The sequence below is a fragment of the Capnocytophaga sp. oral taxon 380 str. F0488 genome, from assembly GCF_000318255.2.
GTDB classification, from domain to species: Bacteria; Bacteroidota; Bacteroidia; order Flavobacteriales; family Flavobacteriaceae; genus Capnocytophaga; species Capnocytophaga ochracea.
Genome location: NZ_KB291191.1, coordinates 1 through 57,671 on the forward strand (window position 1 = coordinate 1; position 57,671 = coordinate 57,671).

The window sequence follows — 57,671 nt, forward strand, 5'->3', positions numbered from 1 at the left end:
CGTTCATTGTTCGTTCATTGTTCGTTCATTGTTCATCTTTTCTATAAGCTCTCTATATCTACATTATTTTATTCTCCCGCGCCCATTTGCTAATTGACTCATTTACTAATTTACTAATTTTATCTGTCTGTTGCGCTACGAGCTCACACTTTACCTTTTATCTTTTATCTTTTACCTTCAACAATTGGCATTGTGGTATTAATAGCACATTTGCTAATTTCAAATAAATACTGTACCTTTGCCAAAGTTTTTTGATAGCTTGTCGTATAACAACTTTGGGCAAAGCTCAATATAATGTGAAAGTTATAGTAATTACTAACGTCTGAAAAAACTAACAACCGATGAAAGGAATTATATTAGCAGGCGGTTCAGGTACACGCCTTTACCCCATTACTAAGGGAGTTTCTAAACAATTACTCCCTATTTACGATAAACCAATGATTTACTACCCATTATCAGTGCTGATGCTTTCGGGTATTCGCGAGATATTGGTCATATCTACTCCTCAGGACTTACCAGGTTTTGAGCGCCTCTTAGGTGACGGTTCCGACTTCGGTATTCGCCTTAGCTATGCCGAGCAACCCAGTCCCGATGGCTTGGCTCAAGCGTTTATCATAGGTGAAGAGTTTATAGGCGATGACGATGTGTGCCTGGTATTAGGAGATAATATTTTCTATGGACAGAGTTTCTCGAAAATGCTCGCTCAAGCGGTAGAGAATGTAAAGAAAGAACGCAAAGCTACTGTCTTTGGTTATTACGTAAAAGACCCTGAACGTTATGGAGTAGCTGAGTTTGACACCGCGGGCAATGTGCTTAGCATTGAAGAAAAACCCACACAGCCTAAATCTAACTATGCGGTAGTAGGACTCTATTTTTATCCCAATAAAGTAGTGAAAGTAGCCAAAAGTATCAAACCCTCAGCACGAGGTGAATTGGAGATTACTACGGTGAATCAAGAGTTTCTAAACGACGGCGAATTAAAAGTACAACTTTTAGGACGCGGTTTTGCGTGGCTTGATACCGGCACCCACGATTCGCTTAGCGAAGCATCAAACTTCGTAGAAACCTTAGAGAAACGTCAAGGACTCAAAATCTCTTGTTTGGAAGAAATAGCCTATTGTAAGGGTTGGATTACTGCTGAAAAGTTGCAAGAGTTAGCAAAACCAATGCTCAAAAACCAATACGGGCAATACCTTTTGCAATTAACGATGAACAATAGATAATTTGCTTTTCCAAATAATCTAACGCTAAAACTTAATCTATGCTGGCGCGAGCTTGTAGCTTGTGCCTCCTAGCATCTAATCTCCTAAAAAATGGCAAAACTAAAAACAGCATATTTCTGTCAGAATTGCGGAGCACAATACAGCAAATGGCAAGGACAGTGTTACGTCTGCAAGCAGTGGAATACCATTGTGGAAGAAGTCGTACAGAAAGACACTGCTCCTGCTTGGCAAGAGAAAGAATCACCTATCAAGAGTAAAGCTCCTAAGTATATCTCTATTTCGCAAATCGATACACAACAGGAGGCGCGCCTCAACAGCAACAACCACGAATTGAATAACGTTTTGGGTGGTGGAATTGTACCGGGGTCGGTTACTCTTTTAGGAGGAGAACCAGGGATAGGCAAGAGTACGCTACTGCTACAAATAGCCCTCAATTTGCCCTATCGTACGCTCTACGTATCGGGGGAGGAAAGTGAGAAACAGATAAAAATGCGCGCCGACCGCATTCCGCATAAGCTCGATAATTGCTTTATCCTCACTGAAACTAAGACGCAAAATATCTTTCAGCAGATAAGAGAACTCTTACCCGAAATCGTGATTATCGACTCTATTCAAACCCTACAATCCGATTATATAGAGGCTTCGGCGGGGAGTATTTCTCAAATTAGAGAATGTACCTCCGAACTGATTAAGTTTGCTAAAACTACTCACACTCCTGTAATACTCATTGGGCATATCACTAAGGACGGACAAATAGCAGGACCTAAGATATTAGAGCATATGGTCGATACGGTTTTGCAGTTTGAAGGCGACCGTAATCACGTGTACCGTATCTTGCGTTCACTGAAAAACCGCTTTGGCTCTACTTCCGAATTGGGTATTTATGAGATGCTTAGCAACGGATTGCGTGAGGTAAATAATCCTTCGGAGATTCTCATTTCCAAAACCGATGAGACGATTAGCGGTACCTCCATAGCTGCCACTTTGGAAGGTATGCGTCCGCTGATGATTGAAATACAAGCACTTGTAAGTACAGCTGTATATGGTACACCACAACGCAGTACTACGGGCTTCAATGCCAAACGACTCAATATGCTTTTGGCAGTGCTTGAGAAACGCGCAGGATTTCGCTTAGGTGCTAAGGACGTCTTCCTAAATATTACCGGAGGCATTACTATCGACGACCCTGCCACTGACTTAGGAGTGGCGATGGCTATCCTATCTTCTAACGAAGATATAGCGATTGAAAAGGACGTCTGTTTTGCCGGCGAAGTAGGATTAGGTGGTGAAATACGCCCTGTACAACGCGTAGAGCAACGCATTACTGAAGCTGAGAAATTAGGCTTCAACACTATTTTTGTATCAAAATATAACAAAATAGCCCTTAAAAATACTAAAATTAGGATTGTAAAAGTTGCCAAGATAGAAGATGCAATACAAGAACTATTTGGATAATAAAAACGCCTTATGTTGAAAAAACTCTTTAAAGATACCATTATTTACGGTATTGCTACTGTACTCCCTCGTGTGCTTACCCTATTGCTCACAAGGCTGTACGTGAATAAACTCGATACTGCCGATTTTGGTATCTATTCAGGGTTGTTTGTCTATCTTATCTTGGGGAACGTACTGCTATCATACGGTATGGAAACAGCTTTCTTCCGCTTTATGAATAAAGGCGAACAGAAGAAGAAGGTACAATCTACTGCGCTTACTTCTCTTACAGTCAGCTCTTTGTTTTTCCTGGTGATTGCCTACTTATTGCGACACTTTATTGCCTCCTGGCTGAACTACGATGTACAGTATATTGTTTTTGCCATTTATATATTAGTACTTGATGCCTTAGTGGTCATTCCGTTTGCGTGGCTTAGGAATAAAGGTAAAGCCAAACTTTATGCTATTGTTAAAATAGGGAATACAGCAGTGAATTTAGCTCTGAACATTTACTACCTGAACTATTTACCTGCTGAAACTCTTGCTACCAATGGTGGTGTATATTATATCTTTTTAGCCAACGTAATAGCGAGTTTAGCGACTTTCATTGTCTTATTGCCCATCTATTTCAAAATACATTTCCGTTTTGATTATCGACTTTGGAAAGAGATGATGGTTTATGCTTTCCCTGTATTATTGGCAGGTATTGCTTTTGCGGTAAATGAAGGTTTTGACCGAGTGTTCTTGCGTATGCTCCTTCCTGCTGATACTGCCGATGGAACTATAGGTATTTATTCTGCTTGTTACAAAATGGGAGTATTTATGAACCTCTTTGTCACTGCTTATAAACTTGGTATAGAACCTTTCTTTTTTAGCAGTGCACAGGATAAGAATGCGCCTAAAACCTATGCTCGTATCACCGAATACTTCATTGTGTGCGGAGGCTTTATTTTGCTCTTTATTACTGTATTTACCGATATTTTTAAACTTATTTTGATACCTAACAAAGCTTATTGGGAAGCCCTTTGGATAGTGCCTATTATCTTGTTAGCTAACCTATGTTTAGGTATTTACCATAGTCTTTCGGTGTGGTACAAAGTAACCGACCGCACCAGCTTTGGAGCTATCGTATCCTTAGTAGGAATGGCTATCACAGTAGTGTTCAACTTTGCGCTTATTCCTTGGCTCAGTTATAAAGGGGCGGCGTTAGCAACACTCATCACCTATGGAGCGATGATGTTTATTTCGTATTACTACGGACAAAAATACTATCCGATACCCTACAAAAAAAGGAAGATAAAAATCTTCCTTGGAATGAGTGTTCTTTTCTCGTTTGTGAATTTTTATGCTTTTGACAATAGTATCTACATAGGTACCTTACTTTTGCTTATTTATGGTTATTTAGCGAGTTTTACTATAAAGCTCAAATCTACTCTTCCTAAACAACCGTAAAAAGGTTCATCTTTTCTTCTTCTTTGTTGCGCATTAGCGCACTGTCTTCCGCTGTTTTATCCTTATAACCGCAAAGATGTAACAAGCCGTGTGCCAATACCCGCAAGAGTTCTTTTTGGAACGGTACTTTAAAGATGTTAGCATTCTCTTTTACGCGTTCCACCGAAATATAAATATCCGAATGGAGTACCTTTCCCTCAGAATAATCAAAGGTGATGATATCGGTAAGGGTGTCGTGTTGCAAGTACTCTACATTTATTTTGTGCAAATACTCATCATCGCAAAAAATATAGTTGATATTACCTGCCTCTTTACCTTCGGATTGGGCTACGCGTTTCACCCAACGTTTTACTTCGTTTTTCTTAAAAGGGAAGACAAAGGGAGTTTCGTTAAAAAAAGAAGTCATAATAATTATTTTTCTTTAGGCTTATAGGTACTGATACCTAAAAGTGCGTAAATGGGTGAGAAATTAATGAGAATGGTTACCAAAAGCAATATAGAAACGCCTGATAACACGGAAGCAATGGTAATAGAAAACTCGTTAAAATACCCTAATATCGCAGTAATAACGATAATGAGCAAACGGATATTCTTGTCCAAAGTGCTAATATTTCTTTTCATATAGTCACATTTTTTAATTTGTGGCAAATGTACTTCTTTATTTTGAATAAAACAAAGATTTTAAATAATTATACACTCACTTTTGCGCTATCTCAAATTATTTACGCAAACTTCATAGATTTAGTAGGTGATATTTTGGTAATCACATAGGTAGGAATGAGTAGCATCAGCAAGCACAATAGTAAGACTCCTATATTGAGCAATAACACCCACAGAGGAGTGAAAGCAATCGGTACTTCGGTTACGTAATAGGTGGCAGGGTCTAACTTGATAAGGCTGTAACGCTGTTGTAACCAGAGCAATAAGAATCCTAAAACATTCCCCCATAAGAGTCCCAAGCCTATGATATAGGTAGCATTATACAAAAATATCTTGCGGATACTGCGGTCAGAGGCACCTAAGCTCTTTAAAGTACCTATCATTGGTGTTTTCTCCAATATGAGCACGAGAATAGCCGTAATCATATTAAATCCACCTACCACTATCATTATCCCGATGATGAGGTAAATATTGAAATCGAACATACCAAGCCATTCGAAGATAAAAGGAAACTTCTGAATGATAGTTTGTGAATCGAGGAATGAACCTACCTTGCCATACACTTGTTTGCCTACATCTTCTATACGGTCAAAATCTTTGATAAAAAGCTCGAAATTGCCTATTTGGTCAGGTTGCCATTTATTAATTTTCTGAATATGACGTATATCAGTGAAGACGTACGACGCATCAAATTCTTGAAAGCCACTATTGTAAAGTCCTACGATTTTAAAACTACGTTGGTTAGGAGCTTGAGCAGCTTCGTCTTTTAGAAAGATAGCTTGGCAATGGTCGCCCAGTTTTAGGTGCAATCTGTTAGCTAAATAGGTAGACATTAGCACCTCATCGGTTACTTCTTCACTCGCTACATTAGGGGTGCGTCCTTCGGTAATAAAATCGCGAATAAGCGACCAATTGTAGTCTTTTCCCACACCTTTAGCGAGAATCGATTCATAAGTGGTTTCAGTACGGATGATACCACCTTTGGTAGCTACTGCTTGAATATGGGTAACTTCGGGTACTGCTGAAAAAGTAGGGTAAAAATCTTGTTGTAACTTAATAGGTTTAGTACTAACCTCTGATATATTATTGCTATAATCAAAAATCTGAATGTGCCCGTGAAAGACTACCAACTTCTCCCTAATCTTGCGTTGCAAGCCAATACCCGTAGCAATGGCAATGAGCATCATCACCATACCCACAGCAATGGCAGCTATTGCCATTTTGATAATTGGGGAAGAAATTGTACCTTTGTCCCCTTTCGAAAAAATAACTCTTTTTGCTATGAAATATTCAACATTCAAAACAATAATGCCTTTTAGAAGTGCCAAAGTTACACTTTTTTTCTTATGTACGCTTATATCGTGCAAAAATAATGGACAGACACAAGGTAATGCTTCTGTGCAAAATACTGAAAAACAGACGAAAGAAGTGGTGGTGGGCGCTAACCGAATGTATCTTTACATTAAGGATTTACGCACTAAAAATATAGCTATCGTTACGAATCAGACTGGGATTGTGAAAGCCGAAAAAGGGAATTATGTGCATTTGGTGGATACGTTATTAAAGAAGAAAGTATCTATCAGCAAGGTTTTTGCTCCTGAACACGGATTCAGAGGGGAAGCCGATGCAGGTGAAGTAGTGAAAGACGGCAAGGACTCTAAAACGGGCTTGCCTATTGTATCGCTCTATGGTAAAAACAAAAAACCTACTGCTGAGCAACTGAAAGGTGTAGACCTTGTACTCTTTGATTTGCAAGATGTAGGGGTGCGCTTTTACACTTATATTTCTACTTTGCATTATGTGATGGAGGCTTGTGCTGAACAGCATATTCCTGTAATAGTACTCGACCGTCCGAATCCTAATGCGCATTACATTGATGGAGCGGTGTTGCAACCTGCTTTTAAGAGTTTTATTGGAATGCACCCTGTACCCGTGGTTTACGGAATGACTATTGGCGAATATGCTCAGATGATAAATGGTGAAAAGTGGTTGCAAGCAGACGTTACTGCTGACCTTAAAGTGATTCCTCTTGCCTATTATACACATCAAACGTCTTATAGCTTACCGGTAAAACCTTCGCCTAACTTACCTAATGATGTATCGGTGAACTTGTACCCAAGTTTGTGTTTTTTTGAGGGGACAAATGTGAGTATGGGGCGCGGTACCGATATGCAGTTTCAGATTTATGGCTCTCCTTATTTTGATAAGACGGCTTTTAGCTTTACGCCACACCCTAATGCAGGCGACAAGAATCCGAAGTTTAATGGTGAGCTATGTTACGGTGAGGACTTGAGAAAAACACCTCGTTTGGATAAACTAAATCTCACTTGGCTTAAAAAAGCTTTTGAGCAAGGCAAGGGAGTGAAAACACCTTTCTTTACTTCATCGTTCAATAAGATTGCTGGTAATGATATACTAAAGGAGCAAATAAGTGAAGGAAAGACCGAAGACGAAATACGCCAATCGTGGCAAAAGGATATAGAGCAGTTTAAGGAGATGAGAAAGAAATATTTACTATATCCGTAATTAATACTATAATGCCAATAATGCCAATTGTTGAAGGTAAAGTGTGAGCTCGTAGCGCAAAAGACAGATAAAATTAGTAAATTAGTAAATTAGTCAATTAGCAAATGGGGACGGGAGAATAAAATAATGTAGATATAAAGACTTATAGGAAAGACGAACAATGAACGAACAATGAACGAACAATGAACGAACAAAAGACGAACAAAAGACGAACAAAAGCCGAAAAAAAGACGAACAAAAGACGAACAAAAGACGAACAAAAGCCGATGCGAGTCGCACGGGCAGATAAAGGAACAACGAAGGGAAGGTGAATCTAAGGTGAAGAGTAATTAAGGTTGTTTAAAAAATAAGAAAGGGTTTAAGTGATTTATAAATCACTTAAACCCTATTTCTAATTAACTAATATTCCTATTTTCTAAAAACGTACCCCTACGCCCAATTGTATTTGTTGGGTAGTTGCTTTTTCTTTAAGGGCGTTACTAATATCACTGTAACCCCATACATAGCGACCGTAAGCAAAAAGAGGACCTAAATTTACTTCGGCTCCTGCTACTAATGAAAAATCAGTATCTTTAAAGAGTTTTTCTCCGTTTTCCCAAGTACTTTGGTCGCGGTTGGCAAGGAAACTAAATTGAGGTCCTGCGTGTAGTGAAATCAATCCGCTAGGGTTGTATTTCAAGAGTACTGGTACACTTACGTAGTTCAGTGTTTTTTTCTTTTCGAACTTGTCGTTCCAAACAGATTGGTAGCTATCGCGGAGCTCTGTATTGGTTTGACTAAAAAGTACTTCACCCTGTAGCCCCCAGCTATCATTGAAATCAAATTCGACGAAACCACCTAATTGATAGCCCAATTTAAAGTTTTTGTCATAGGCTACACCTTCTACTTTACCTAAGTTAGCACCTGCTTTTGCTCCTAAGTGAAACTCTTGAGCATAGGTAGCGGTGGTGAGTAGCATTATCGCAATAAAAGCTGTTAATTTAGTGATTTTGTTTTTCATACGCTTAATTATTGTTTAATGATTCAGTATAGTTATCCCAAATAGTGTGCCAAAAAAAATAATTTACCAAATTGCAAATTTGTAAATTAGCAAATTATATACTACTTTTGTGGCGTGAAAATATAAAGCTAACAGACCAATGATCATACATCATTTAGGCGAAGAGCCTTCCGTATTAAACCGATTTATCGCCCAGTTGCGTGATGTAAATATTCAAGCAGACCGTATGCGATTCCGTAAAAATTTGGAACGAATAGGGGAGGTATTGTGTTACGAGATGAGTAAGTTTCTACACTATAAAACGGAAACAATTACTACACCTTTGGGCGAAAAGAAGGTACAACTTCCGAAAGACGAGATAGTAATTTGCTCTATTTTGCGTGCTGGTTTGGCATTGCATCAAGGCTTGATGAACTACTTTGATAATGCTGATAATGCGTTTATCTCGGCTTATCGCAAACACACTTCTGAGACTGATTTTGATATAATGGTGGAGTATCTGGCTTCGCCGTCCTTAGAAGGTAAAATCTTATTCTTAGCTGACCCAATGCTGGCTACAGGGCGTTCGTTTGCTAATGTATTCAATGCGCTGAAACCTTTAGGAACACCTAAAGAGATACATTTATTTGCTGTTATAGGGGCACAGCAGGGGATAGAATACTTGGAAGATAAGTTTCCTGAGACTACTCATTTATGGATTGCTACCATAGATGCTCACCTTAACGACCACGGCTATATAGTACCAGGTTTAGGTGATGCGGGTGATTTAGCTTTTGGTAATAAAATGGAGTAGAAGCCCTATGCCAGGCATAGATAATAGTGACCATAGTACGATTTCTTTTAGCCACCATACGCGTATTTTCTCTACATAAAGAGCAAAGAGAATGGCAATAGGGGCAAAGGTGTATATCACTTCTTTGGAAAGGAATACTACTATAAGTCCTATCCAGAGGAATTGTATTACTACTAATGAGCTGATACTGTGATAAACACTTCTGAAATAGTATACTGCTAATGCCACTAAAAGAAGGAGAGCTAAGCTACATACTGCTATTGTTGTAGCAATGGAATGAGAGGAAAAGTTTAGAAGATTATTTATATCTGAAGTGATGAGATTTGTAAAATCATCAATAGGAAAAGGCTCTTGAAGTATTAATAAAATAGCCCCTAATAAGATGCTAACAGTAATGATTGCTAAAAGAGGTATAAACCAATAACGGCGTTTTTCAGCTCCGTAAAAGAGTAGAGAAATCCATACATTTAGCAGAAAAATTAAAGCCCAAGGGTGCAACAAGCCTGCGCAAATGATTAGTAGAGAAGTATCGAATAGTTTTTGTGGAATGCCTTCACCTGTTTTAAGAGTAAGTACACGCCACAAGGCTACAATGATGAGTAAGTTAGCACCTACTAATTTCACTTTATCAAAAAGGGTAGGGAAGAGCACTACGAAAATACTAAAGAAGGCTATAGAGTAGCAGTTTTTGGTATCAGTAAGTTCATTCCACCGGTCTATTTGGTGAAGTAATAATAAAGAAAGAAAGAGTAATACAAAAGTACTCATTAAAACAGTGAGATGAGACACGTCACTGAGAGGAAGTTGTAGTATTTTAAATTGAAATAGCCCATCACCTATCAATAGTGCTAATAGCACAATGATAAATGTGATGGGCTTTGTATTTTCAAAACGTACTGATAGCATTAGTTACTAATAGTTAAAATATTACCAGCTACTGAAACATTATAATTTAGTAAAGGATAAGGTTTGGCAATTTGTCCAATAGCAATAGGAGCCCCTGATATTAAATTGTAAACTGTTTTACCACAAGAACATTTGGCAAAAGTATAGTCGTGACCAGTCTTCTCATAGCTATTTTCATCTTCTACAGCCCTTATGCCAAACAGACGATTATGACACTCTTGTAAATTATGATTAGGACAAGCAGCTTCCCAAGCACGATATCCTCCATTACTATAACAAGTCACAAAAAATCCTTTAATACCTCTGTGAGGTATAAAAACCGTATTCATAGGTGTTTTTAAACTGTTATAGAGAGGTAAACTTATATCGATAGTATAGGTGAAATGTACTTCTCCTAAGTTAGGGTTGCGCGTTTGCCGTTCTTTCTCGCAAGAAAGCAGTCCAATCAAAAATATTACATATATCAGTCTATACATCTTGTTACCTATTATTTAGCTTAAAATTGGTACCCTACTCCCATTGAGAGCGTTCTATTTTTAAAGTCGTAAGAATTAGCAATACCCGTACTTATGAGGCTTGCCTCATCGCCTTCAAAGATATTAGTGAGTCCTTGTACCCAACGTATTTCGAAAAACCAACCTGCATCAGTAGTGTAACCTATCCCTGCAGTCATAGCTACATCTATAATGTCTATGGCATCTGATTTTACACGAGTTACGGGTTCTGTACCATTGAAGTAGAAATTAGGCTGGTCAACGCGATACTCTATCTGAGGACCTACGTGCAAATTAATACCCTTTCCTACATTGAATCGTGCCATTACAGGAGCCGAAAGATAATCAAGAGCCAAAGTAGCATTCCCATATCTATCAGATTTTATTTGTGCACCACGACGATTGTAGATACCTTCTATCTGTAAAGAGAACAATTTAGATAGGGGAAACTCTAAAGTAACCCCAGCATAATAACCGTGATATGGTTTAAAACTTGCCTCACTACTTACATCTCCTTTTAAGGTAGCATAATTGTACCCTGCTTTCACTCCTATGTATTGTGCTTTTACATTGTAAAAAGCAAACAAACATATGGCTAATAATACTATTTTTCTCATTGTTTATTATTTTTAGATGTTAGTCGTTTGTTGTTAATACTATAATTTTTTGGTAGAGATAATCTTCACGGGGCAGGCTTTTTGTGCTTTCTCACAATCCTCAAAAATACTATCGTCATAACTTTTTAGGGTGAAGAAGCCTTTCTTTTCAGTGGAACGTAATAATACGCTCTTGCCATCTTTTTTCGACATCTGGAACTGCTCAGGAGCCATCTCTACGCAGTAGTTACAGCCGATGCATTTTTCACGCTGTAAGGTTACTATTACCATATTAAACTAAATCTGCTAATCTGCTAATTGATATTTGTTTTTACTATTTTATACAGTTTATCTGATAACCTTATTCTGAAATTGGTTTTGATAGTACAAGAATCACCTTTCTTAGCTCTTTCAGCAGGAGTATCGTTTACCATCATTGAGGTGAGTTCTATTTCTTGAACGCCTGTTGAAGGTCCAGTGATAAGTAATTTGTCGCCTATCTTTATATCAAAGGCTTCAATAGCAAACTCTGCAATACCAGTCTTAGGGAAATAGTGTTTGCCTTGCCCAATGTACACTTTCTTTTGGGTAGCATTAGAGCCTGGGTTTTCACTCCATTCACCAAGTTTTTGCCCTAAATAATATCCACTCCAGAAACCACGATTGTACACCGTTTTGAGGGCTTCTATCCAGCCTTGATTTTTTTCCTTACTGTACGTGCCTGCGTAATAAGCATCTATTGCTTCTCGGTAAGTGCGAGTAACGGTAGCCACATACTCAGGAGCGCGCCCACGCCCTTCAATCTTTAATACCTTTGCTCCTGTGTCGATTATTTGGTCTAGGAAGTCAATCGTGCAGAGGTCTTTAGGCGACATCATATACTCGTTATCCAATTCTATTTCAAAACCGCTTTCTTGGTCGATTACAGTGTATTTCTTGCGGCAGTTTTGTTTGCAAGCTCCGCGATTGGCTGAGGAATTGTGTGAGTGCAAACTCAGGTAACACTTGCCCGATACCGCCATACAAAGCGCCCCGTGTCCAAATATTTCTATTTCTACCAAATTGCCCGAAGGTCCTTTGATTTGCTCTTTTTCTATCTGCTCACATATCTTCTTGATTTGTCGTAAGCTCAGCTCACGGCTCATTACCATTGTATCAGCAAACATCGCGTAGAAGCGCACGGTTTCAATATTAGTGATATTGATTTGAGTAGAGATATGCACCTCCATTCCTATTTGTCGAGCATAAGCTATGACTGCCTGATCCATAGCTATCACAGCTGTAAGACCTGCTTTTTTAGCAGCGTCTAATAATGTTTTGATGATAGATAGGTCGTGGTCGTAAATAATAGTATTAAGGGTGAGATAAGTGCGAATGCCCTTAGGAGCACAACGACGCGCTATTTCATCAAGGTCGTCAATCGTAAAGTTGATACTTGCTCTTGCACGCATATTCAGCTGGTCTACACCAAAGTACACTGAGTCGGCACCATTGTCTATCGCCGCTTGTAGCGACTCAAAATTACCAGCTGGTGCCATTAGTTCAATTTTTCCTGAATGAGTCATTATATAGTGAGTGAGGGGGCAAAGATACGAAAATAAAGTAGAATTTGAAAATTGTAATGTATAAAATTAAGTAAAAAGCGAAATTACTCTTAATATGCTAACTTGTCAGTGAAGTAAAATATTAATATTCTTCCAGCTTTTCCGTTAATTCAAACCAGCGTTCGGTCTTTTCCTCTATGGCAGTAAGTGTCTCTTGTAAGGCTACTGATTGTTCTTGTATTTCATTACTGCTAAGACTTCCTTCGGCAAAAGTAGCTTCTATAGCAGTTTTTTTCTCTTCTAACTGCGCTATTTCTTTTTCCAATCGGTTGTATTCCTTCTGCTCGTTGAATGATAAACCTTTCGTTCCGTCCTTGCGCCAAGTGTTTTTGGTGGCTTCTTTCTTGGGAGTATCGTCTGTCGGAGGAACGCTCTCTTCGTACACGCGGTAATCGGTGTAGTTACCAGGGAAATCCTCTACTTCGCCATTGCCTTTGAAGACAAAAAGGTGGTCTACTATTTTATCCATAAAATAGCGGTCGTGCGATACTACCACCAAGCACCCTGGATAGTCTAACAAAAAGTCTTCTAAGACGTTCAGAGTAACAATATCGAGGTCGTTCGTAGGCTCGTCTAAAATCAAAAAATTGGGGTTTTGAATGAGTACAGTACATAGGTATAAGCGTTTAAGTTCCCCTCCGCTGAGTTTCTCTACATAGTCGTATTGCTTTTTACGGTCGAAGAGAAAGCGTTCCAATAGCTGTCCTGCTGATAGAGTGCGCCCTTTAAGTAGTGGAATGTAATCACCATACTTTTGTATCACTTCTATTACCTTTTGTCCTTGTTGTACCTCAATACCATCTTGGGTATAGTACCCGAACTTAATAGTGTCTCCCACTACTATTTTACCACTATCAGGCGTGATAGCCGAGGTGAGTAAGTTGAGAAAGGTGGATTTGCCCGTGCCGTTCTTACCTATAATTCCCACTCGTTCGCCCCGCAAGAAATTATAATTGAACTTATTGAGCACGCGCAAGTCTCCGAAGCTCTTGCTCACATTGTGAAACTCCACCGTCTTACTTCCCAATCGCTCCATATTGATTTCGAGCTGTACCGAGTGCTCCTTCCGACGCTTGTGGGCTGCCTCCTTTATCTTATAAAAATCGTCTATACGCGATTTCGATTTGGTAGTCCGTGCCTTAGGTTGCCTACGCATCCAGTCGAGTTCCTTTACATAAAGGTTTTTAGCCTTCTCTACCGAAGCCTGCTCTTGTGCTAATCGCTGTTCTTTTTTCTCTAAGAAATAGGAGTAGTTCCCTTTGTAGCTGAATAGTTCGCCATTGTCCAATTCCAGGATTTCATTGCACACGCGTTCCAAGAAATAACGGTCGTGTGTAACAATGAAGAGTGTGAGGTTTTCTTTGGCAAAGTACTGCTCTAACCATTCAATCATTTCTAAGTCGAGGTGGTTCGTAGGTTCGTCCAATATCAGCAAGTCAGGTTTGCTAATAAGTACATTGGCTAAGGCAAGACGCTTTTTCTGTCCTCCCGAAAGGTTTTTTACTTTCAGTTGGAGGTTGTCTAATTTTAGACGGAAGAATATTTGTTTGTATTGTGTTTCAAAATCCCAGGCATTATGGCGTTCCATCTGTTCAAAAGCCTTTTGATAAGCCATTTCGTTTTCAGGGTGCTGTAAAGCGTGTTCGTACTCCTGAATCAATCGCAAAATAGGATTGTCGGTTGCGAAAATAGTCTCTTCTACCGTGAGTTCTTCGTTAAAAGAGGGATTTTGTGAGAGAAAACCTATATGTATGTCCTTGCGGAATACTACTTGTCCACTATCGGGTTGGTCTTTGCCTGCAATAATATTGAGTAAAGTAGTCTTCCCTGTACCATTTTTAGCGATAAAGGCTATTTTTTGGTCTTTATTGATACCAAAAGAGATGTTTTCAAGGATTATGCGTTCGCCAAAGGCTTTTGATATATTTTCTACGGATAGTAAGTTCATTCAATTTAGATAATAAATTAAAATTAATTTGTGATATCTCTATCTGCTTGGCTATACGCCCAGGGGGCTCCGTTGTTCTCTATATTAGTCATCATCACATTGAGTTCGGTAGGGGCTGCCGATTCTTCCATTACCAAATACTGCCTCATATCCATAATAATAGATAACGGACTGATACTCACAGGGCAGACCTCCACACAAGCATTGCAAGTGGTACAAGCCCATAGTTCTTCAGGAGTAATGTAGTCGCCTAAAAGTTGCTTACCATCAGACTCAAAAGTACCGTTCTTGTCTATATTGCGCCCTACCTCTTCTAAACGGTCACGTGTTTTCATCATAATCGCGCGAGGAGAAAGCTTTTTACCAGTGAGGTTCGCCGGACATTCATCGGTACAACGCCCGCACTCGGTACAAGTATAGGCGTTCATCAGCTGTAACCAAGTGAGGTCGGTCACGTCCGAAGCTCCAAACTTATCAGGAGGGGTTGTGTCTTGTCGCGTTGCAAAAGGGTCGGCATTGGGGACTAACATTAGTTTCACCTCTTGTGTTACCACTGGGTTTACCTTAGAAGCTCCTAACGGACGAATAGGTGCGTAGTACGTATTAGGGAAAGCTAACAGTATGTGTAGATGTTTGGAGTAATATAAGTAGTTTAAAAAGCATAAAACCCCGGTAATGTGTAACCACCAACAACTGCGTTCTACAACGATAAGAGTGCTTACCGAAGCGTTTCCTAACAAGGGGCGTAACCATTCGCTCACAGGGAAAGAACCTGCTTGCACATAGTGGGGTACGTGTAATGCTTGTAGCTGAGCATCGGCAGCGTTCATCAGTAGGAAAAGACTCATCATTACCATTTCGGCATAAAGGATATTGCTTGCATCTTTTTTTGCCCACCCTCTGATTTCTGCCTTGCGAAAGCGTGGTAGTTTTAGTACATTTCTCCTTATCCAAAATACGGTTACTGCTACAATCACTAAGAGAGCTAATACCTCAAAAGAAGCTATCAAGAAGTTGTAGAACGCCCCTAAGGAGGCAAATATGCGGTGGGTTCCTATGATACCGTCAGTAATAATCTCTAAAAGTTCGATGTTGATAATCAGGAAACCTGCATATACAATAATGTGTAACACACCCACTATGGGGCGTACCAACATTTTTCGTTGCCCTAAGGCGAGCCACAACATATTTTTGAGTCGTTCTTTGCGGTTGCCAGAAGTGTCTTCCGGCTTGCCTAAACGGATATTCCTAATGAGTTTCCGTAGATTATAAATAAAAAAGCCTCCCCCTATACAGAGAAGTATTATAAATACTATGTTAGGAAAGAAGCTCATCAATACAGTTTATTCTCCTTTTTCTTCGTCTTGAGGCTCGTATGTTTTAGCTTTTTTACCAAAAACGGAGAAATGAAGATAACGCTTAGGATTTAAACGAAGGTCTTGTAAGAGCAATTCGAGCTGTTTAGCCGATTTGTCTAAATCTTTATAGAGCGCTTCGTCTTTCAGCAATTTTCCAATAGTGCCCTTGCCCCCTTCTATATCAGCCAAAAGAGTGTTGAGGTTGTTAAGAGTTGTTTGTGCATTGGCAATTACTTTATTGAGCTCAGCTTCCGAAAGCTGTCCTGATACTTTTGATAGATCAGTAGTGATTTTATTAGCATTGCTTAAAGTAGCATTCAAATTGGCTTGATTAGCTACCAACATCTTATTGAGGTTTACTGATGCCTGATTTAGGTTGTGCATTGTCGCGCTCAGTTCGGCAATGGCAATTTTTAAATTGTTAGTAGTTTTAGCATCTAAAACACTGTTCACTCCTGTAAGAGTGGTATCGGCTTGTCCTAAAAGGCGATTGAGTTTGTCTTGTGTAGGTTTGATTGACGAAGAGATAGAGGCGAGCATATCTTCTTGTACGCGTGCTTCTAATACATCTCCCGATACGGCTATAGGAGCATTATCGAAGGCGGGAATAATTTGAAGTCCTGCACCTCCAAGCAAACTGTTGTAAAGCTCGGCTACACTATTCTTAGAGAACTTAAAATCGTCTGAACACTCCATCGTGATTTTTATCTTGGCACTTTTCTCTTCTAAGTCCACTGCTTCCACACTCCCTACTTTCACCCCATTTACAGTGATTTGTGTACCTGTTTTTAACCCTCCTGAATGAGGAAAATAAGCGTAATAAGTATTCGTTTTATTAAATAATGATTTAGACTTCAAGAAGTTAAAGCCTATATAAAAAGCGGCAATACCCGCCACAACTATAATAGCTGTTTTTATTTCTCTGGATAGTTTCATCAGTTTCTATTTGAATAAGTTTACTTTTCTATTTGTTTAGCTCTTTCTACTGTAATGCGTTTCTTTTGGTAAAAAGCTACGATATAAGCATCTTTATACCCTTTTTTTTTTGCTTTGTTCAGTAGCTCAAGGGCTTCTCTGTGCTTCGAAGTATCTCCATAGTAATACACATATACACGCCCGTCTTTTTCAACCGATATAGGCGAGAGTCCTTTGAAATTAAAAGCCTTTGTTTCTAAATTTTTAGGGCTTGATGATATCTGTACTTTATAGCTCAAATCGCTGTTGTTGATAGTGCTATTACTTGTACTTTGTCTTGGGGTATTACTTTTTTCTCTTACTTGTGAAATACTGTCGTCAGGGGTAGTATAAGAACTTTTGTCTTCTATCCATTTCTTGTAAGCGAGTATCGCCTCAGCAATGTTTTCGGCAAACTCTTCTTGCCCCTTAGCCGAGGTGAGGAATTTGCGTTCCTCGTTGTTAGTAAGGAATGCTGTTTCTATAAGGATACTCGGCATATAGGTTTGGTGCAAGACGATGAATCCCGCTTGGCGCACGCCTCTGTTAGTGCGTTTCATCACTCCTGTCAGTTGGTTTTGCACTAACTTAGCTAGCTGAATGCTCTGCTCCAAGAACTCTTCTTGCATAATAGATAGCCCTATTACCGATTCAGGTGAGTTGATATTGTACTTAGCGTATTTCTTTTTGTAATCATCTTCCAAGTAGATTACCGAGTTTTCGGCTTTGGCAACCTCGAAGTTCTGCTGGTTGGCGTGTAGCCCTAATACATATGTTTCCGCACCGTCTACTTGTGTTTCGTGAGCGTTGCAGTGTACTGAAACGAATACATCGGCTTTGTTCCTGTTGGCAATAGCCCCACGTTCATAAAGGTCAATTAGCACATCGGTTTTGCGAGTGTAAATCACCTTTATATCAGGGTAAGCCTCTAACTTTTTGCCTACTAATAATACTATTTTCAGCACCACATCTTTCTCAAAGATGTTTTTCTGTACTACTTTACCGGGGTCTTTACCTCCGTGACCCGCATCTAAAACTACTTTAAACACAGGGTTCTTCTGTCCATAAAACAGACTAAAAGTACTACTGCATAGTGAAAAAAGAAGAATGTATATAAATTTCATTAATATATGTTCTGCTTAAAATTGGTGCAAAGGTAATTATTTTACTCGAATATACAAAAAGCGTGACGTTAAAGTTTCATTTTTAAAGGAATAAAGGAGGTTATCTGCAATAAATAACCTCCTTCTTCTATCAATATATCAAGCAAATTTTATTTTGATTTACCTTGATTTGCCACGCTGTTGATAGCGGCTGCAATAGCTTCTTGGTCGCCTAAGTAATAATGTTTAATAGGTTTTAAATTAGCATCGAGTTCATATACCAAAGGTACTCCCGTTGGGATATTGAGCTTTAAGATTTCTTCTTTTGAAAGCCCGTCGAGATATTGTACCAAAGAACGCAAACTGTTACCGTGTGCTGCGATAATCACACTCTTGCCTGCTTTAATGTCTGGCGCAATCTCGTTAAACCATATAGGCAACATACGGTCATAACAATCTTTCAAACTTTCGCCTGCTGTTTTTTCTTCTTTGGTAAGTGAAGCGTAACGACGGTCGTGTGAAGGGTGACGTTCGTCTGATTCTTCAATAAGTGGAGGACGAACATCGTAAGAGCGTCTCCACAAAAGTACTTGGTCTTCACCGTATTTAGCAGCAGTTTCAGCTTTGTTCAAACCTTGTAGCGCCCCGTAACTCTTTTCATTGAGTCTCCAGCTTTTGTGTGTAGGCACCCAAAGGTCGCCCATTGCCTCCAAAGCATTGTTCAAGGTTTTGATAGCTCTTTTGAGCACTGAAGTATAGGCAACATCAAATTTGAAGCCTTCTTCTTTCATTACGCGTCCTGCTTCACGTGCTTCTTGTACGCCTTGCTCTGTTAAATCTACATCTTGCCACCCTGTGAATAAGTTGAGCTTGTTCCATTCACTTTGCCCGTGGCGTAAAAGTACTACTTTATACATATATATTTAATTAATTTTATTTTTATTCTTCTCCTTCTTTTTTACCCAAACCTCTGAGGAAATTGCCTATTTGTTTTTTGGCTTCTTTTTTAGCCTCTTCTTTGGCTTTCTCTTTCACTTTAGTCATTGTGCTGTCTTTGTTCTTCATCAGTCCTCCCACGGTTTTGGTTATTTCGCCTGCTGTACCCGAACTTGTTTTACCTCCTAAAGCCTTTTGTAGTGCGTCAGTGCCTTTAGCGGTAAGGTTGTTAATTTGGTTTTTAGCTATTTGGGTAGCCAAATTTTTTACTACGGCTTTAGCATCGGTGCTTACTTGTGGTTTTTTGAAAGTTCCACCTACGGTTGCTACCACGGGCAAGTTGTTTATCTTTTTCTGGTTTTCAGGAGTCAATTTTGCTAACAAACCTTCTGCTTCTTTACCCAACATTTGAGGCGGTACATTAAAGGTGAGCTTGTAATTCATCTGTTGGTCAAATCCGTGAGAACCTGCTACCTCTATGGCTACATCTTTATATTTGATAGTAAAAGGCTTGATTTTTACTTTTCCATCTTCAAAATCAACCGCTGCTTTCACATCTTTTAGGTTGAGATTGGCTAAATTTAATCCCGTAAATTGGCTGTCTAAGGCTGAGAGTAGAGGAGAACCGTGGCTGTCAATCTTGGAGTCGATAAGTGCTGCAAATAGGTCGCCCGAGATACTGTTAATTTGAGGAGTTAAATCGTTTTTCAAATTACCTTTTACGTTGATAACCGTATTCACTTTCCCTTGTACAACTTTCGCAATAGGCGCTATCTTTTCGAGCATAGTAATTTGCGTAAAAGCATCGGATATGTTAAGGCGGTTGAGGTTTAAATCTACGTCAAAGGTAGGTACTTTTTCTTTGGTCGATACATCTCCTGCAAGAGCTATATTTCCTCCAAAAATATCCGATTTTAAGTTCTCTAAGGTTACTTTTTGGTCTTTTATAATCAGTTTGCCCGATACATTACTCAATTTCAAATTGTCGTATAACACCGTATTGGCTTTTGCAGTAAGCGCACAATCTAAGAAAGCAGGTACTTTTATAGCCGCTTCTTTTGTAGAGGTCTTATTAGCTTTAGGTGCTTCTTTGGTTTCTTGTTTCGCAGGAGCAGACGATTCTGTTGCGGGTTGCATAAAATCGTTTACTACTAACTTGTTCGAAGATAGATTAAAGTTTCCTTTGAGGATTTCTTTTCTGAAAGCAAAACCGTACAGATTATCTATCGTTCCAGTAAGGTGTAAGTCGCTATCACCTGTGCGAGCATCAAATTTTGAAAGCCCAATGTGCGACGGATTAAAGGCTACGTTTAAGTTATCAATATGGAAAGGTTTTACAAACTCCTCGCCTGCATATACAAACTGAGAAAGCGACAAATTACCTTGCGCTTTAATTTTTTGATAATTCTTAGCCTCTACCGATTTCATATCCAATTGTGTCGCTATATCAGCACGTAAGATTCCTGCCAACTTCTTGTTTAACGAAATAGGGTATGCTTGCGATAAGTTTGCCAAGTTGATAGTCCCTTTTACTGCCATATCCACAAACGGGTTTACTACCACATTGCTCACATTGGCACGAGCCGAAAAATGGTCTTGGTCAATACTCATCGTAAATTTGTTGAGGTTCACTTTGGTATCGTTGGTAATACCCGTAGCGTTGTTTACTTTTAGGTCGATAGTGATGTCACGCACCGTTTTAGGTAGGTTCGGATATTTAAAAGAAGCATTGTCTGCATACATTTCAAGTCCGAAAGTAGGGATTTTATCACCTACCATATCACCTTTGGCAAAACCTTTCAGAGTCAGATTTCCTGTGGTTTTTACATTCTCAATGCTTTTAGAGTACTCTTCGGGAATGAGCGCTAAAAAGTTTTGAAATGAATTGGTAGGGGTGCTAAAAGTAAGGTCGTAATGTTGTCCTTCCTCCAATAATTGAATAAAACCATCGAATACCAAATCCAAACGATTTACAGTAGCTTTGTTTTGCTTGAAAGTATATTTCTGATTTTTGAGGTCGATGCCCAAAATAGCCTGCAAGGTGATAGGCACTCGCTTCATAAAAGTACTCTTACCCATTGCAAAAGTTAGGTTGGCTTTCGTCTGAGTGTCTAAGTCCAATACCTCTTCGGCAAAGTTTCCTTTCCCGCTGTGGTAAATATCGGCTGCTTCCATAAAGAGGTTGCCGTCGTCCATTTTGAAAGTAAATTTCAGATTTTCTACATTGTACCGCTGAATATCTAGCTTGATAGGTGCTGACTCTTCCTCAGGTTTATCCGAAGGAATAGCGATATCATAGTTGCCTTCTCCCTCCTTGTTAAGGTGTATATACACCGAAGCATCTTTCACATTAGCTCCTAGCAAATTGTAGTTGCCCGCTAATAAATCTTTGATGCTAAGCGTTACATCTATGTGTTTAGCAGCAAAAAGTGTATCACCTACGAAAGGCTCTTTGTTTACCAAAACAAAATCGTTGAGGGTAACGCGTGCCTTAGGAAAGTTCTTAAACAGACTAATATCAACATCTTGCAATCCGATGTTCGCCTTTAAGTTTTCATTTGCCATCTCAATAACCTTTTCCTTGATAGTATCTTTAAAGAAAAAAGGAATAGCAATCATTGCGATGATGAGGAGCAGTAGGGTTATACCTCCCCATTTCAGTATTTTTTTAGCTATTTTCATTCGTGTTTTAGCAATTATGTTTTCTGAGTGCAAAGATACGAAATAATTAACAATTAGCAATAAATTCTGAAATAATTATTTTGTTCTTTGTTTTTATAGTCTACCAGAATTGGTCTGCGGATTTTCATCTTGCACTTTACCAAAGTTGAAATCCACTAATATCCTCTTTTTTAACACTCTCTTAGCTTTAACTTCCCTTTGCTTTAGCTTCGCTTTTCCTTCGTCTTTTGTTCGTTCATTGTTCGTTCATTGTTCGTTCTTTGTTCGTCATTCGTTCGTCTTTTGTTCGTCTTTTGTTCGTCTTTTCTTTGTCTTTTCTTCGTCTTTTCTTCGTCATTTGTTTATCTGCCCGTGTGGCTCGCACCGTTCATTGTTCGTCTTACTTTTTCCGTTACTACACTCCCTCTCCTTGTAAGTAGATATTCTGTCCGCTGATTCTTCGTTAGAGGTTTAGAGGAAACTTTATTAATCATTTTTGTCCAAATTCTACACCCAAGCTATACCTCTTTTACTTCACTAATTTAGTGTGTTTTATCTAATGTGCTAATTTTCAAATTTGCTAATTTGCTAATTTCTCTCTATTTTTGCATTCTTATAAAGTCTTATAACGAAAAAATGGAGCAGATAAGTGTATTCGATATGCTAAAAATAGGGGTAGGTCCTTCCAGCTCTCACACTTTAGGTCCTTGGCGTGCTGCTGAGGCTTTCCTCAAAGAATTGAGAGAGAAGCACCTCCTAACTCGCACAACCAAAGTGCACGTAGATTTATATGGCTCACTCTCTCTCACAGGCAAAGGACACGCTACCGATTTGGCAGTAATGTTAGGTCTCAGTGGTGCCGACCCTGAGTATGTGCCTATCGAGAGTTTAGATGTGATTATTACGGCTATTACTAATAATCAAGAGCTCTATTTAGGTAATGAGAGCATCATTAGCTTCAATCCTAAGGAAGACATTATTTTCAATAGAGATTTTTTGCCTTTTCACCCCAATGGTCTTACTTTTACAGCTGAAGGCGAGGGGTTCAGTTATGCTTCTACTTTCTACTCAGTAGGGGGTGGTTTTATAGTAAAAGAAGGAGAACAAGCAACAGCCAAGGAAGATACTCAGCGAAATTTCCCTTTCCCTATTGATAAAGCTGAGCAACTGATTAGCTATTGTTGCCAAGAAGGAAAGAAAATATCCGAAATCGTCTATGAAAACGAAAAAGCCTTGCGCACTGAGGAGCAAATCCATAGCGAACTGATGCGTATATGGCATATAATGTTGGAATGTACTTATATAGGTTGTCATACCGAGGGTGTACTCCCTGGCGGTTTACACGTGCGCCGTCGTGCTTATGATATCCACAAGAACCTCATAGGGGTAGTAACCTACGATAGTCCAGAGAATTGGCTGAACTCTATCAAGAAAACGAATATCAAATTTCGCGAAATCCTTAAATGGGTAAGTTGTTTTTCGCTGGCAGTTAATGAAGTGAATGCTTCGTTGGGGCGTGTAGTTACGGCACCTACCAATGGTAGTGCAGGGGTGATTCCCGCCGTGTTACTCTACTACATAACTATCGAAAACCAACAAGCTACCGAGGAGCAAATTCAGCAATTTCTATTGGTAGCGGGTGAAATAGGCAGTCTCTTCAAAAAAGGGGCAACCATTTCAGCAGCTATGGGCGGTTGTCAAGCCGAAATAGGTGTATCTTCCGCAATGGCGGCAGGTGCGCTCTGCGAACTCTTGGGTGGTTCTCCAGAGCAGGTACTCATCGCTGCCGAAATAGCAATGGAACACCACTTGGGGCTTACTTGCGACCCTATTGGCGGATTGGTGCAAATCCCTTGTATCGAGCGCAATGCTATGGGGGCAATCAAAGCAATTAACGCTGCCGAATTAGCTATCGAAACCGACCCTAAGAATGCGAAAGTACCCTTAGACAAGGTTATCAATACTATGTGGCAAACTGCCAAAGATATGAACTCTAAATACAAAGAAACCTCAGAAGGGGGCTTAGCGGTAGCTGTAAATATGGCGGACTGCTAATCTAACAACTAATAACTAACAATTAATGACAATAAACTGTAAAGGAGAGCTTCTCTCTATGGATACCCCGCGAGTGATGGGAATCCTTAATCATACTCCCGACTCTTTCTACGAAGGTAGTCGTGTAACCGAAAAAACGCTCTTACAACGCGCAGAAACAATGCTCGCTCAGGGCGCAGATTTTATTGATGTGGGTGGTTATAGCACCCGCCCCAATGCACCCGAAGTCTCACAAGCCGAAGAACTCAGTAGGGTAGTGCCCGTAGTGCGCTCTTTGGTGCAACATTTCCCCGAGATACGTATCTCGGTAGATACTTTTCGCAGTGAGGTAGCACGCCAATCGCTCTTAGAAGGGGCTTGTATTATCAATGATATTTCTGCCGGACTCTTAGATGAGCAGATGTTGGCTACAGTAGCGCAATTTCAGGTGCCTTATATTGCGATGCACCTCGTAGGTACACCCCAAACAATGCAACAGCACACCGATTATAAGGATATTATCAGTGATATGCGCTACTATTTTTCCGAGCGCAAAGCCAAAGCTTTGCAAGCGGGGATTAACGATTTTATAGTAGATGTAGGCTTTGGTTTCTCTAAAACCTTAGACCAGAATTACGAAGTATTGAAGCACTTAGAGCTATTCCATAGCTTTGGTTGTCCGCTATTGGTAGGTTTTTCCCGCAAGTCGATGTTGTACAAATTGTTAGAAACTGACCCTGCTGGTGCACTGAATGCTACGACAGTAGTCAATACCATAGCCCTGATGAAAGGGGCACACATTTTGCGGGTACACGATGTAAAAGAAGCTAAAGAATGTGTAACACTCTTTGAAAAAATACAATGAAACTATTCGATATTTTAGACTTTACAATCGTCGATGCGATTGATATAGTGCTGTTTGCAGCCCTCTTGTACTACCTCTACCGATTAATTCGAGGCACGGTAGCCATTAATATTTTTATGGGTATTGTGATTATCTACTTGATATGGAAGATTACCGAAGCTTTGCAAATGCAGTTGCTTAGTAGTATATTAGGTCAGTTCATTGGGGTAGGAGTCTTCGCACTGATAGTTGTATTCCAGCAAGAAATACGTCGCTTCTTGCTCACCATTGGTTCTACCAATATCACTGCACGCAACAAGCTACACCGTGCTTTTCACTTCTTCAAGGAGAAGGAAATTCTGCTTAATATTGAGAGTTTGATAAATGTATGTCAGAAGTTAGCCAGTACCAATACAGGGGCGCTTATCGTTTTGGAACACAATATGCCTCTCGACTTTGTAACCCAAACTGGCGACAAGGTGAATATAGAGTTCTCCGAGCCTATTATCGAAAGTATCTTTTATAAGAATAGTCCGCTACACGATGGAGCCATTGTGATAAAGGGTGACCACATCGTAGCTACAAGGGTAATACTGCCTGTTGCAAGTGAAATCAACTTGCCTAAACGCTATGGTTTGCGTCATCGTGCCGCCATTTCTATCACCGAGAAAACAGACGCTACTGCCTTAGTCGTTTCTGAAGAAACCGGACACATTTCCTACTTCAAGAATGGTGCCTTTGTAAAATTCAAGAATAACGATGAACTCATCAAAGCTGTACAATCCGATTTTTAATTGCTTGTCGCGCTACAACCTTTTTCAGATAGCGAGCTTCAAGCATTCACTGGCTTTGGGGCTTCTAGGGCTAATCGTTAAATTTGCTAATTTCCAAATTATCTAATTTTCAAACTAAATCCTTTCTCTCCCCCCAAAAATCCCTCTAACACATCACCTGCTGCTACTCTCCCTGCACCTTTAGGTGTTCCCGTAAAGATAAGGTCGCCTTTGCGAAGGGTAAAGAACTGAGATACCTCCGAGATGATAACGTCAAAACCTCTGAGCATTTGTGTCGTATTGCCCTTTTGTACAGTAGAGCCATTTTTGTCTAAGTGAAACTGAATAGAGGAAGAACTCTCAAATGTTTCTTTAGAGACAAACTTTCCTACGATAGCTGAGCCATCAAAAGCCTTCGCTAGCTCCCACGATAGTCCTTTTTGACTCAAATCCGCTTGCAGGTCGCAAGCGGTAAAGTCAATGCCCACCGCAATCTCGTCGTAATACTTATGTGCAAATTTTTCCGAAATGCACTTCCCATTCTGGTTGATTTTCAGTACTAATTCTATTTCGTAGTGCAAATCCTGTGTGAAATCAGGAATGTAGTAAGGAATCTCAAGGTTGTGAATAGCCGTATCAGGCTTCATAAATACCACTATGGGCTGAACCGTTGTTTTATCAAATGTTTCGATAGTCTCGCGGTAGTTTTTACCTATACAAATAATTTTCATATTTATTTTAATGTGAGTTTGATATAAAAATACTATTTTTCAATCGCTTTTACGTTGTTACAATTCCTTCTTAGGAATAAGGTCTTGAGGCAAAATGCGCCTTTCTTTATTATTTATAATTTGGTTTTCTTTCCTTTGGGAAAGGTTTTATTTTATAAAATCTGTGAGAGGTTTTAAAGTAACAAAACACCTATTTGTTCAATTAAAAAAATAGTTTATTGTGATAAGAATACGCTTCATATGCAATGATTTCCTATTACTGAAATACAGCTTATAGATTGCAAAAGTAAAAATAAAAACTGTATTATGTTTGTATATTTTAAAAAAAAGTAATACATTTGCCCGAGTTTTTGTAACAGGACAAAAATGATTATGAAATAAAACAAATATTATTTTAAGATATAACCAATGAAAAAAGAAGATGTGTTAGAAGACTATGGCATCGCTGTTCTCAGTAGAGAATGTAGCTTGATGGGAAGAAAAGAAGTGCTTACTGGTAAAGCAAAATTTGGTATTTTTGGAGAAGGAAAAGAAGTACCTCAATTAGCTTTAGCAAGAGCCTTTCGAGATGGTGATTTCCGAAGTGGTTATTACCGCGATCAAACTCTTATGATGGCTCTCGGGGTGCATACAGTAGAGAATTTCTTTGCAGGAATATATGCACACGCTGATATAGAGGCAGACCCTACAAGTGCAGGTCGTCAAATGGGTGGACACTTTGCTACTCATAGTTTAGATGAAGAGGGAAATTGGAAAGATTTATTAAAACAAAAGAATAGCAGTAGCGATATATCGTGTACTGCAGGGCAGATGCCTCGTTTATTAGGTTTAGCACAAGCCTCTAAAGTGTATCGTGAGTTACCGAATGCTGAAAGTAAAGGCTTCTCAAATCACGGTAATGAAGTAGCTTGGGGTACTATTGGTAATGCAAGCACCAGTGAAGGTCACTTTTTTGAAATCCTCAATGCAGCAGGGGTAATGCAAGTGCCTTTAGTAATGTCTGTTTGGGACGATGAGTATGGTATTTCTGTTCCTAAAGAATATCATACCATTAAACAAAGTATTTCTGAAGCATTAAAGGGCTTTGTACGAGACAAAAAACATAAAGGTTTTGAACTATTTGTCGTAAAAGGTTGGGATTACCCGACCTTATATGAAACTTATCAAAAAGCAAGTAAGATAGCTCGTGAACAACATATACCTATATTGATACACGTTCTTGAACTTACTCAACCTCAAGGTCACTCTACATCTGGTTCACACGAGCGTTACAAAAGTCCTGAACGACTTCAATGGGAAAAAGATTTTGATTGTATTTCCAAAATGCGTGAATGGATATTGGCGGAAGGCTATGCTACTGAAGAAGAATTGCTAGCTATAGAACAACAGGCTAAGAAACGTGTGAATGAAGGAAAGAAAAAAGCTTGGGAAGCTTATATTAAACCTATTGAACAAGAGAGGAAAGAACTTACTGCTCTTCTTGCTTCATTATTAATAAATACAAATAATAGTACTATAAAAGAAAAAGTAGAAAGCCTATCCAAATCTCTTCTTAAAGTGGCCTTACCTAATCGCAAAGATGTGTTGAGCACTGCCAGAAAAGCCTTACGTTTATTATTACCTGAAGGTGAAAATAGAATACTTCCCTTACAGAATTGGATAAAGAGCTATATAAAAGAAAACGAACCCAAATATAGTCGATTTCTTCATACTGAAAATAAACAAAATCCTATCCATATAGAAGAAGTACTCCCCACCTATGATACATCAAAAGAACTTGTTGATGGACGTATTGTACTGAGAGAGAATTTTGATGCCTTACTTTCTAAATATCCTAATTTATTGATATTTGGTGAGGACGTAGGGAACATAGGTGATGTAAACCAAGGATTAGAAGGATTACAGAAAAAACACGGAGCTATAAAAGTAGCTGACACAAGTATTCGTGAAACTGCTATAGTAGGACAAGGTATAGGTATGGCCATGCGTGGTTTACGTCCGATTGCTGAGATACAATATTTAGATTATATTCTCTATGGTTTACAAACGTTAAGTGATGATTTGGCTAGTTTACATTATCGCACTTTTGGAAGGCAAATGGCTCCTCTTATCATCAGAACAAGAGGACACCGTTTACAAGGTATTTGGCACGCAGGTTCTCCTATGGGAATATTGTTAGCTTCTCTTAGAGGAATGTATATCCTTACTCCTCGTAATATGGTGAAGGCAGCAGGGTTCTACAATACACTCTTAGAAGGTAATCAACCTGCGGTAGTGGTGGAATGTCTTAATGGTTACCGCCTGAAAGAAGCAATGCCCACGAACCTCACCGAGTTCAAAACGCCTATTGGAGTAGTCGAAACACTTCGTGAAGGAAAAGATATTACAGTCGTATCTTATGGCTCTACTTTGCGCATCGTGTGTGAAGTTGCCGATGAGTTAGCTTCTATGGGTATTGATATAGAGATTATAGATGCACAATCCTTGGCACCATTCGATGTGCGTCACGATATAGTGAAGAGCATACAGAAAACCAATCGACTATTAGTAGTAGACGAAGATATGCCTGGAGCTACTTCGGCATATATTTTGCAGAAAATTGTAGAAGAACAAAATGCTTATCAGTATTTGGACAGTGCGCCACAAACCTTAGCAGCAGGAGAACATCGTCCAGCGTATGCTACTGATGGTGATTACTTTTCTAAACCTAATGCTGATAGTATCATTGAGAAGATATACAGTATAATGCACGAAGCTAATCCTGAAAAATATCCAACCTTGCTATAATTCATTATCTTCTTGAAAGTCATTCAAGAGATTATCAATAGCACGGCGGTCTTTTTTAGTAGGGCGACCCTCTCCTTTTTCGCGATAATAGTCTTGCGCAAGTCTTTGTATTTCGGCTTGTTCAAAAGCCTCAGGAGGCGTGTTGTCTTGGCGATAAAGGTCTACTAACTTAGCTCCCACACGGCTCACAGGGATATCTAAAACCTCCAATTGGTAGTTGATTTGGTTCTTACGCACTATTATTTGGTCGTTTTTGTAAATCTCCCTTGAGGGTTTTGCAGTTTCACCATTCACTTTGATGTGTCCTTTTTTGCAGGCTTCAGTAGCTATATTACGTGTTTTGAAGTAACGTACACACCATAAGTACTTATCAATTCGCATTCTTTTGTATTTTAGAAAATATAATAAGTGCAAAAATAATAAATTAATTGTATCTTATACTAAGGGATAAAGAAATTTTATATGATGAATAAATTTATATTTACTATTAGCACAATAGGTTTACTATTTGCTGTTTCGTGTAAGAAAAATGAAAACTCTAATGTAGCGCCTCCACGTGATGTTACAGAGGTGAGAAATGAGAATAATCAAAGTATTGAAACATTCTTAAAAACGCATACTTACACTTTTTCAGCAACAACCACTATTTCTGAAACGGTTACCTTTGCAACAACCTCTAATACTACAGCGTCTATCTTCAATGATAGTAAGCTAAAACGGTTAGAATTAGATGTCTATGATGCTAATAATGCTCTTGTACGTCATACGCTTTACTATCTTATTTTGCAAGAGGGGACAGGAACTACCACTACTATTGCTGATTCAGTATATGTGAATTATAAAGGACAGTTATTAGATTTAAGTGTATTTGATGAAACAACAACACAATCTACTTCTAATTGGATGGATCTCATAGGTAATATTGTTACCAACAAGCCTTCAGGTACTATTAGAGGTTTTAGGGAGGGGGTTGCTCAACTAAAAGCATCAGCTAGAGGGCTTACAAACAATAGTGATGGTACTCTAAATGCTCCTACTGATGGAGGAGTTGGAGTTTTCTTTATTCCTTCAGGTTTAGGCTATTTCAATAACAGCCAATCTAAAATACCTGCTTATTCACCTTTAATTTTTACAGTAAGACTTATTGCTACACGTCGTGCCGACCACGATCACGATGGTAAACCTTCTATAAATGAGATTGTGCGTAATGAATATGGTGTGGTAACTTATCCAGATTGTGATGCTAACAAAGATATTTCGTATCTTCCAGATTATTTAGATGCCGATTGTAAGTAGAATGAAGAAGTATGTCCCTAATCTTATCACTTTATCCAATCTCCTTTGCGGAACTGTAGCGATTGTCTTTGCCGTAAGAGGAGCGATTGATTGGGCTGCTTTGTTTGTGGCAATAGGCATTTTCCTCGATTTTTTTGATGGTTTCTTTGCTCGTTTGCTACACGTAAAATCCGAAATGGGTTTACAGTTAGATTCCTTAGCCGATATGGTTACTTCTGGAGTAGTTCCTGGCATTGTGATGTTTCAGCTATTGAGTAATAGTACCTATGTATTACAAACTGAGGGGACTTTTGCTATGTTGTTGCCTTATGTTGGTTTCTTTATTACTTTAGCTTCTGCCTATCGCTTGGCGAATTTTAATATAGACACACGGCAAACATCTGGCTTTATAGGGCTTCCTACTCCAGCTAATACAATGTTTATTCTTTCTTTGCCTCTTATATTACAATATCAGCCTACTGAATTATTCAATAGTTTATTGCATAATATGTGGGTCTTGTTAGGGATTACTTTGTTGAGTGCTTACTTGTTGAATGCTGAAATAGCACTCTTTGCGTTGAAGTTTAGCGATTATTCTTTTAAGAATAATGCGTTGAAATATGTATTCTTAGCGCTTTGCGTCATTTTACTTCTAAGTTTAAAAATAATTGCTATTCCGCTAATTATTTTATTGTACATTATTCTTTCCTTACTACTACCTAAGCGATAAATCTCGCTTCATTCTATCCAAATTGATTTTAGGTTTTTGTAAGAAGATAACACTATCAATAACTACTTGCTTGGATTTTGGGTATATCCCTAAACTATCCATTAGCAAGTAGTTTTTTTGTTTGAAGCGTAGTATATAAGGCATTTTCTTAAGCTCAATATTACTGACACCTTTATTTTTTATGTAGTTCATTACTACAGGATCAGGAGAAATTGTATCTGTTTGATAAATACTTAGTTTATCACCTTGTCTAATAGTGATTACTTTCTGTTTATATTTGCTGAAAACTATCATTTCTTCAGTAGTTTCTAATTGATATTTGTGATAGAAAAGTACCCCTTGAAATAAAATAACAGATAAGAGAAGAGCTACCAATACTTTGTATTTCCTATAATGTACAAAAACAATGAGTATGAACACCGTCAATAAGGAAGAAAGAAGTAGGGGAGTAGTAAAAGGTATGTTGCGTATGATAAACGTTTCTTGATGAGCTATAAATGCTACCAAAAAGTTCATCAAAGCGATTAATTTTTCTAAGACGAAAACTATGGCATAAGGCAGAATACCAAAACTTCCCAAACATAAGGCAATGATACCTCCTATGAGTATAGGTTGTAATAAAGGTACTACTACCAAGTTAGAAACGAAAAACAATATAGGAAACTGGTGAAAATAGTACAAACTGATAGGTAAAACTACTATTTGAGCAGATAATCCTACCAAAAATAGTGACCATATCCATTGTAAGTATTTATTCTCAGGTTGCCACCATTTGCGCATCACAGGGTAGAATTTCATTATAGAAAATACTGCTGCATAACTCAACTGAAAGCCTACATCATACAAATAGTAAGGATTGATAAGCAACAGAAATAACATTGAGAGCATTAACGCATCAAACCTGCCTTGTTTCCTGCGTATAAGAGTACTCAATCCTACAAAGCTGAACATTACAGTAGCCCTCAGTACCGAAGGAGAGGCGCCTGCTATGAAAGCAAAAGTCCATAAGCCTGCTAATAGTATAAAGTATCGCAATGGACGATAAAAACCTAAATTAGGCATCTTTTGCAGTAATAAAAGGAGTATAGCAGTAATAATCCCTACGTGTAATCCCGAAATAGCTAAGATATGCACCGCTCCCGCATCAACATAATGTTGATAGACTTCGTTATCTAAATCAGTACGTTTTCCTAAGAGTAGTGTTTTTAACAGAGCAGAAGACTCTTGATTAAAATATTTGCCTATTACAATAGCTAAATGAGAGCGTGTTCTCGCAATACTCCCCATAAAACCTGTTGTATTATTTTTAACAACAGAAAAAGCAACTACTTCTGTTCGCCCATATACACCTTTTCGCTCCATATACCGTTTATAGTTGAATTGATATGGATTTTTAGGAGGAGATATAGGAGTATATTTGCCTACAAAAACCAATCTATCTGTTGGAGCTAATGTTTTCACATCATCGGTAATTGTTTTAGAAGGAAAAAAGCACAGAATTTTTCCTTCTGTACTTGTATGGTTAGCCGTTAAGAGCTCGGCTTTAAAGGTAGTACCGTAATCTGTTTGTGAAGTTTGCTCTATTATGTCAGCTTCTAAAGTGTAATACTCATTAGCATTTAGTTTTTGTGTGTAATGCTTAGAGTTATAGGTGGGGGTATGAAGGATAGTTATTAGTATACCCACTGCTACGGAAGTGAGACCTACGTGTATTACAATTCCGTGACGAAAAGTATATCGTTTGGTAGCTAAAAACTGATGTATTGCCAAAGTGAGCAGTAAGCATATACAACTACTTATTGCAAATAAAAAAGAGGGAGCTATTACATCAGTAATAGCAATCCCTCCTATGAGTCCTAATAAGATAGTTAATATGGGAGTATTTACAAATCTCACATTACACGTTTTGCCATACGAAATGTTTTCTTGTAATATTCATCACTTAATGAAGAAATCACAACTCCTCTTTTAGAGGAAGAGTGTATGAATTTAATATCTCCATCTATATCTACTACCATACCTACGTGTGATATTCTGTTTTTCCTAGTCGTTCTGAAGAAAAGTAAATCGCCTACTTTTACATCTTCCAAGTCAATTTTAGTTCCTTGTGTAGCCATTTCTTGTGAGGAGTGAGATAATGGTACTGAAATAGATTTGAAAGTAGTACTTACAAAACCAGAACAATCCATACCATTACGGGTAACACCTCCGTGTCTGTAAGGGGTTCCTAAGTATGAGAAAGCTGTATCTAATAATACTTTCTGCTGTTTGGTATCTGCTTTACTTTTAGAGAGTGCAGTAAGCGCTATATCGGTAGTTTCATAGCTTTCAGGTTCCTCAAATAGTTCTTCGTCTTCTAAGTCGTCTTCCAATTCAGTGTCTGCGAGGGTATTTTCAGCGTATTGTTTTAGGGCTTTATTACCGATGTGTTTTTTAGGAGCATATCTCTTACTCTTAGCAACAGCTATATCTTCTTTTATAGGCTTTTTCTTTTTATCAGTTATAGCTAAAGCTCTCTTAACAGGAGCTTTTTTTACAGACTTTTTAGCAGAATGATGAGCTACACTGCGTTTAGGAGGTAACTTATGACGTTTTTTAGCTGTTGTAGCCACTCTGGTGGTAGCTTTTTTCCCTTTCTTAGGAGGAGAAAATGTTTTCTTTTTAGGCTTGCTCTTATTTTCCACAGCCTTTGTGGTAGCTGTATTTACAACTACACTCTTTTCGGTATTCTTTACTGCCTCTGAAAAGGAAGATAAGCTGAGTAGTAGTGTAAATAAACCTAAAATTCTTAATACGTACATAGTAATTTGAGCGTTTAAATTCTGAACTTTGAGGAAATACCTAAAAGTTCAAAAGGTTGATGTTATTAAATAAGTTCTTTTTGTGTTATTATGAGGTTTTCTCCTTTCTCATCTAAATCAAAGTGAATGCTATCGCCTTCGTGCACTTGGTTAGATACTATTTCTTCGGCTAATATGTCTTCTACATATTTCTGAATAGCGCGTTTCAAAGGTCGAGCACCATATTGTTTGTCATAGCCTTTATCTGCAATGAATTCCTTTGCTTTCTGGCTGAGTTGTACTCCATAGCCTAAATCGTTGATACGTGAGTACAGTTTAGAAAGCTCAATATCGATAATTTTAAAGATATCTTCTTTGCTAAGAGGATTGAAAGTAATCACATCATCAATACGGTTTAGAAACTCAGGAGCAAATACCTTTTTCAAAGCATTTTCGACAATAGATTTCTCATTAGCTTCGGATTGGGCTATTCTTGCTGAAGTGCCAAAACCAACACCTTGCCCAAAATCTTTTACTTGACGAGCTCCTATATTAGAGGTCATAATGATGATAGTATTTCTAAAATCAATCTTTCGTCCTAAACTATCAGTTAAGAAACCATCGTCAAGCACTTGTAAAAGCATATTGAAAACATCGGGGTGTGCTTTTTCTATCTCATCTAAAAGCACCACAGAATAAGGTTTGCGACGTATTTTCTCGGTGAGCTGACCGCCTTCTTCATAACCTACATACCCTGGAGGAGCTCCTATGAGACGAGAAACTGAGAACTTCTCCATATACTCACTCATATCAATGCGTACCATTGTTTCTTCTGAATCGAAAAGTTCTTTGGCAAGCACTTTAGCGAGTTGTGTTTTTCCAACTCCTGTTTGTCCTAAAAAGATGAAAGAACCTATAGGTTTATTCGGGTCTTTTAAGCCTGTACGATTGCGTTTGATAGATTTCACTACCTTTTCTACCGCTTCATCTTGACCAATGATTTTGGATTTCATTATCTCGGATAATCCTGAGAGTTTGCTCATTTCAGTTTGAGCAATTCTGTTTACAGGTACGCCGCTCATCATTGAGACTACATCGGCAATATGGTCGGCAGTTACTACATCACGGTGTTGTTTAGATTCTTCGTCCCATTTCTTATTCATTTCGACTAATGAATTTTCGATAATTTTCTCGTTATCGCGCAAACGGGCAGCTTCTTCAAACTGCTGACGTGAAACAGCTCTGTTTTTGGCTTGAGTAGCTTGTTCTAAACGTTCTTCCAATTCCACGATATATTGTGGAACTTTTACTTGCATAATATGTATTCTTGCACCAGCTTCGTCTAAGGCGTCAAGAGCTTTATCGGGCAAATAACGGTCGGTAAGATAACGATTGGTGAGCTTTACACAAGCCTCGATAGCCTCATCGGTATAGGTTACGTTGTGATGTTCTTCGTATTTTCCTTTTATATTGCGAAGAATTTGTATGGTTTCATCTACACTTGTTGGTTCGATGATTACTTTTTGAAAACGGCGTTCTAATGCACCATCTTTTTCAATAGATTGGCGATATTCATCTAAGGTAGTAGCTCCAATACATTGTATTTCACCACGTGCTAAGGCAGGTTTAAACATATTAGAGGCATCTAAGCTACCTGAGGCGCCACCAGCTCCCACTAAGGTGTGAATTTCATCAATAAAAAGAATAATATCTTTATTCTTTTCGAGTTCACTCATTATAGCTTTAAGGCGTTCTTCAAACTGTCCGCGATATTTAGTTCCAGCCACTAAGGAAGCTAAATCGAGTGTTACCACACGTTTGTTATACAATACTCGTGCCACTTTTTTCTGAATAATGCGCAAAGCTAATCCTTCGGCGATGGCACTTTTACCAACACCAGGTTCACCGATGAGTATTGGGTTATTCTTCTTACGGCGGCTCAATATTTGGGATACGCGTTCTATTTCCTTCTCGCGACCTACTACGGGGTCTAAACTACCTTGTTCGGCTAAAGCAGTTAAATCTCTACCAAAGTTATCTAACACAGTGAGTTTTCGTTGCCCATATTGCCCCCCTTGATTAGGTTGCTGACCTTTGTAACCCGATTTGTTTTCGTGAGGTAAACTATAATCTCGGTCGTATTCATCAACTTCATCGGTGGGTGATGAGACTTGATAATTATCGTCGCGTATGGGTTGGAATTTATCTCTTGCTACTTCATAATTTACGCCTAGCTTGTTGAAAACTTTAGTAGTAGGGTCGTTTTCGTTACGCAAAATGCTTAGTAATAGATGAGCTGTATTAATTGTATCATTCTGGGAGCGTTTTGCTTCTAAGTAAGTAGCCTGCATTGCTCTTTCGGCTTGTACGGTGAAATGAACGGCATTGAAGTTAGGAGGGTTGAGACCACGTGCAGAAGTGAGCGTGTGGATGTTTTGGCGCAGTCTTTCCATATCGATATTTAAACTGTGCATTAAATCAATTGCACTACCTTCACCTTCTTGCAATATGGCTAACACAAAGTGCTCAGTGCCTACCGTAGATTGCCCTAAGCGAATGGCTTCTTCTTTGCTATATGTGAATATCCTTTTAACTCTTGGTGAAAAGTTATCGTTCATAAATCTCCTCTTGTTTTGTATTAAATAGTTGGGTAGTAACAAAAACTATTCCATTTCTCCTTATCAGGAAAAAAGGCAGTCTTCTACACTGCGGGCAAAGGTACGAAAAAAAATATTAATACGAAAGAAAAATATAAAAATATTTTGTTTTAATCATAGAAAAGCATAAATTTGCGCCATTATTATTAAAAGAATTTCAAATGAAAAATTTTATCTTAATTGCAATGTCTATAGGGCTATTTTCTATGGGACAAGCTCAAAAAATCAATTTAGGGAAAGCCGCAAGTGCTGTTACAAAAGGAGCACAAGCTTTATCATTTACTAATGAAGATGCTAAAAGGCTTTCAAAGGAATCAGTAGACTGGATGGATGCTCATAATCCGGTAGCAGGCAAAAACAGTCCGTATACTAAACGCTTGAATCGTGTGTTTGGAAAACACCAAAATGAGGACGGTTTGAAGCTCAATTACAAAGTGTATCTGGTAACCGATATCAATGCGTTTGCTTGTGCTGATGGGAGTGTGCGTGTGTTCTCATCGTTGATGGATTTGATGACTGATGATGAATTATTGGCAGTTATCGGTCACGAAATAGGTCACGTGAAGAATGAGGACACTAAAGATGCTATCAAATCTGCTTATATGCGTGCTGCTGCACAAGATGCTGCAAGCTCGGCTTCGGGGGTTGTAAGAAAACTAAGCGACACTGAATTGGGTGAAATGGCTAATGCTATTCTTGATGCTAAACACAGCAAAAAACAAGAATCACAAGCCGATGAATATTCTTACAATTTTATGAAGAAACACGGTTATAATGTGGTGGCTGTTTATACAGCATTTAAGAAATTGGCTTTGCTTTCAGGTGGAGCAACCCAAAGTAAATTCCAAAAGATGATGAGTTCACACCCTGATAGCGAGAAACGTGCTGAAGCGGCTAAAAAAAGAGCTATCAAAGATGGACTTTGGAAAGACCCAGGAGAAGTTATCTTGCCTAAAACGCCTATCAAATAAACTGTTTTATTAGTAAAAAGTACGATAAAAATAAGAATACCTCCAAAAAGCTATTCGCTTTTTGGAGGTTTTTTATTAGTGATTAATGATTAGTGGTTAATGGTTAATTAGGTGGGGGCTTATGCAAAGCTTATAGGATAAACGAACAACAAGCGAAAAAAGACTGGCTTAAGAGTGGGTCTACAGTGGGTCTACAGTGGTTTAAGAATGAACAAAAAACAAATTCAAAATAAGGATATAATGGAGGTAAGAAAGAGACTATTAGGAGTTTTCAACTTTGCCAAAAATACCAAATCAATGACGAGTGACAGTGTGGCGAAAGCCTCCGAACCCCCGAAGGGGGACAAGCTTTAAAAGAAAACCGATGCGAGGTCGTAGCACGATAGGCAAAGCGAGCCGCACGGACAGTCGTAGCACGACAGACAGATAATGAAAAGACGAACAAAAGACGGTGCGAGTCGCACAGGCAGATAAACAAAAGACGAACAAAAGACGAACGAATGACGAACGAATGACGAACGAATGACGAACGAATGACGAAGGTAAGTTACAGTTGAAATAGAGATAAAAAGAAGGTTAGTGGAAGGCTTCAACTTTACTAAAGTTTCAAATTTTGGTAAAGTTCATAACATTAAAGCGAAGAAAGAATGGGGTAAATGCGAAAGCTGAGGGGGAAAGGGTAGATTTTGATTTTTCAGATGATTTTTTGAAGCAGTTTGCAATAAAAATAGTACCTTTGCACTTTCAGAATAAAATTGTTTAACAAATGAAAAGAATATTATACCTATGTATGGCAATCGTTTTTATAGCTTGCCATAAAAACAATGACGAAGTTCCCCAACCAGACCCTAATAAACCTACCCCTGATAAACCAATTCCAGACAAACCCAAGCCTGATAACCCCAAACCTAATACCCCTACGAATGCCTATTTGTATGGCATTACTATAGACGACAGTTGGGAGGAAACCGGAGTTACTGTTCAGCAGATTGTAAGTGCTATCAAGGCAATGCCTGTAAAGCCTACGGTGCGCATTGTGATGTCTAAGAAAACAGCGATAGCTAATTACAAACCGCTTTTTTCGGCTGTTCATCAAGTAGCTTATGTGATGGCAACACCTGCCGATTCAGAAGATATGAAAGGTTACAAAACTGTGGATAGTTATGTAAAGAGATTTCAAGATTCGTATAAAGAACTCTCGGCATATACGGATTTTTGGGAAGTGGGCAATGAAATTAACGGAGAAGGTTGGATGGGTGACAACCCTCAGTTTATTGCCGATAAAGCCTATGGTGCTTATAAGTTTATCCGCAGTAAAAATGCGAAAACAGTGCTTGTGAGCTACTATTTTAAACCAGGTGACCAAAAGGTGACGATGGAGGATTGGCTAAAAAGATATATCCCCGAAGATATGAAAAAGCAGTTGGATTACGTGTTAGTAAGCTATTACGAAGATGATAACGACAATTACCAGCCTAATTGGCAAGAGGTATTTAACAATTTAGAGTCTATTTTTCCGAGTGTTAAATTGGGCATAGGGGAGTGTGGCAATAAGGATTATAAAGAGCCCCCTGTACAGAGTAAAGTGGAAAGGGCTAAGCACTATTATTCGATGCCTAAATATGTAAAGAACTACGTGGGCGGTTATTTTTGGTGGTATTGGGTGCAGGACTGTGTGCCTCATCAGAACAGTGAAGTTTTTAAGGCTATCAACAGCAGTATTAAGCAAATGCTTAAATAATATTGCTTTTTGTGAAGATTTGCGTACCTTTGCACCAAATTAGAACGAGAAATGAAAAAGTTTATCATATCAGGAGGAGGTACAGGCGGGCATATTTTTCCTGCTATCGCTATTGCCGATGAATTGAAAAGACGTATTCCAGATGCCGACATTCTGTTTGTGGGCGCCAAAGACCGTATGGAGATGCAAAAGGTACCACAGGCGGGTTATCCTATTGAAGGGCTTTGGATTTCGGGCATTCAGCGTAAAATTACCTTGCAGAACTTGCTATTCCCCTTAAAATTCATCAGTAGCTTGCTGAAATCTCGGAGCATTATCAAGCGTTTTAAACCCGATGCCGTAATAGGTACCGGAGGTTTTGCTAGCGGTGCTGTGGTGAAGGTAGCTGGCGGAATGGGTATTCCTACTTTCATTCAAGAACAGAATTCGTATGCGGGTATTACCAACAAAATGCTTTCTAAAAAAGCAAAAAAAATATGTGTGGCTTACGATGCAATGGAACAGTTCTTCCCCAAAGAGAAAATCGTAAAAACAGGTAATCCTATTCGCGGTGGGCTCTTGGATATAGCAAAGCACCGCACAGAAGGACTGACATATTTTCAGCTGAACCCTGAGCAAAAAACGTTATTGGTATTAGGGGGTAGTTTAGGAGCCAGGCGTATCAATCAGCTGGTAGAAGAGCAGTTGCCTTTATTTGAAAAACTTGGGGTGCAAGTGTTATGGCAGTGTGGCAAACTGTATTATGAAGAGTACAAGAAATATGAAAGCGAACGAGTGAAAGTTTTAGCTTTTATTGACAAAATGGAGTTGGCTTATGCTGTTGCCGATGTAATTATCTCTCGCGCAGGAGCCAGCTCGGTGAGCGAATTGTGTGTAGTGGGAAAACCTGTGATATTTATTCCTTCGCCCAATGTGGCAGAAGACCACCAGACCAAAAATGCACGAGCTATTGAGCAAAAACAGGCTGCTATTTTGATACGCGAAACTGATTTAGGCACTACTTTTGCTACCACTTTTACCGAACTCATAAACGATGAGGCAAAACAGCAGAGCCTGTCGCAACACATTAAGACGTTGGCTTTGCCTAATGCTACTGAGGAAATAGTAAATATTATCTTAGAAAATAAGAATTAAAACAGATGAAGAGACTTTTTACATTTATAGCACTGGGGTGTGCTACATTTACTTTTGCGCAAAACCAATTGGGAAAGCAGTTTTTTATAGATACTAAAAGCGATGAATTTAAAAGAGGTATCGTGGAAGTGAAGGAATACGTAAATTACGACGCATATTTGCAGTTACAAAGAAACCTTAAATCGGGCAATTCGGCAGGTATTAATAGCGATATGATTCGCCAAGCGTATATGACGCGAAAGGTAGTTCTGCCGAAAGGAAATTACGTTATTGACAATGATGAACAGCGCTTTGAATTCGAGATAGGCAACAACGGGCAGTTTGTAGGTGAAGGGCAGTTTGAAAACAAGGAAAAAAACCTAAAATCTACCTATATCTTCGCCAATGGGAAGCTCTCGGAAATACACATATTCAATACCGAAGGTAGATTGCGCAAGAAAAACATCTTCAAAGGGAACATTATTGAAGGACACGTGTTTGACCACGCTGGTAAGCTTGCCCAAAAGATAGAAATACACACCAACTTGAAGGAAGGAGCTGACCAAGTAGTTACTACTTACCACAAGAATGGCAACCCCAGCAAAGAAGTGAATACAATCAAGAGTACTACAAAGGAATTTTACCAAAACGGGAAGCTGAAATTAGACCAAGTGGATAGCAAAATCACTACTAAATATGACCCTACTGGGAAAATTACTGAAAAATGGTATGTTACTGAAAACGGCAATTGTCGTGAAACTTATGACAAAGGAGTAATTAGCCAAAAAACTTGTGAAGACCGCAGTACAAAAGAGACTACTGTTTCCATCTACAAGAATGGAAAATTAGACAATTACACTGTAACTGATACTAAGAAAAAGGAAGTTCGCAAATACGATGCTTCAAAAAAGCTAATAGAAACTAAAAAATTATGAGGTAATTGAGTGAAGAATTAAAAACTCTTACCTCTTACTTCGCATTTTATACAAATGGATTTACAACCTATACAGAACGTTTATTTTATAGGCATAGGGGGCATAGGGATGTCTGCCCTTGCTCGTTATTTTAATGCCAATGGCAAAAAGGTGTGTGGTTATGACCGTACCCCCACTGAAATTACTGAAATGCTCGAAAAAGAAGGTATAAAAGTACATTTTACCGATGATGTAAATGCTATTCCCGCCTCTTTTAAAGACAAGCGCACTACGCTGGTAGTATATACACCTGCCGTACCCAAAGACCATAAGGAATTAAACTATTTTCAGCAAAATGGCTACGAAGTAGTAAAACGCTCGGAAGTATTAGGGTTTATCACTAAAAATACTTTCTGCCTTGCAGTGGCAGGTACGCACGGTAAGACCACTACTTCAAGTATTCTCGCCCACCTATTGGTAGAAGCAGGAGCTTCGGTAAGTGCGTTTTTAGGAGGGATTGCTGAAAACTTCAACAGCAACTTAGTACTGAAAGGCAGTGAGTACACTGTGGCAGAAGCCGATGAGTTCGACCGTTCCTTCTTGCGACTCTCGCCCAATATAGCTTGTATCACGTCTATGGATGCTGACCATCTCGACATTTATGGCGATAAACAACACTTGATAGAAGGTTTTAGAGAGTTTGCAGGTAAGATAAAACCAGGGGGAAGTCTTATAGTACGCAATGGTTTAGATATAGAAGGTGAGACCTACGGATTAGAAGATAATGCCGATTATACTTTCCAAAATATAACCGTAAAGAACGGTATTTACCATTTTGATTTTCATTATAAAGGAGGCGTCTATAAAGACTATACTTTATTGAAGCCAGGAAGACATAATCTACTCAATGCCTTAGCAGCCGTATCGATGGCGGTAAAAGCAGGATTTGCCCCTGAAAAGTTGCTTCCTCATTTGGCTACATTCAAAGGTGTGAAAAGGCGTTTCTCATATATTATCAAGGAAGACAACTTTGCTTTTATAGACGATTATGCACATCACCCTTCGGAAATTAATGCGTTGTTCCAAGCAGTAGAGGAGATGTACCCCCACACTCCTAAAACTATTGTCTTCCAACCCCATTTGTTCACTCGGACACGTGACTTTTTAGACGATTTTGCAAAAAGCCTATCACAGTTTGACGATGTAGTTCTATTGGATATTTACCCTGCTCGAGAGCTGCCTATTGAAGGTATTACTTCACAAGTATTGTTAGACAAAGTGACGGCTAAACAGAAAATATTGGTGAGTAAAGCAGAATTGATACCTTTATTGCTTAAAAAACAACCAAAATTATTACTTGCTGTAGGAGCAGGCGATATAGGAGCTGAAGTAGAGAAAATTAAAGAAGCTTTTACCGTCGGTCATTAAAATGGCACAGTTGTTGCCTAATTGTTTTATGATATAAAACAAATTAGTAAAACAAAGAATATGATGAAAAATTATGCAACAATGATAGCTGCTGCCTTTCTCGGCGGGGCTATGACCTTAGGAGGGTATAAACTCTTTATAGATAAACACGATGCCAAACAAGAAGCGCTAGAGCTGCTCTCACGTCCTACTTTGGTACAAACTAATCACACTACCCCTGAAAGAACGGTAGCAGGTGAAACTAACTTTGTGGAAGCAGCTAACAAAACGGTGAATAGCGTAGTGCACGTAAAGAACACTGTAAAATCACAAGGAGGCGTTACCTCTATCTTCGACCTTTTTTACGGTAATGGAGGTGGCGAACAAACCCAAGTAGGTACAGGTTCTGGGGTTATCATTACCCCCGATGGCTATATAGTAACCAATAACCACGTGATTGCCAACGCTACTACTTTGGAGGTTACTCTCAACAACAATAAAACTTATACTGCTAAACTTATAGGCACAGATGCTTCTTCGGATATTGCCTTACTGAAAATAGAAGCCGACGAAAAACTACCTTTCCTCACCTTTGCCGACTCCGATAATACGCAAGTAGGCGAATGGGTGCTCGCGGTAGGGAATCCTTTTAACTTAAATTCTACCGTTACTGCGGGAATCATCAGTGCGAAAGCGCGTAACATCAGCGAGCGCGGTAGCGATAAAATAGAATCATTCATACAAACCGATGCTGTGGTGAATATGGGGAATAGTGGGGGAGCTTTGGTAAACCTCAACGGTGACCTCATTGGTATCAATACTGCTATCTCATCTACTACGGGTGTATATATGGGCTACTCGTTTGCTGTGCCTAGCAATATTGCTAAGAAAGTAGTGGAAGACCTTATAGAGTATGGGAACGTGCAACGTGGGGTGATGGGCGTACGCGGACAAGGGTTAGACTCAGAAATAGCTAAGAAACTTAACGTAAAAGAAACAGAAGGATTCTATATAGATTCAGTAGATGATGAGTCAGGAGCAGGAGCTGCCGGACTTAAAAAAGGAGACATCATCAAGCAAATTGACAATGTGAAGATACATAAATACTCTGACCTTAGTGGTCACATCGCTTCTAAACGTCCTGGTGATATGCTAAAAGTAACTTATGTACGCGAAGGTAAAGAACGCACCGCTAATATTACACTTAAGAAAAATACTACTTATGTGATACAATCCTTAGGTTTGGAAGTGAAAAACCTTTCAGATGCTGACCAAAAACGTTTTAAAACTAAAAACGGAGTGAAGGTTACCGCTGCAGGTCAGTTTTATGAGTATAATAATATCAATATAGTGGGAAAAGTGTTGCTTTCAGTGAATGGAAAGACCATTAAAGATGTAGATGAATTGAAAAATGTAATGTCTACCCTTTCTTCACGCAATCGCAACTCGTTAGAAATCTTGAACGAAAAAGGAGAAAAAGAAAGATTCTTTTTCTAATGATAAAACAATAATGATAATCACTCTTGCATTATAAAAAAGAGATGAGAAAAGTCTCCAATCTCCTTCACATCACAAACTTTGTCAAAGTTTAAGTACTTTGACAAAGTTTTTTTATGAATCTAAATATTATACTTGTATGATTTATTATAAGTATTCTGTTCCCTTATAAAAGTTTTTAATATAGAATTTGCCTTAAATAGTAAAAAAAGAGTTATTTATTGTGATTAAGGTAATAAAAAATTGTTTTTGTAGTGTTAATAAAAATTAGTTATCTTTGCCAAAATAACAAAAGATTTAAGCGATGATACACTATTTAAAAGCAGATGCTACGGTGCCACAAGCCGAAGGAAACATTGTTATCGCCCATATTTGTAATGATATAGGCGCTTGGGGGAAGGGATTTGTGTTAGCACTTTCCAAACGCTGGAAATACCCCGAAAAACAATACAAACAATGGTATAAAGAAGGGGAAAAATTTGCTTTGGGAGAGGTACAATTTGTATCGGTAGAAGAGAAGATATGGGTTGCAAATCTCATTGGGCAACACAATATATACAATGATGAAAACGGTGACCCACCTATTCGTTATGAGGCTGTGAAAAGAGGATTGCAAATAATAGCCGATTTTGCTTATGAAATAAATGCCAAAGTGCAAATGCCTCGCATAGGTTGCGGATTGGCAGGAGGCTCTTGGGACAGAATTGAGAAACTTATAAGGCAAACACTTTTAAGGAAAAACATCGAAGTATTTGTTTGTGATTTATAACCTTATTTTTATTTTTTACCTTTTAGCTTTTATTCTGAAAAATAATGAACATCAAACTTCTCGCGGTGGGCAAGACCGATAATCCTGCTTTGCAACAGCTTATTGATATGTATGAAAAACGACTTTCGTATTACATCAATTTTGAATTGCAACTCTTGCCCGATATTAAGAATAGCAAATCACTATCGGAAGAGCAACAAAAAGCAAAAGAAGGGGAGCTTATCCTCGGCAATATAGCCTCGTCTCATCATCTGATACTCTTAGACGAACGTGGCAAAGAGTTTACCTCAGTAGCTTTCGCCGATGAATTGCAAAAGAAAATGAATGCCGGCATCAAGCAGCTCACCTTTGTGATTGGGGGACCTTATGGTTTTTCAAAAGAAGTATACGACCGTGCTAATGGCAAGTTGTCACTTTCCAAACTCACCTTTTCACACCAAATGATACGCCTATTTTTTGTAGAACAGCTATACCGTGCTTTTACGATTCTTCGTAATGAACCCTATCATCATCAGTAATTTTTTTGTAACTTTGCGCGCTCAAAAATAAAAACGATGATTAAAAAACTTTGGACTCTTGCTATAGGAGGCTTGGCTTTAGGAACAACAGAATTCTTAATAATGGGCTTATTGCGTGTTATTGGGGAAGATATGGGACTAAATGATGCTCTTACAGGACGATTTATTTCGGCATATGCCATAGGAGTAGTAGTAGGTGCCCCGACACTTATTGCACTAGCTGCCTCTTATAATCCAAAGAAGATTTTAATCTTTTTTATGGTGCTCTTTACCCTCTTCAACGGGCTTTCGGCTTTCTCCCCTGATTATACCACCTTATTATTAGCACGATTTTTTTCGGGCTTACCTCACGGAGCTTTTTTTGGTGTAGGGGCAATTGCAGCTAAGCAATTGGCACCAAAAGGGAAAGAAGCTTTTGCTATTTCTATTATGTTTGCAGGGCTCACTATTGCTAATTTGTTAATGGTTCCGTTGCTCACCTATATAGGAGCGTGGGCTGGCTGGCGTATAGCGATGGGATGTGTGTCGATATTAGGATTGCTTACAATGTTTTCAGTGCTAATGTTTTTACCCGAGGTAGAAAATAAAAGAGACCTCGGTGTAAAGCGTGAAGTACGCTTATTCTTTAATCCGAAGTCTTTATTAGTGCTCGCTATCACTGCTTTGGGTTGTGGCGGACTCTTTGCGTGGTTTAGCTATATACAACCTCTGATGATTGAAACAGCTCATATCCACCCCGATATGAAATCGATTGTGATGATTGTAGCAGGATTTGGAATGGTGGTAGGTAATCTCTTTGGTGGTTGGATTACCGACCGTCACTCTCCCATCAAAGCTACTATTTATATTCTGTTATTGCTCATTAGTGTGTTGCTATTAGTATTTTTCTTTTCGCACATTCAGCCAATGGCGTGGGTACTTACTTTTATATGCGGAGCAATGTCAATGTCATTAGGTTCTCCTTTAAATATGCTTATTTTTCGTTGCGCTCCTCAATCTGAAATGATGGGAGCTGCCTTTATGCAAGCAGCTTTTAATACGGCCAATTCAATTGGGGCTTATATAGGAGGCCTACCCCTATTATACGGTTTTAGTACCAATTATCCCTCATTAATGGGAGCGTTGCTGGCAAGTATAGGGTTATTGATTACCTTCTATCTTTGGCGCCTCATCAGATTCTAATTTCTTAACTTTAAGGAATGATTCGTGTTGTTCGATAGCCATTTCTATTTTAGCTACAATTTCTTCAACCGTATCATTTTCGTAATCTATTTGCAAAGGCGATTTGATAATCATCGATTGTTGCACTCCTTTCTTTTTGATATTTATTCCCTTTTTATCAAACGAGCGACGGAATCCATCGATTACGATGGGCACCACCACAGGTTTGTATTGCTTGATGAGGTGTGCAGTACCCTTTCGGATAGGTTTCCACGGCGAGGTAGTGCCCTGTGGGAAGGTAATCACCCAACCATCGGCAAGGGCGATACCTATGTTTTCCACGTCGGCTTGGCGGACTTCGCGGTGTATTTCTTTCCCTTTTTCGCGCCAAGTTCTGTTCACCGGTATAGCTCCTGCATAACCTAATATTTTGGGCAGAATCCCTGATTTCATAGTCTCGGAAGCCGCCACGTAATAAATGTTGAGTTTTGGGTTCCACAGATAGCCCATATTATCCAAAGTATCTTTACGACCTTTAAGACTTGCGTTGAACACGTGAAACATAGCCGTTACGTCGGCGAAATAAGTCTGGTGATTTGAAATGAACAGTACATTCTGTGCTGGCAATTCGCGAATAACGTCCGAACCCTCAATCTTCAGTTGGTTAAAACCATCATACCTGCTGTGAGTAAGGATACCAAAAACGCGGATGAGCCATCGTTTTACGAAAAGTGTATGTCCGAAAGGGTCTTTTTTAAATAAAGGCATTGTTCAATTTTTTGATTAGGTGATGAGCTAAAAAGTCAATTACTATAGTAACAAATTAACTCATTAACTCATCAGTTTAGTTTATTGAAAAGTCTCTCTTGCCATCTGCATAGCATTCTTTGTATTTGTTGTAAATCTTCACAGTTTCTTGGGCATTTCCCAGCCGTGAAAAGTTATTACAAATATTAAAGTTTAGCTTTTAGTTTTTCTATAAGCTTGGGAACAACTTCAAAAGCATCGCCTACCACACCGTAATCGGCAGCTTTAAAGAAAGGAGCCTCGGCATCGGTGTTGATAACCAGCTTTACTTTTGAGGCATTAACCCCCGCCAAGTGTTGTATAGCCCCTGAAATGCCAATGGCAATATACAAGTTAGGCGCAACGGGTTTTCCTGTTTGTCCTACGTGTTCAGCGTGTGGACGCCAACCCATATCGGCCACAGGCTTAGAACAAGCAGTGGCAGCGCCGAGTACTTCGGCAAGATCTTCGATTATGTGCCAATTCTCGGCGGCTCTTAGTCCGCGTCCTCCTGATACCACAATAGAGGCATCGTCTAACGGTACTTTTCCTGTAGCCTTCTCGGTAGCGATTATCTTTATATCGAAATCACTATCTGAAAGAGTAGGGGAGAAGGGTTCTACAATTGCGGGAGTAGGATTTTCTTTTACTCCGAAGGCATTAGGAGCTAATCCTACTATTTTTATAGCTGTTGTGATTTTGTTTAAACTTACGGCTTTGTTAGAAAAGGCATTACTCTTAATAGTAAAATCGTTTTCAGGGAGTGAAATGGCGTTAGGCACATAACCTGCTTGTAGAGAAATGGCTAATAAAGGGGCAATATTCTTGGCTTGCGACGAGGCGCTGAAAAGCACCGTTGTACTCCCTTCTTTCTTCACTGCCTGTTGTAATATTTGTGCTACAGCCTTCGCCGAAAAGTGTTGTAGCTTTTCATCGGCTACGTTCAATACTTTATCAATACCATAAGTGCCTAACATTTCAGGATTATCAATGTTGATAGTTACTGCTACTATTTTGGTATTTTGTTTCTGAGCAAGAGTTTTGGCATAAGTAGCCACTTCATAACTACTTTTCTTTACTTTTCCGTTTTCGGAATCTATATATATGAGTATGGACATTTTTTATTAAATTACTTTAGCTTCGTTGTGTAATAAATCAATAAGAGTATCTAAATCATCAGCCGATACCATTTTTACAGGTTTTTTGGCAGGAAGTTTCTCAAAACCTATGGTTGTTACTCTCGTATCTGTATTTTCAGCAGGCAACACGGTGATTACTTTAGTGCGAGCTGCCATTAGGTTGCGCATATTTGGTATACGAAGGTCTTTCTCTTGGGTAAGTCCTTTTTGTCCCGCAATTACTAACGGAAGAGTTGCGGAGAGTTTTTCCTTACCGCCGTCTATTTCTCGTTCAGCTATTACCTCTGTCCCATTGATATCTAAACCTATGCATTTGTTGATAAAGGGTAGATTTAGTAATCCTGCCAAAAATCCTCCCACCATTCCGCCGTTATAATCAATAGATTCCTTTCCTGTAATGATAAGGTCGTAATTTCCTTCTTTAGCTACCTTAGCCAACTGAGTAGCTACAAAAAAAGCATCAGTAGGAGTGGCATCAATACGGATAATATCGTCAACACCAATGGCGGAAGCCTTGCGCAATACAGGTTCTGTTTCTTGAGTGCCTACATTCACAAGGGTGATAGTAGCGCCTAACTTTTCTTTAAGTAAGATTGCCTTAGTAAGGCAGAATTCATCGTTAGGATTGATGATAAACTGCACTCCTGTAGGGTCGAACTTCTTATTTTCATCAGTAAATTTTATTTTCGAAGTAGTGTCGGGGACGCTACTGATACATACTAATATCTTCATAATCTTATAGATAATATAATTAAAATGATACATTAATAACCAAAAGATGGTTATTTTTGAAGCGGTAAAAGTACTTCCTTTTGTATAACTGTGCAAGCTATTATGCGAAAAAAATGTACCTTTGCCGTCTAACTATTTGAAATACTAAATAGAAATAATGAATCCTCCAGTAACCGATATGCAACTTTTAGGGCAATTATTGCGTTGCCCCAGCGGAATATATGCAGAAGAAGTAGGTGAATATGCTTTCTTTTCCAATCGCACTATGATTTTCAATACTATTGATTGTTTATCACTTTTGCCCAATAGCAATGTTTTAGAAATTGGCTTTGGCAATGCCAGCCATTTACCTTATTTATTTGAAAAAGAGCCAACCATTCACTATACAGGAGTAGAAACTTCTGCGGAAATGATAACTGAGGCTGCTGTAAGCAATCCCGAATTGGTAGCGCAACAATCTGTTTCTTTTCTGCAAGTACAACCCGATGAGAGACTTGAGTTTAATATACTTTTTGATGTTTGCTTTTCAGTCAATACACTTTACTTTCTCAAAAGCCCTACTCGCTATTATCGCAATATTTATCAGTTGCTCAAGCCTATGGGAAAGGTAGTGATTACTTTTATTGACAAGTCAGTAGGTGAGAAAGCTCCTTTTGCACAAGTGGGTTTTAAGTTTTATACTGTTCCCGAAGTGCGAAAAATACTCTCCCGCATAGGGCTTAAGAATATCAAAGAGTATACTTTTGAAGAAACACTTGTTTCTAAGAGTGGCAAGAAAATACGTCGTCCTTATTGCATAATGATGGGAGAAAAATAAAAACCCCTCTGCTTTTTATTCTTTATTCCATATTTCCCACGCTTTTTCAGCTTGAAGTTCTAACATTAGTTGCCCATTACAAGTAGTAGCTCCCTGCTTTTCCCCTCTGTGTAGAAATGTAGTTTGTGAAGGATTATAAATAAGGTCATAAAGCAAGTGCTCAGGAGTGAGATACTGATAAGGAATAGGAGGACAGTCATTAATATTAGGAAATGTACCTAAAGGAGTACAGTTAATAATAAGATGATAATTTTCTATAATCTCTTTGGTAAGTTCTGTATAACCAAACTGATTTATCTGTGGTGTGCGGGATACAAAACGATAATCAATATTTAGTTGTTTGAGTGCATAAGCAACAGCACTCGATGCACCTCCCGTGCCTAAGATAAGAGCGTGAGTATGCTCTGGTTGCAATAAGAGAGATAATGATTTGTTAAAGCCATAGTAATCGGTATTATAACCGACAAGTCCATCAGAGGTAACTTTTATAGTATTCACAGCTCCAATGGCTTGTGCAGTAGTATCAACGGCAGTAAGTAGCTTCATTACTTCTCGCTTATACGGAATGGTAACATTCATTCCTCGTAAATTGGGAGTGCTTTTTAAGAGAGCGGGTAATTCATTGAGATTTTGTATATCAAAATTGATATATTCACAATCATTAATACCTTCTCGTTTAAATTTCTCAGTGAAATATTTTCGAGAAAAAGAATAGCCAATATTACGACCCAAAAGAGCAAAAGTTGTCATAAGAAAACGCTTTTTTAATAGATAAACTATACATATTATCTATATACTGAATGTTATCTCTTACCTAACTTAAATTTTCCTATCAATCACGTAATTTACCATTAGGGTTAAGGCTTCTTTATAAGGTGAGGTTGGGAATTCATCCAATATATTTAGGGCTTTTTGTTGGAACTCTTTCATTTTAGTTGTAGCGTATTCTAGCCCTTTATGATTCTTTACAAATTCAATTACTTCCTTTACGCGTTTTTTGTCTTTGTTGTATTTTTTTACCGAATTGATAAGCCATTGTTTTTCTTCTTCGGAACAAATATTAAGTACATAAATAAGTGGTAGGGTCATTTTTTGTTCTTTAATATCTATACCCGTAGGTTTGCCAATTGCGTCTTCGGTATAATCAAAAAGGTCGTCTTTTATTTGGAAAGCCATTCCTATGTATTCACCAAAGAGTCGCATTTTCTCTATCACTTCGGTTTGTTCTGGCTGTACCGAACAAGCTCCCATCGCACAACAAGCGGCTATAAGCGTCGCGGTTTTCTGACGGATAATCTCGTAGTACACCTCTTCTACAATGTCTAACCGACGAGCTTTTTCTATCTGCAAGAGTTCGCCTTCACTCATTTCACGTACGGCTACCGAGATAATGCGCAATAGGTCGAAATCACCATTGTCTATAGAGAGTAGTAAGCCTTTAGAAAGTAGGTAGTCACCTACCAATACAGCTATCTTGTTTTTCCATAAGGCATTGATTGAGAAGAATCCTCGGCGTTTGTTGCTGTCGTCCACTACATCGTCGTGTACAAGGGTAGCAGTGTGTATGAGCTCTATTACCGATGCTCCCCGATAGGTGCGTTCGCTCACTTTACCTCCCGATACCATTTTGGCTACCAAGAACACAAACATTGGTCGCATTTGTTTGCCTTTGCGGTTTACAATATAGTATGTAATACGATTCAGTAAGGCAACCTTAGAAGACATCGAGCTACGGAACTTCTGTTCAAAGAGTTCCATTTCTTCACGGATAGGTTCTTTTATTTGAGCTGTTATCTTCATTGCTCGAAGTTGTCAATTTCTACTTTTAGATTGTTGATGATAAATTCTTGACGGTCAGGAGTATTTTTGCCCATATAGAACTCCAAGAGCTGTTCGGTATGGATAGTTTTGTCCATCATTACAGGGTCTAAGCGTATATCTTCTCCTATAAAATCTTTAAACTCATCGGGAGAGATTTCTCCCAATCCTTTAAAACGAGTAATTTCAGGTTTGCCCTTTAACTTTTCTATGGCTGCTTCCTTTTCTTCTTCGCTGTAACAATATATTTTTTGCGTTTTGTTGCGCACACGGAATAGAGGTGTTTGCAGTATATATAAATGCCCTTCTTTGATGATTTCGGGGAAGAACTGCAAAAAGAAAGTGATAAGTAAAAGACGAATGTGCATACCGTCTACATCGGCATCAGTGGCTACCACGATGTTATTGTAGCGAAGGTCGTCCATAGAGTCTTCAATATTTAGGGCGGCTTGTAATAGGTTGAACTCTTCATTTTCATACACTATTTTCTTACTCATTCCGTAGGTATTCAAAGGTTTACCACGTAGTGAGAAAACGGCTTGTGTGGTTACATCACGCGATTTGGTAATAGAGCCCGAAGCTGAATCTCCCTCAGTAATGAATAAGGTGCTTTGTAGGGCACGCTCGTCTTTGGTATCGGTGAGGTGCACACGACAGTCGCGTAGTTTACGATTGTGTAAGCTTGCTTTTTTAGCTCTTTCTTTTGCCAATTTGCGAATACCTGCCAAGTCCTCACGTTCGCGTTGTGCCTGCATAATCTTCCGTTGTAGCGCATCGGATATCTCAGGGTTTTTATGTAGGAAATCATCTAAGTGGCGACTGATGAAATCATTGATATAGGTGCGTACAGAAGGCATTCCTTCTCCCATTTCGGTAGAACCGAGCTTGGTTTTCGTCTGGCTCTCAAACACAGGTTCCATCACTTTGATTGAGAGACCCGCGATGATAGACTTACGCACATCGGAGGCATCATAGTTCTTTTTATAGAAGTCGCGAATGGTCTTTACATAAGCCTCTTTGAAAGCGTTGAGGTGCGTACCCCCTTGTGTAGTGTTCTGACCGTTTACAAAAGAGTAATACTCCTCACTGTACTGAGTTTTGCTGTGAGATATGGCAATCTCAATATCTTCACCTCTAAGGTGAATGATAGGGTAAAGAAAATCCTCTTCATTGTTGTTTTCGGTGAGGAGGTCTTTGAGTCCGTTTTCAGAATAGTACTTTTCACCATTGTAGTTGATAGTAAGACCTGGGTTGAGGTATACGTAGTTTTTGAGCATACGCACCACATACTCATTACGGAACTTGAAGTTCTTAAAGATAGTGTCGTCTGGAATAAAAGTTACGCTGGTACCGCGCCTTTTCTGGCTTTCCTCGATAGCGCCTTCTTCTTTTAGCAGACCTCTCTCAAAAATAGCCGATTTAGACTGACCATCGCGCACCGATTCCACTTTGAAGTAGGTAGAAAGAGCATTCACAGCTTTTGTACCCACCCCATTGAGTCCGATAGATTTCTTAAAAGCTCGGGAGTCGTACTTACCCCCCGTATTCATTTTCGATACTACATCTACTACCTTTCCTAAGGGAATACCGCGCCCATAGTCGCGTACTTCTACTTGGTTATCGGTGATTTTTACGTCGATGGTCTTACCAGCTCCCATCACGAACTCGTCTATACAGTTATCGATGACCTCTTTGAGAAGGATGTAAATACCGTCGTCGGCTGAAGAGCCATCGCCCAGCTTCCCGATATACATACCAGGGCGCGTGCGAATGTGTTCTTGCCAGTCCAAAGAGCGGATACTATCCTCATCATATCTAATTTCTTCCATAAAGTTTACTTTCGTTTTTAGATGTGCAAAAGTATTAAAAATTATTCATATCCAAAAAATAAATATCTGTCTCCCTTGCTTACAAATGTTTTGAAAAACAATTATAACATAAAGGTGTCGCTACCGTTACTTTCTTCTCCTCACCACAGCAATGGCAGTACTTCTCTTCGTAGAAACGGTTGCCGAACTTCACCCACGCTTCATAACAGCTCTCGCACAAAGGCTTCGAAGGGTCAAAAGGAATAGCGGTATTACAACGGATACAGTGCCCTTTTTTCTCTTCTTGTACGGCATTTTCCTGAGGTGTTTCGGTTTCTACAGCTCTTTCAGGGGTAGGCTCGCGCTCTGCGGGTGGTCTGTTCTCGGCATTTGCGTAGTTTTCGGGTACAAAAGAGGAGTAGCGGATAGGCTTCAACTCCCTGTTAGACAATACATCGTCTACCAAATCCAAATGCACAGTAGAGCCTACATAGTCTTTCGCCAGACCTAAAAACTTCTTGTTGTAGTTAGGGCGTTTGGCAAAGATGGTGTAACCGCTGTCGAGTACACTCATAATGGTGTTTTTGGAAGTCTCGAAGAAGTTGTTTTTATTCACAAGGTCGGTGAGGGCTTTTTCGGCGAGTACGCCAAACTCTACCTTGTTTTCCAGCGAGTAATCCAAAAGGTTCATAGAGGTAATCACCGATTGCTTTTCGTTGGCATAATATTGTCCGTGTAACTGTGGAATATACACCATTGTGATATTCGGGAAGCCCAAGAAGTACTCAATATCTTCATGCTTACAATTTTCTTCTCCATTAGAGGTATTTTTGCCAAACCCAATGAGTATATGCAGTTTGGTGTTGTTTAAAAGCTGTTTAAAAACATTGTCTTTGAGGTAATCCCCCAGCTGAATATAAGGCGAAATGATAATAAGCTCCTTTTCCGCCTTAAAAAGGGTATCGTAAATAGTGTCGGATAGTGGTTTGCCTGTTAAAAAGTCCATAGATGTATGATTTTTAAGAAGGTATATTTTCTTTTAGTGTTTTAATTTTTTCTCTTATACTTCTAAAATCTTCAACACTTCTCATTTGAGCCCATAAAGATTCTAATTGTTCAAATTCTTCTTTGTTAATAATTGGTTTTAACATTTTTAAATCTCTCTCAAATTCAGAAACTTCTTTATTAATTATTTCTGAAAGAGCAATACGAACTCCAAAAAATAATATTATAAAATAGATTGCCCCTTTAAACATTATATTTAAACAATCTATCAATTTTATATTACGATCAAGCTCTGCAATTTTTCCTGCTTCTGTATAAAGTTCAACTTTTGGTTTTTCTCCTTCTCTGTATATTGATAATTCTGTCCTATATTTTTCATTCTGATTTTCTAGCTTAACTTGTTTGGGAATAAAAATTCCGAAAAGTATCAGCATAGCTACAAATACTATATTGGTATTCAAACCATAATGGTAATTCCTAAAGCTTAGCTTTGTATAAATAAAGTTACTAAATTTCTTATTTTGTCTTCCCAAAAAATCTAATACAGATTTTGAAATCCATTTCCCTGCAATACAAAGAAATAAAGAAAAAACTATTTGAAAAAATAAGCTACTCATACTTGTGTTTAATTTATTGATTTAATTTTTAAATTATTAGATATATACCCATCATTTCACGGGTATATACCCGTCGTATTATCAGTATATACCCGTGAGCCCATAGGTATATACCCGTAGGCTCACGCATATATATCGGTGTGATACGGGGTGCTACTTCTTGTATTTTTCGTACTTAACGGTTTTGAGCATCTCGCGGAGGTCGGCACCTGGGCGGAACTGAATTTTGTTGCCCTTGATGAGCGAAGCGGTGAACTTCTCGGCGGTGGGAGCACCCTCGCTGGTAAGGGTAATTTGGAAGTTACCAAAGTCGCCCAACTTCACGATTTTGCCTTCCGATAGGTGCCTAATGAGCACTTTGGTAAGGTCGTTAAGCACAGCCAACACATCGGTATCCGATACGGTGGTGCTACCCTGTGCAATTTCTTTGGCAAGTGCCTTTAAAGAGACTTCGCCATCGGCTTTGGCACTGGCATAAAACTTGGGAGCCGCTGTTTTATCTAACAGATTCTTACGCTCTACTACATTAAATTTTACTGGCATAAAATATAAATTTAAATGGTTAATTATTATGATGTTTCTTAAACTCTTTTGCTAATTCTACTAAATTCAAAGAAGAATATTTTAGACTCACTTTTATAGGATATGATGAATATACTAAATTTATAAAATCACTCCATATCAAATTATATGTGTAATTTATAAATTTATCTGCAATATTCCTGAGTTCTTTATCTAACTCAACTTTAGTCTTATCTATTAGAGTAAATTTATCTGTAAATCCTCCTCCAAAAGGATTAGGGTATGTATCTACTTTAAAAATATTATCTTTTTGTTTCATTAGCTCAATAACATCATTAACATAAGGTCCATAATGATTATATATCCAATTAATATCAGTATATTGGTTCCCAGTTTCAATAGTATATCTCCAATCTATCATATAAATTAACTTAACCAATCTTGGTTTTGATAATTCCTGAAGATTAGGGTAATTTAAGAGAATATATCTAATTAATTTTTCTAAATTACTCATATTTCCATATCTTTTTCAATTTGATGATTTTTTTTTGTTACTTTAAGTCCATTATTTCTTTGTATAAACATAACTAGGGTCTCCTTAACACCAACTAATTTTTCTTTTATAAGATCCTTTTTTAATCCATTAGGAAGTTTACTTTCAAAAACAAAAATTGCTTGTGGTATTTCGTTATTATTATTCATACGATATACGAAATAATTTCTTGATTTCATTGTCATACTCTCAACAACTTCTTTAGGAATTGGACTTATATCATTTATTTTTTTATAGTACTGTTTAAAATTAGTTTCTGGGCAAGGCAAATTATTGATAAAAAATTCTTCTTCTTGCCATCCCTTTCCTATAAATCCTTCCTCAATAGGATATTCATTTCTCCCTTTTTCCATTAAGATAGGATTAATAGATGTTCTTCCTATTAGTTGAAATTTATTTTCATTTACTTTATAGACACTTATTCTATCATTATAAGTAAAATTTAGACTTTTAACTAGTAATCTCAAATATGAATTAAATAATTCATTAGAGCTATTCACTTCCTCAACAAGTTTAGTTTCTAAATCATTAATACTATTAATCTTCTTTTCTAACTCAGACATTTCTTTCTTATAAAAAAGAGAGGTTATAAAAAATATAAAAAACAGCATAACCACTCCCCAATATATAAACTCCCCTATAGGAAAATTACATTCTCCAATATTCCATTTATGTATATTTGATATTCCTATAATAGAAAAAACAGCTCCTAAACCACCTGAAATAGTACTAGATTGATAGTATGCCCAGTCTATTAAGTTTTTTAATTTATTTCTCATTTCATCAATCATTCAGCTTCAACACCGCCATAAACGCACTTTGTGGTATCTCCACATTCCCCACTTGGCGCATACGTTTCTTACCGGCTTTTTGTTTCTCTAAGAGCTTACGCTTACGCGAGATATCCCCCCCGTAACATTTAGCAGTAACGTCTTTGCGGAGGGCTTTAATAGTCTCGCGCGAGATGATTTTAGCCCCAATAGCCGCCTGTATTGGAATATCAAACTGCTGGCGCGGGATCAGCTCACGTAGTTTCTCGCACATCTTCTTGCCTATATTATAAGCATTATCGGCGTGGATAAGGGCAGAGAGTGCATCTACCGATTGTGAGTTAATAAGTATATCCACCTTCACGAGGTTAGAAGCGCGCATCCCAATAGGCGAATAGTCAAACGAAGCATATCCCTTACTCACCGTTTTGAGTCGGTCGTAGAAGTCAAACACGATTTCGGCAAGAGGCATATCAAAGTTCAGCTCTACACGCTCAGGGGTGAGGTAGTGCTGGTTGGTTATCTGTCCGCGTTTCTCAATACAGAGCGACATCACCTGACCTATAAAATCGGACTTGGTGATGATGCTCGCCTTGATATATGGTTCTTCCACGCGGTCTAATTTAGAAGGGTCGGGGAGGTCAGAAGGGTTATTTACAATAATCGCTTTTTCGGGTTCTTTTTTGGTATAGGCGTGGTAACTTACGTTGGGCACGGTGGTAATCACGGTCATACCAAACTCGCGTTCCAAGCG

Annotated in this window: 53 protein-coding genes (1 of these 53 running past the window's edge); 21 read left to right on the forward strand and 32 right to left on the reverse strand. The window is 38.6% G+C overall.

What is annotated here, in order from left to right:
- The first annotated feature begins 341 nt into the window (after window positions 1-341).
- The 3 genes from rfbA to HMPREF9078_RS04190 all read left to right on the forward strand — a co-directional run bounded on the left by rfbA (window position 342) and on the right by HMPREF9078_RS04190 (window position 4,109).
- Entirely contained in the window at window positions 342-1,223 is an 882-nt protein-coding gene (gene rfbA, locus HMPREF9078_RS04180) for a glucose-1-phosphate thymidylyltransferase RfbA (protein WP_009419497.1), read from the forward strand.
- A 90-nt stretch (window positions 1,224-1,313) separates the two neighbouring features.
- Window positions 1,314-2,678, forward strand: coding sequence for a DNA repair protein RadA (radA, locus tag HMPREF9078_RS04185; protein WP_009419498.1), 1,365 nt, complete (start codon window positions 1,314-1,316; stop codon window positions 2,676-2,678).
- A 12-nt stretch (window positions 2,679-2,690) separates the two neighbouring features.
- Window positions 2,691-4,109 (forward strand): lipopolysaccharide biosynthesis protein, encoded by a 1,419-nt coding sequence (locus HMPREF9078_RS04190; RefSeq protein WP_009419499.1) that lies wholly within the window; start codon window positions 2,691-2,693, stop codon window positions 4,107-4,109.
- Here HMPREF9078_RS04190 and ybeY read toward each other — a convergent pair.
- The 3 genes from ybeY to HMPREF9078_RS04205 all read right to left on the reverse strand — a co-directional run bounded on the left by ybeY (window position 4,096) and on the right by HMPREF9078_RS04205 (window position 5,989).
- The gene (ybeY, locus tag HMPREF9078_RS04195) at window positions 4,096-4,515 is read right to left on the reverse strand and encodes an rRNA maturation RNase YbeY (protein WP_009419500.1); all 420 of its coding nucleotides are present in this window, start codon (window positions 4,513-4,515) and stop codon (window positions 4,096-4,098) included. The genes HMPREF9078_RS04190 and ybeY overlap by 14 nt on opposite strands.
- A 5-nt stretch (window positions 4,516-4,520) precedes the next feature.
- Complete coding sequence (locus tag HMPREF9078_RS04200) at window positions 4,521-4,730, reverse strand: DUF2892 domain-containing protein (protein WP_002672528.1); 210 nt, start codon at window positions 4,728-4,730, stop codon at window positions 4,521-4,523.
- A gap of 101 nt (window positions 4,731-4,831) precedes the next feature.
- Complete coding sequence (locus tag HMPREF9078_RS04205; RefSeq protein ID WP_034542828.1) at window positions 4,832-5,989, reverse strand: ABC transporter permease; 1,158 nt, start codon at window positions 5,987-5,989, stop codon at window positions 4,832-4,834.
- Here HMPREF9078_RS04205 and HMPREF9078_RS04210 point away from each other — a divergent pair.
- Complete coding sequence (locus HMPREF9078_RS04210) at window positions 5,973-7,295, forward strand: exo-beta-N-acetylmuramidase NamZ domain-containing protein (RefSeq protein ID WP_009419502.1); 1,323 nt, start codon at window positions 5,973-5,975, stop codon at window positions 7,293-7,295. The genes HMPREF9078_RS04205 and HMPREF9078_RS04210 overlap by 17 nt on opposite strands.
- A gap of 415 nt (window positions 7,296-7,710) precedes the next feature.
- On the opposite strand, the gene HMPREF9078_RS04215 is transcribed toward HMPREF9078_RS04210, so the two are convergent.
- A complete protein-coding gene (locus HMPREF9078_RS04215; RefSeq protein ID WP_009419504.1) occupies window positions 7,711-8,295 on the reverse strand; it encodes a porin family protein in 585 nt (194 codons plus the stop codon).
- 139 nt (window positions 8,296-8,434) lie between these two features.
- Between HMPREF9078_RS04215 and upp the strand changes: the two genes are divergently transcribed.
- Window positions 8,435-9,088 carry a uracil phosphoribosyltransferase gene (upp, locus tag HMPREF9078_RS04220; protein WP_002672507.1) on the forward strand — a complete coding sequence of 218 codons (654 nt, stop codon included), beginning with the start codon at window positions 8,435-8,437 and terminating at the stop codon, window positions 9,086-9,088.
- On the opposite strand, the gene HMPREF9078_RS04225 is transcribed toward upp, so the two are convergent.
- From HMPREF9078_RS04225 to HMPREF9078_RS04275, 11 genes are all read right to left on the reverse strand, one after another.
- Window positions 9,062-9,994: a hypothetical protein gene (locus tag HMPREF9078_RS04225; RefSeq protein ID WP_009417347.1), complete on the reverse strand. Its 933-nt coding sequence runs from the start codon at window positions 9,992-9,994 to the stop codon at window positions 9,062-9,064. The genes upp and HMPREF9078_RS04225 overlap by 27 nt on opposite strands.
- The gene (locus HMPREF9078_RS04230; protein WP_009419505.1) at window positions 9,994-10,470 is read right to left on the reverse strand and encodes a hypothetical protein; all 477 of its coding nucleotides are present in this window, start codon (window positions 10,468-10,470) and stop codon (window positions 9,994-9,996) included. The genes HMPREF9078_RS04225 and HMPREF9078_RS04230 overlap by 1 nt, the downstream gene beginning before the upstream one ends.
- Before the next feature lie 20 nt (window positions 10,471-10,490).
- A complete protein-coding gene (locus HMPREF9078_RS04235; RefSeq protein ID WP_009419506.1) occupies window positions 10,491-11,105 on the reverse strand; it encodes a porin family protein in 615 nt (204 codons plus the stop codon).
- A gap of 39 nt (window positions 11,106-11,144) precedes the next feature.
- Entirely contained in the window at window positions 11,145-11,375 is a 231-nt protein-coding gene (locus HMPREF9078_RS04240; protein WP_002672503.1) for a ferredoxin, read from the reverse strand.
- A gap of 23 nt (window positions 11,376-11,398) precedes the next feature.
- Complete coding sequence (locus tag HMPREF9078_RS04245; protein WP_009419507.1) at window positions 11,399-12,649, reverse strand: peptidase U32 family protein; 1,251 nt, start codon at window positions 12,647-12,649, stop codon at window positions 11,399-11,401.
- A 121-nt stretch (window positions 12,650-12,770) separates the two neighbouring features.
- The gene (locus HMPREF9078_RS04250) at window positions 12,771-14,636 is read right to left on the reverse strand and encodes an ABC-F family ATP-binding cassette domain-containing protein (RefSeq protein WP_009419508.1); all 1,866 of its coding nucleotides are present in this window, start codon (window positions 14,634-14,636) and stop codon (window positions 12,771-12,773) included.
- A 23-nt stretch (window positions 14,637-14,659) separates the two neighbouring features.
- Window positions 14,660-15,970, reverse strand: a complete 1,311-nt coding sequence (locus tag HMPREF9078_RS04255) for a (Fe-S)-binding protein (protein WP_009419509.1) — start codon at window positions 15,968-15,970, stop codon at window positions 14,660-14,662.
- 9 nt (window positions 15,971-15,979) lie between these two features.
- Window positions 15,980-16,930: an MlaD family protein gene (locus HMPREF9078_RS04260; protein ID WP_009419510.1), complete on the reverse strand. Its 951-nt coding sequence runs from the start codon at window positions 16,928-16,930 to the stop codon at window positions 15,980-15,982.
- A gap of 20 nt (window positions 16,931-16,950) precedes the next feature.
- Complete coding sequence (locus HMPREF9078_RS04265) at window positions 16,951-18,072, reverse strand: N-acetylmuramoyl-L-alanine amidase (protein ID WP_009411845.1); 1,122 nt, start codon at window positions 18,070-18,072, stop codon at window positions 16,951-16,953.
- 149 nt (window positions 18,073-18,221) lie between these two features.
- Entirely contained in the window at window positions 18,222-18,968 is a 747-nt protein-coding gene (gene gpmA / locus HMPREF9078_RS04270) for a 2,3-diphosphoglycerate-dependent phosphoglycerate mutase (protein WP_002672496.1), read from the reverse strand.
- A gap of 22 nt (window positions 18,969-18,990) precedes the next feature.
- Window positions 18,991-21,669 carry an AsmA-like C-terminal region-containing protein gene (locus HMPREF9078_RS04275; protein WP_009419511.1) on the reverse strand — a complete coding sequence of 893 codons (2,679 nt, stop codon included), beginning with the start codon at window positions 21,667-21,669 and terminating at the stop codon, window positions 18,991-18,993.
- A gap of 615 nt (window positions 21,670-22,284) precedes the next feature.
- Here HMPREF9078_RS04275 and HMPREF9078_RS04280 point away from each other — a divergent pair.
- The 3 genes from HMPREF9078_RS04280 to HMPREF9078_RS04290 are packed head-to-tail and all read left to right on the forward strand — an operon-like array spanning window position 22,285 to window position 25,320.
- A complete protein-coding gene (locus HMPREF9078_RS04280) occupies window positions 22,285-23,703 on the forward strand; it encodes an L-serine ammonia-lyase (protein ID WP_034542832.1) in 1,419 nt (472 codons plus the stop codon).
- Between the two features lie 25 nt (window positions 23,704-23,728).
- The gene (folP, locus tag HMPREF9078_RS04285) at window positions 23,729-24,547 is read left to right on the forward strand and encodes a dihydropteroate synthase (RefSeq protein WP_009419514.1); all 819 of its coding nucleotides are present in this window, start codon (window positions 23,729-23,731) and stop codon (window positions 24,545-24,547) included.
- A complete protein-coding gene (locus HMPREF9078_RS04290) occupies window positions 24,544-25,320 on the forward strand; it encodes a diadenylate cyclase (RefSeq protein WP_009417337.1) in 777 nt (258 codons plus the stop codon). The genes folP and HMPREF9078_RS04290 overlap by 4 nt, the downstream gene beginning before the upstream one ends.
- A gap of 98 nt (window positions 25,321-25,418) precedes the next feature.
- Here the strand turns inward: HMPREF9078_RS04290 and HMPREF9078_RS04295 are convergent, their stop codons facing one another.
- Complete coding sequence (locus HMPREF9078_RS04295) at window positions 25,419-26,030, reverse strand: fumarylacetoacetate hydrolase family protein (RefSeq protein WP_009419515.1); 612 nt, start codon at window positions 26,028-26,030, stop codon at window positions 25,419-25,421.
- Between the two features lie 408 nt (window positions 26,031-26,438).
- On the opposite strand from HMPREF9078_RS04295, the gene HMPREF9078_RS04300 reads away from it, so the two are divergent.
- Window positions 26,439-28,817, forward strand: a complete 2,379-nt coding sequence (locus tag HMPREF9078_RS04300) for a thiamine pyrophosphate-dependent enzyme (RefSeq protein WP_009419516.1) — start codon at window positions 26,439-26,441, stop codon at window positions 28,815-28,817.
- Here the strand turns inward: HMPREF9078_RS04300 and HMPREF9078_RS04305 are convergent.
- Window positions 28,812-29,198 carry an RNA-binding S4 domain-containing protein gene (locus HMPREF9078_RS04305; protein ID WP_009419517.1) on the reverse strand — a complete coding sequence of 129 codons (387 nt, stop codon included), beginning with the start codon at window positions 29,196-29,198 and terminating at the stop codon, window positions 28,812-28,814. The two genes, HMPREF9078_RS04300 and HMPREF9078_RS04305, sit on opposite strands and share 6 nt — an antisense overlap.
- 81 nt (window positions 29,199-29,279) lie before the next feature.
- Here HMPREF9078_RS04305 and HMPREF9078_RS04310 point away from each other — a divergent pair, with 81 nt between their 5' ends.
- Together HMPREF9078_RS04310 and HMPREF9078_RS04315 are read left to right on the forward strand one after the other, a co-directional pair.
- Entirely contained in the window at window positions 29,280-30,113 is an 834-nt protein-coding gene (locus tag HMPREF9078_RS04310) for an FKBP-type peptidyl-prolyl cis-trans isomerase (RefSeq protein ID WP_009419518.1), read from the forward strand.
- 1 nt (window position 30,114) lies between these two features.
- Complete coding sequence (locus HMPREF9078_RS04315; RefSeq protein WP_034542834.1) at window positions 30,115-30,822, forward strand: phosphatidylcholine/phosphatidylserine synthase; 708 nt, start codon at window positions 30,115-30,117, stop codon at window positions 30,820-30,822.
- Here HMPREF9078_RS04315 and HMPREF9078_RS04320 read toward each other — a convergent pair.
- The 3 genes from HMPREF9078_RS04320 to HMPREF9078_RS04330 form a co-directional block, all read right to left on the reverse strand.
- A complete protein-coding gene (locus HMPREF9078_RS04320; RefSeq protein ID WP_009419520.1) occupies window positions 30,808-32,718 on the reverse strand; it encodes a ComEC/Rec2 family competence protein in 1,911 nt (636 codons plus the stop codon). The two genes, HMPREF9078_RS04315 and HMPREF9078_RS04320, sit on opposite strands and share 15 nt — an antisense overlap.
- Window positions 32,715-33,623, reverse strand: a complete 909-nt coding sequence (locus tag HMPREF9078_RS04325) for a C40 family peptidase (protein ID WP_009419521.1) — start codon at window positions 33,621-33,623, stop codon at window positions 32,715-32,717. The genes HMPREF9078_RS04320 and HMPREF9078_RS04325 overlap by 4 nt, the downstream gene beginning before the upstream one ends.
- Window positions 33,624-33,688: 65 nt before the next feature.
- A complete protein-coding gene (locus HMPREF9078_RS04330) occupies window positions 33,689-36,220 on the reverse strand; it encodes an ATP-dependent Clp protease ATP-binding subunit (protein WP_009419522.1) in 2,532 nt (843 codons plus the stop codon).
- A gap of 200 nt (window positions 36,221-36,420) precedes the next feature.
- Here HMPREF9078_RS04330 and HMPREF9078_RS04335 point away from each other — a divergent pair, with 200 nt between their 5' ends.
- From HMPREF9078_RS04335 to HMPREF9078_RS04375, 9 genes are all read left to right on the forward strand, one after another.
- Complete coding sequence (locus tag HMPREF9078_RS04335) at window positions 36,421-37,230, forward strand: M48 family metallopeptidase (RefSeq protein ID WP_009419523.1); 810 nt, start codon at window positions 36,421-36,423, stop codon at window positions 37,228-37,230.
- Window positions 37,231-38,020: 790 nt separating this feature from the next.
- Window positions 38,021-38,971, forward strand: coding sequence for a hypothetical protein (locus tag HMPREF9078_RS04340; RefSeq protein WP_009419526.1), 951 nt, complete (start codon window positions 38,021-38,023; stop codon window positions 38,969-38,971).
- Window positions 38,972-39,022: 51 nt separating this feature from the next.
- Complete coding sequence (gene murG, locus HMPREF9078_RS04345; RefSeq protein WP_009419527.1) at window positions 39,023-40,105, forward strand: undecaprenyldiphospho-muramoylpentapeptide beta-N-acetylglucosaminyltransferase; 1,083 nt, start codon at window positions 39,023-39,025, stop codon at window positions 40,103-40,105.
- A gap of 5 nt (window positions 40,106-40,110) precedes the next feature.
- The gene (locus tag HMPREF9078_RS04350; protein WP_009419528.1) at window positions 40,111-41,019 is read left to right on the forward strand and encodes a hypothetical protein; all 909 of its coding nucleotides are present in this window, start codon (window positions 40,111-40,113) and stop codon (window positions 41,017-41,019) included.
- A gap of 54 nt (window positions 41,020-41,073) precedes the next feature.
- Window positions 41,074-42,426 carry a UDP-N-acetylmuramate--L-alanine ligase gene (gene murC, locus HMPREF9078_RS04355; RefSeq protein WP_009419529.1) on the forward strand — a complete coding sequence of 451 codons (1,353 nt, stop codon included), beginning with the start codon at window positions 41,074-41,076 and terminating at the stop codon, window positions 42,424-42,426.
- Between the two features lie 60 nt (window positions 42,427-42,486).
- Window positions 42,487-43,902: a trypsin-like peptidase domain-containing protein gene (locus tag HMPREF9078_RS04360; protein WP_009419530.1), complete on the forward strand. Its 1,416-nt coding sequence runs from the start codon at window positions 42,487-42,489 to the stop codon at window positions 43,900-43,902.
- A gap of 304 nt (window positions 43,903-44,206) precedes the next feature.
- Window positions 44,207-44,671 (forward strand): macro domain-containing protein, encoded by a 465-nt coding sequence (locus tag HMPREF9078_RS04365; protein WP_009419531.1) that lies wholly within the window; start codon window positions 44,207-44,209, stop codon window positions 44,669-44,671.
- 44 nt (window positions 44,672-44,715) lie between these two features.
- Window positions 44,716-45,189, forward strand: a complete 474-nt coding sequence (rlmH, locus tag HMPREF9078_RS04370) for a 23S rRNA (pseudouridine(1915)-N(3))-methyltransferase RlmH (protein ID WP_009419532.1) — start codon at window positions 44,716-44,718, stop codon at window positions 45,187-45,189.
- Window positions 45,190-45,225: 36 nt separating this feature from the next.
- Complete coding sequence (locus HMPREF9078_RS04375) at window positions 45,226-46,371, forward strand: MFS transporter (protein ID WP_009419533.1); 1,146 nt, start codon at window positions 45,226-45,228, stop codon at window positions 46,369-46,371.
- On the opposite strand, the gene HMPREF9078_RS04380 is transcribed toward HMPREF9078_RS04375, so the two are convergent.
- The 3 genes from HMPREF9078_RS04380 to HMPREF9078_RS04390 form a co-directional block, all read right to left on the reverse strand.
- Window positions 46,330-47,118 (reverse strand): 1-acyl-sn-glycerol-3-phosphate acyltransferase, encoded by a 789-nt coding sequence (locus tag HMPREF9078_RS04380; RefSeq protein ID WP_009419534.1) that lies wholly within the window; start codon window positions 47,116-47,118, stop codon window positions 46,330-46,332. The two genes, HMPREF9078_RS04375 and HMPREF9078_RS04380, sit on opposite strands and share 42 nt — an antisense overlap.
- A gap of 185 nt (window positions 47,119-47,303) precedes the next feature.
- Complete coding sequence (locus HMPREF9078_RS04385) at window positions 47,304-48,254, reverse strand: electron transfer flavoprotein subunit alpha/FixB family protein (RefSeq protein WP_009419535.1); 951 nt, start codon at window positions 48,252-48,254, stop codon at window positions 47,304-47,306.
- A gap of 6 nt (window positions 48,255-48,260) precedes the next feature.
- Window positions 48,261-49,007 carry an electron transfer flavoprotein subunit beta/FixA family protein gene (locus HMPREF9078_RS04390; protein ID WP_034542839.1) on the reverse strand — a complete coding sequence of 249 codons (747 nt, stop codon included), beginning with the start codon at window positions 49,005-49,007 and terminating at the stop codon, window positions 48,261-48,263.
- 157 nt (window positions 49,008-49,164) lie between these two features.
- On the opposite strand from HMPREF9078_RS04390, the gene HMPREF9078_RS04395 reads away from it, so the two are divergent.
- Complete coding sequence (locus HMPREF9078_RS04395; RefSeq protein WP_009419537.1) at window positions 49,165-49,824, forward strand: trans-aconitate 2-methyltransferase; 660 nt, start codon at window positions 49,165-49,167, stop codon at window positions 49,822-49,824.
- A 15-nt stretch (window positions 49,825-49,839) separates the two neighbouring features.
- Here the strand turns inward: HMPREF9078_RS04395 and HMPREF9078_RS04400 are convergent, their stop codons facing one another.
- From HMPREF9078_RS04400 to lepA, 9 genes are all read right to left on the reverse strand, one after another.
- Complete coding sequence (locus tag HMPREF9078_RS04400; RefSeq protein WP_009419538.1) at window positions 49,840-50,574, reverse strand: shikimate dehydrogenase; 735 nt, start codon at window positions 50,572-50,574, stop codon at window positions 49,840-49,842.
- 69 nt (window positions 50,575-50,643) lie between these two features.
- Entirely contained in the window at window positions 50,644-51,624 is a 981-nt protein-coding gene (locus tag HMPREF9078_RS04405; protein WP_009419539.1) for a polyprenyl synthetase family protein, read from the reverse strand.
- Entirely contained in the window at window positions 51,621-53,471 is a 1,851-nt protein-coding gene (locus HMPREF9078_RS04410) for a DNA topoisomerase IV subunit B (RefSeq protein WP_009419540.1), read from the reverse strand. Before HMPREF9078_RS04410 ends, HMPREF9078_RS04405 begins: the two co-directional genes overlap by 4 nt.
- Window positions 53,472-53,550: 79 nt before the next feature.
- The gene (locus tag HMPREF9078_RS04415; RefSeq protein WP_009419541.1) at window positions 53,551-54,456 is read right to left on the reverse strand and encodes a hypothetical protein; all 906 of its coding nucleotides are present in this window, start codon (window positions 54,454-54,456) and stop codon (window positions 53,551-53,553) included.
- A gap of 13 nt (window positions 54,457-54,469) precedes the next feature.
- The gene (locus HMPREF9078_RS04420; RefSeq protein ID WP_009419542.1) at window positions 54,470-55,072 is read right to left on the reverse strand and encodes a hypothetical protein; all 603 of its coding nucleotides are present in this window, start codon (window positions 55,070-55,072) and stop codon (window positions 54,470-54,472) included.
- A 153-nt stretch (window positions 55,073-55,225) separates the two neighbouring features.
- The gene (locus HMPREF9078_RS04425) at window positions 55,226-55,615 is read right to left on the reverse strand and encodes an HU family DNA-binding protein (protein WP_009419543.1); all 390 of its coding nucleotides are present in this window, start codon (window positions 55,613-55,615) and stop codon (window positions 55,226-55,228) included.
- 19 nt (window positions 55,616-55,634) lie between these two features.
- On the reverse strand, window positions 55,635-56,108 hold the full coding sequence (locus HMPREF9078_RS04430) for a Panacea domain-containing protein (RefSeq protein ID WP_009419544.1): 474 nt from the start codon (window positions 56,106-56,108) through the stop codon (window positions 55,635-55,637).
- On the reverse strand, window positions 56,105-56,926 hold the full coding sequence (locus HMPREF9078_RS04435) for a hypothetical protein (protein WP_157453562.1): 822 nt from the start codon (window positions 56,924-56,926) through the stop codon (window positions 56,105-56,107). Before HMPREF9078_RS04435 ends, HMPREF9078_RS04430 begins: the two co-directional genes overlap by 4 nt.
- Before the next feature lie 4 nt (window positions 56,927-56,930).
- Window positions 56,931-57,671 carry the 3' end of a translation elongation factor 4 gene (lepA, locus tag HMPREF9078_RS04440; protein ID WP_009419546.1) on the reverse strand. Its footprint extends 1,056 nt past the window's final position, so only the last 741 of its 1,797 coding nucleotides appear in the window; its start codon lies off the right edge, out of view — the gene reads right to left on this strand; its stop codon occupies window positions 56,931-56,933.

Bases quoted from the DNA above. Each gene is read 5' to 3' on its own strand.
- HMPREF9078_RS04310 (WP_009419518.1), top strand. From the start codon at position 29,280: ATGATGAATAAATTTATATTTACTATTAGCACAATAGGTTTACTATTT.
- murG (WP_009419527.1), top strand. From the start codon at position 39,023: ATGAAAAAGTTTATCATATCAGGAGGAGGTACAGGCGGGCATATTTTT.
- HMPREF9078_RS04335 (WP_009419523.1), top strand. From the start codon at position 36,421: ATGAAAAATTTTATCTTAATTGCAATGTCTATAGGGCTATTTTCTATG.
- rlmH (WP_009419532.1), top strand. From the start codon at position 44,716: ATGAACATCAAACTTCTCGCGGTGGGCAAGACCGATAATCCTGCTTTG.
- HMPREF9078_RS04405 (WP_009419539.1), bottom strand. From the start codon at position 51,624: ATGAAGATAACAGCTCAAATAAAAGAACCTATCCGTGAAGAAATGGAA.
- folP (WP_009419514.1), top strand. From the start codon at position 23,729: ATGACAATAAACTGTAAAGGAGAGCTTCTCTCTATGGATACCCCGCGA.
- HMPREF9078_RS04425 (WP_009419543.1), bottom strand. From the start codon at position 55,615: ATGCCAGTAAAATTTAATGTAGTAGAGCGTAAGAATCTGTTAGATAAA.
- HMPREF9078_RS04380 (WP_009419534.1), bottom strand. From the start codon at position 47,118: ATGCCTTTATTTAAAAAAGACCCTTTCGGACATACACTTTTCGTAAAA.
- HMPREF9078_RS04325 (WP_009419521.1), bottom strand. From the start codon at position 33,623: ATGTACGTATTAAGAATTTTAGGTTTATTTACACTACTACTCAGCTTA.
- HMPREF9078_RS04300 (WP_009419516.1), top strand. From the start codon at position 26,439: ATGAAAAAAGAAGATGTGTTAGAAGACTATGGCATCGCTGTTCTCAGT.
- HMPREF9078_RS04290 (WP_009417337.1), top strand. From the start codon at position 24,544: ATGAAACTATTCGATATTTTAGACTTTACAATCGTCGATGCGATTGAT.
- HMPREF9078_RS04275 (WP_009419511.1), bottom strand. From the start codon at position 21,669: ATGAAAATAGCTAAAAAAATACTGAAATGGGGAGGTATAACCCTACTG.
- HMPREF9078_RS04260 (WP_009419510.1), bottom strand. From the start codon at position 16,930: ATGAAACTATCCAGAGAAATAAAAACAGCTATTATAGTTGTGGCGGGT.
- HMPREF9078_RS04410 (WP_009419540.1), bottom strand. From the start codon at position 53,471: ATGGAAGAAATTAGATATGATGAGGATAGTATCCGCTCTTTGGACTGG.
- HMPREF9078_RS04390 (WP_034542839.1), bottom strand. From the start codon at position 49,007: ATGAAGATATTAGTATGTATCAGTAGCGTCCCCGACACTACTTCGAAA.
- HMPREF9078_RS04400 (WP_009419538.1), bottom strand. From the start codon at position 50,574: ATGACAACTTTTGCTCTTTTGGGTCGTAATATTGGCTATTCTTTTTCT.
- HMPREF9078_RS04210 (WP_009419502.1), top strand. From the start codon at position 5,973: ATGGCAGCTATTGCCATTTTGATAATTGGGGAAGAAATTGTACCTTTG.
- HMPREF9078_RS04255 (WP_009419509.1), bottom strand. From the start codon at position 15,970: ATGAGCTTCTTTCCTAACATAGTATTTATAATACTTCTCTGTATAGGG.
- upp (WP_002672507.1), top strand. From the start codon at position 8,435: ATGATCATACATCATTTAGGCGAAGAGCCTTCCGTATTAAACCGATTT.
- murC (WP_009419529.1), top strand. From the start codon at position 41,074: ATGGATTTACAACCTATACAGAACGTTTATTTTATAGGCATAGGGGGC.
- HMPREF9078_RS04415 (WP_009419541.1), bottom strand. From the start codon at position 54,456: ATGGACTTTTTAACAGGCAAACCACTATCCGACACTATTTACGATACC.
- HMPREF9078_RS04395 (WP_009419537.1), top strand. From the start codon at position 49,165: ATGAATCCTCCAGTAACCGATATGCAACTTTTAGGGCAATTATTGCGT.
- HMPREF9078_RS04435 (WP_157453562.1), bottom strand. From the start codon at position 56,926: ATGAGAAATAAATTAAAAAACTTAATAGACTGGGCATACTATCAATCT.
- HMPREF9078_RS04430 (WP_009419544.1), bottom strand. From the start codon at position 56,108: ATGAGTAATTTAGAAAAATTAATTAGATATATTCTCTTAAATTACCCT.
- HMPREF9078_RS04240 (WP_002672503.1), bottom strand. From the start codon at position 11,375: ATGGTAATAGTAACCTTACAGCGTGAAAAATGCATCGGCTGTAACTAC.
- HMPREF9078_RS04295 (WP_009419515.1), bottom strand. From the start codon at position 26,030: ATGAAAATTATTTGTATAGGTAAAAACTACCGCGAGACTATCGAAACA.
- HMPREF9078_RS04350 (WP_009419528.1), top strand. From the start codon at position 40,111: ATGAAGAGACTTTTTACATTTATAGCACTGGGGTGTGCTACATTTACT.
- HMPREF9078_RS04340 (WP_009419526.1), top strand. From the start codon at position 38,021: ATGGCAATCGTTTTTATAGCTTGCCATAAAAACAATGACGAAGTTCCC.
- HMPREF9078_RS04265 (WP_009411845.1), bottom strand. From the start codon at position 18,072: ATGAAATTTATATACATTCTTCTTTTTTCACTATGCAGTAGTACTTTT.
- HMPREF9078_RS04360 (WP_009419530.1), top strand. From the start codon at position 42,487: ATGATGAAAAATTATGCAACAATGATAGCTGCTGCCTTTCTCGGCGGG.
- HMPREF9078_RS04225 (WP_009417347.1), bottom strand. From the start codon at position 9,994: ATGCTATCAGTACGTTTTGAAAATACAAAGCCCATCACATTTATCATT.
- HMPREF9078_RS04215 (WP_009419504.1), bottom strand. From the start codon at position 8,295: ATGAAAAACAAAATCACTAAATTAACAGCTTTTATTGCGATAATGCTA.
- HMPREF9078_RS04190 (WP_009419499.1), top strand. From the start codon at position 2,691: ATGTTGAAAAAACTCTTTAAAGATACCATTATTTACGGTATTGCTACT.
- HMPREF9078_RS04280 (WP_034542832.1), top strand. From the start codon at position 22,285: ATGGAGCAGATAAGTGTATTCGATATGCTAAAAATAGGGGTAGGTCCT.
- ybeY (WP_009419500.1), bottom strand. From the start codon at position 4,515: ATGACTTCTTTTTTTAACGAAACTCCCTTTGTCTTCCCTTTTAAGAAA.
- radA (WP_009419498.1), top strand. From the start codon at position 1,314: ATGGCAAAACTAAAAACAGCATATTTCTGTCAGAATTGCGGAGCACAA.
- gpmA (WP_002672496.1), bottom strand. From the start codon at position 18,968: ATGTATAAAGTAGTACTTTTACGCCACGGGCAAAGTGAATGGAACAAG.
- HMPREF9078_RS04200 (WP_002672528.1), bottom strand. From the start codon at position 4,730: ATGAAAAGAAATATTAGCACTTTGGACAAGAATATCCGTTTGCTCATT.
- HMPREF9078_RS04250 (WP_009419508.1), bottom strand. From the start codon at position 14,636: ATGAACTTACTATCCGTAGAAAATATATCAAAAGCCTTTGGCGAACGC.
- HMPREF9078_RS04205 (WP_034542828.1), bottom strand. From the start codon at position 5,989: ATGGCAATAGCTGCCATTGCTGTGGGTATGGTGATGATGCTCATTGCC.
- HMPREF9078_RS04245 (WP_009419507.1), bottom strand. From the start codon at position 12,649: ATGACTCATTCAGGAAAAATTGAACTAATGGCACCAGCTGGTAATTTT.
- HMPREF9078_RS04365 (WP_009419531.1), top strand. From the start codon at position 44,207: ATGATACACTATTTAAAAGCAGATGCTACGGTGCCACAAGCCGAAGGA.
- HMPREF9078_RS04305 (WP_009419517.1), bottom strand. From the start codon at position 29,198: ATGCGAATTGATAAGTACTTATGGTGTGTACGTTACTTCAAAACACGT.
- HMPREF9078_RS04315 (WP_034542834.1), top strand. From the start codon at position 30,115: ATGAAGAAGTATGTCCCTAATCTTATCACTTTATCCAATCTCCTTTGC.
- HMPREF9078_RS04230 (WP_009419505.1), bottom strand. From the start codon at position 10,470: ATGTATAGACTGATATATGTAATATTTTTGATTGGACTGCTTTCTTGC.
- HMPREF9078_RS04385 (WP_009419535.1), bottom strand. From the start codon at position 48,254: ATGTCCATACTCATATATATAGATTCCGAAAACGGAAAAGTAAAGAAA.
- HMPREF9078_RS04420 (WP_009419542.1), bottom strand. From the start codon at position 55,072: ATGAGTAGCTTATTTTTTCAAATAGTTTTTTCTTTATTTCTTTGTATT.
- rfbA (WP_009419497.1), top strand. From the start codon at position 342: ATGAAAGGAATTATATTAGCAGGCGGTTCAGGTACACGCCTTTACCCC.
- HMPREF9078_RS04330 (WP_009419522.1), bottom strand. From the start codon at position 36,220: ATGAACGATAACTTTTCACCAAGAGTTAAAAGGATATTCACATATAGC.
- HMPREF9078_RS04235 (WP_009419506.1), bottom strand. From the start codon at position 11,105: ATGAGAAAAATAGTATTATTAGCCATATGTTTGTTTGCTTTTTACAAT.
- HMPREF9078_RS04375 (WP_009419533.1), top strand. From the start codon at position 45,226: ATGATTAAAAAACTTTGGACTCTTGCTATAGGAGGCTTGGCTTTAGGA.